Source organism: Rhizobium sp. GW821-FHT14E12 (assembly GCF_058803745.1).
In genome coordinates this window covers 57,672-115,000 of the sequence record NZ_JBXAPH010000010.1, presented here as the reverse complement: position 1 = coordinate 115,000, position 57,329 = coordinate 57,672, and the positions used below count along the sequence as shown (strand labels likewise).

The window sequence follows — 57,329 nt, the reverse complement described above, 5'->3', positions numbered from 1 at the left end:
TCATGGCTTTCCGATCGTGCACCCTGCCGTCGCATGTGCAGCGGCGGATTCGGGTGGGAAGGGTAAGGCGATATGAGGCGCGAGGTCCTGCGATATCTGGTCGAGGCGCCCTTGATGTGGCTGGGCATTACGCTGCTCGCCGCCCTGATCTTCGTTGCCGACACGGTAACCAATCTGGAGATCGCCTTTGCGGTGCTCTATGTCTCGGTGATCCTCATCTCCGTGCGCTCCGGCCGGCCCGGGGCCGTCATGGTCGTGGGGATCGCCTGTGCTGTCCTCACCATAGTCAGCTATTGTCTGACACGGCATGGAAATTCCCAATCCGGCATGGTGAACGGGGCCATAAGCCTGCTTGCGATCGCCGCGACCACCTATCTGGCGATCCGGATCGAGGCGACCGAGGCAAGGGCAAGGCAGGCGCAATCCGAACTCGCGCGGATGTCGCGTATCATGACGATGGGCGAACTCAGCACCTCCATCGCCCATGAGGTGAGCCAGCCGATCACCGCGATCGTGGCCAATGGCAACGCCGCGCTACGCTGGCTGTCGGCGGCACCCTCCAACCAGGAGGAAGCACGGCGCGCGCTCGACAGGATAGTCAAGGATGCGGGCCGCGCCGGCGAGGTGATCGGCCGCGTCCGCAGCCTGGTTGCGCGAACAGCGCCATCGCGCGACAGCATCGACATGGCCGAGACGATCACCGAGGCGTTGGCGCTCGTCCGTGGCGAGATTCGCGAAAACCATATCCTGCTGCGCACCGAACTTGCCAACGATCTACCATCCGTAACGGGCGATCGAGTCCAGCTGCAGCAGGTGATCCTAAACTTCGTCATCAATGCCATCGAAGCGATGGCGGGCGTCGATGCGGAGAAACGCGAACTGCTGGTCAGCGCCGCAGCTGACGACAAGAAGATAACGGTCAGCGTGCGCGACACCGGCATGGGCGTGCCGCCAGCCACTTCCGACAAGATGTTCGAAGCCTTCTTCACGACCAAGACGACAGGAATGGGGATGGGGTTGGCGATCAGCCGGTCGATCGTCGAGGCGCATGGCGGCACGGTCTATACGGCGCCCAACTTCCCGCATGGCGCGGTGTTCGGCTTCATCCTGCCGTGGGATACTGGAGTGAGAGGATGACCATGCCGGAGCAGAAACCGACCATCTACGTCATCGACGACGATCCATCCGTCCGGAACGGACTGGACAGCCTCCTGCGCTCGGTCGGCTATGACGTCAGCAGCTTCCCATCGCCACGGGATTTCCTCGGCCACCAGCGATCCGATGGTCCGTCCTGCCTTGTCCTTGACGTCAGGATGCCGGATGCAAGCGGCCTTGATTTCCAGGACGAGTTGGCAAGGACCGGCAATCCCTTGCCCATCATATTCCTGACCGGCCACGGCGACGTGCCTATGTCCGTGAGGGCGATGAAGGCCGGGGCTACGGAGTTTCTGCTCAAGCCCTTTCGGGAACAGGATCTTCTCGACGCCCTTCGGCAAGCTTTGGAAAAAGATCGCGCCCGGCTTCGCCAGGACGCTGCGACAACCGATCTGCGGGAGCGGTTTGCGACGCTGACGGTGCGGGAGCGTGAGGTGATGGCGCTCGTCGCCCGCGGACGCCTCAACAAGCAGATCGCCGCCGAACTCGGCCTGAGCGAAATCACGGTGAAGGTTCATCGCGGCCAGGCGATGCGCAAGATGCAAGCGGGATCCGTCGCCGACCTCATCAGGATGGCCGACGCGCTCGGATAGCTGGAATGCCTGTCCAAGGCACGATCGAAATCATGCCTTGGCGCCATGCTTCGGCCCGCCGGCTACATTGGTCGCGGCGGATAATGCCTGCGCCTCAATTGAGGGCCGGGCAGCCGCGTCGATTGGCAAAGACCATGCGGTCGGGGCCACCGTCGTTCCAGCCGCGAACGACAATGCGTCGCCCATTGTTTTCGACCGAATCAATGCGTCGGAAACCTTCCTGGCGGGCGGCATCCATAAGGTCGCGCCGGCTGCAACCACCACGGTCACCACGGTCACGATCCCTGCGCGGACCATCCCAGTCCTGATCCTGCCGGCGGTCCCATCTTGGCGGCTGCCTGTATCCGTCATCGTCGCCGTAATACTGCGCCATGGCGACAGACGGCATCAATTGCGTTGCGGCCAAGCCGGCCAACGCGATGAAAGAAACTCGTGCAAAACGTCTAAACATCCTTCGCTCCTCACTTTGATATCGATGGCATGGATGGGTGATATTGCACTCAACATGAACGCTATCCGAACAAACCGTTCATACAGTCCCAACGCGATCGTCCCCGAAAATACCGCCCCATAATGCTGTATTTCCCCAGATATGAAAACTAGGGTTGTGACCAGTGAAGGCAAGCACGGGAATTTGGCTCACCGGAAGAGGCAACGGAACGAAGGAAAGCAACGCCTCCCCAAGGGCGGCGTTGCTCTATCCCCACGAAACGCGACGGCATGTCATCATATCGATTGACGAAATTCCAACCTCGTCTACTATATCTAGTGTTCGAGGTTCTTCCGATTCGCAAGGATTGGAGGCTAAGACGGGAATACGGTGCGCGACTGTCCATTATGGGCGCCGCAATTCCGGAGCTGCCCCCGCAACTGTAAGCGGCGAGCATCTATCCAGCGAAAGCCACTGAAGCATGATGTTTCGGGAAGGCGAGGATCGATGCAACGACCCGCGAGCCAGGAGACCTGCCTCAAACAAAACGTCCACGGGCGGGGTGTCCGGAAGGTCGCGATGTACTGCGGAATGACGCCGCTCGTACACGCCTCCCCGAACTCCTGCGATCAGTCAACTTCGGGGTGAAGTCCATGTCGAATTTATCAAGCCAGTCCCTGCGCGAGTAGCCGCGCGTCCACGTCCGAATCCGGGCGTGTGCTGACCCATCTTCATTTTCTTCGAACGGGCATCGGCGGATGTCCGAACGATATCGTGCGCCTTTCAAAGATACGAGGACAATCATGAGCATCACCGTCTACAGCAAGCCCGCCTGCGTCCAATGCACCGCAACCACAAGGGCACTCGACCGTCACGGCATCAACTATCAGATCATCGATGTTTCCATCGATGATGCCGCCTTCGAACTGGTGCAGGGCCTCGGCTACCGCCAGGTCCCGGTGGTCGTCGCGGGCGAGCAGCACTGGGCGGGCTTCCGGCCCGACATGATCAGCGCGCTTGCCTGATGGAACAGCCGTCGATGGGGCAGATCGTCTATTTCTCCAGCCGGTCCGAGAACACCCATCGCTTCATCGGCAAGCTCGGCCTGGACGCCGTGCGAATACCGGCCCGTCCGGATGAGCTTTTCCGTGTCCACCAGCCCTTCGTCCTCGTGGTGCCGACCTATAGCGGCGACAGCGGCAAGGGCGCGGTTCCAAAACAGGTGATCCGTTTCCTGAACGAAACGGAGAACCGATCGAACATCCGAGGCGTGATCGCCGCGGGCAACAGCAACTTCGGAGCGACCTTCGGGATCGCCGGCGACATCATCTCCGCCAAATGCCAGGTGCCGTATCTTTACAGGTTCGAGCTGATCGGCACGGAAGAGGACGTCGCCAATGTCAGAGATGGATTGGAACGATTTTGGACACGCTCACACACGAACGCCCGGTGAAGGCCACCGAAACGCAGCTCGACTATCATGCGCTGAACGCCATGCTGAACCTTTACGACGAGGGCGGCAAAATCCAGCTCGACAAGGACCGGCTGGCGGCGAAGCAGTATTTTCTCCAGCACGTCAACCAGAACACCGTCTTCTTTCATAACCTCAGAGAGAAGCTCGATTATCTGGTGACCGAGGGCTATTACGAGCGCGAGGTTCTCGACCAGTATTCCTTCAACTTCGTGCGCGATCTCTTCGATCACGCCTATGCGAAGAAGTTCAGGTTCCCGACATTTCTCGGGGCGTTCAAATATTACACCAGCTACACGCTGAAGACCTTTGACGGAAAACGTTACCTCGAGCGCTACGAAGACCGCATCTGCATGGTGGCGCTGACCCTGGCGCAGGGCAATGAATCGGTTGCCAAGGACATGGTCGACGAAATCATTGCTGGCCGCTTCCAGCCGGCGACCCCGACCTTCCTCAATGCCGGCAAGAAGCAGCGCGGCGAACTGGTCTCCTGCTTCCTGATGCGTGTCGAGGACAATATGGAGTCCATCGGACGCTCGATCAACTCGGCGCTTCAGCTCTCCAAGCGCGGCGGCGGCGTCGCGCTCTCGCTCACCAACATCCGCGAGGCCGGCGCGCCGATCAAGCATATCGAAAACCAGTCATCCGGCATCATTCCGGTGATGAAGTTGCTGGAAGACAGCTTCTCCTACGCCAACCAGCTCGGTGCCCGGCAAGGGGCGGGCGCGGTCTATCTGAACGCGCATCACCCCGACATCATGCGGTTCCTGGACACCAAGCGCGAGAATGCCGACGAGAAGATCAGGATCAAGACGCTGTCGCTCGGCGTTGTCGTCCCTGATATCACCTTCGAACTCGCGAAGAACAACGAGGACATGTACCTGTTCTCGCCCTACGACGTCGAGCGCGTCTATGGCGTGCCCTTCACGGAAATTTCCGTGACGGAGAAATACCGCGAGATGGTGGCCGACAACCGTATCCGCAAGAAGAAGATCAAGGCGCGCGATTTCTTCCAGGTGATTGCCGAAATCCAGTTCGAGAGCGGCTATCCCTACATCATGTTCGAGGACACGGTGAACCGCGCCAATCCGATCGCCGGGCGCATCACCATGAGCAACCTGTGCTCCGAAATCCTTCAGGTGAGCGAGGCAAGCACCTACAGGGACGATCTTTCCTATGAGCATATGGGCAAGGATATTTCCTGCAATCTCGGCTCCCTGAATATCGCCGCGGCCATGGATTCGGACGACTTTGGCAAGACAATCGAGACGGCAATACGGTCGCTGACGGCGGTCTCCGACATGAGCCACATCTCGTCGGTGCCCTCGATCGAAAAGGGCAATGATGAGAGCCATGCGATCGGTCTCGGCCAGATGAACCTGCATGGCTATCTCGCTCGCGAGCGGATTTTCTACGGTTCCGAGGAAGGCGTCGATTTCACCAATATCTATTTCTATACCGTGACCTATCACGCCATCCGCGCCTCCAATCGCCTGGCAGTGGAGCGGGAGCGCAGCTTCAAGGGGTTCGAGAATTCGAAATACGCCTCTGGCGACTATTTCGATAAATACATCGAACAGGAATGGAAGCCTGCAACGGAGCGGGTTGGAACACTGTTCGAAACCGCAGGCATCGACATTCCGACGCAGGAAGACTGGCTGGAGCTGAAGCAGGCCGTGATGACATCGGGCCTCTATAACCAGAACTTGCAGGCTGTGCCGCCGACGGGATCCATCTCCTACATCAACCACTCGACCTCCTCTATCCATCCGATCGTCTCAAAGATCGAAATCCGCAAGGAGGGCATGATCGGCCGCGTCTATTATCCGGCGGCCTTCATGACAAACGACAATCTCGACTACTATCAGGACGCCTACGAAATCGGGCCTGAGAAGATCATCGATACCTATGCGGCGGCCACCCAGCACGTCGATCAGGGACTGTCGTTGACTTTGTTCTTCCGCGATACCGCGACGACCCGCGACATCAACAAGGCGCAGATCTACGCCTGGAAGAAGGGCATCAAGACCATCTACTACATCCGCCTTCGCCAGATGGCGCTGTCCGGCACGGAAGTGCAGGGCTGCGTGTCCTGCGCGCTCTGATACCCTGGGGAACAAGATGAATATCCAAGTGAAAACCAACACGCCGAAGCGTTCCAAAGCGGTGCGCGCCATCAACTGGAACCGTATCGAAGACGACAAGGACCTGGAGGTCTGGAACCGGCTGACGGGGAACTTCTGGCTGCCGGAAAAGGTGCCGCTCTCGAACGACATCCCTTCCTGGGCGACACTGAAACCCGAGGAGCAGCAGCTCACCATCCGCGTCTTCACCGGCCTGACGCTGCTCGACACGATCCAGAACGGTGTCGGTTCGGTGACGCTGATGGCGGATGCGGAGACGTCCCATGAAGAAGCGGTGCTGTCGAACATCTCGTTCATGGAGGCGGTGCATGCACGGTCCTACTCATCGATCTTCTCGACGCTGTGCCTGACGCCGGATGTCGACGACGCCTATCGCTGGTCGGAGGAGAATGAGTTCCTGCAGCGCAAATCGGCGCTGATCATGGAGCAATATGCCTCCGGCGACCCGCTGAAGAAGAAAGTCGCCAGCGTCTTTCTCGAAAGCTTTCTTTTCTATTCCGGCTTCTATCTGCCGATGTTCTGGTCAAGCCGGGCGAAGCTGACGAATACCGCCGACATGATCCGCCTCATCATTCGCGACGAGGCCGTGCACGGCTACTACATCGGCTACAAGTTCCAGAAGGGCCTGGACCAGCTTCCGGAAGCACGCCGGCAGGAGATCAAGGACTTTGCTTTCGACCTGTTGCTCGAGCTCTATGACAACGAGGCAAAATACACCGAAGCGCTCTATGACGGTGTCGGCCTGACGGAAGACGTCAAGAAATTCCTGCACTACAATGCCAACAAGGCGCTGATGAATCTCGGTTACGAGGCGTTGTTCCCACCGGACGCTTGCAAGGTCAATCCGGCTATCCTGTCGGCACTTTCGCCGAATGCCGATGAGAACCATGACTTCTTCTCAGGCTCGGGATCGTCCTATGTCATCGGTAAGGCGGTAGCGACCGAGGACGAGGATTGGAATTTCTGAGCCGACACCGCCGGTCATTTCCGAAAACACACCGTTTCGCGAGCAGCGCTTTTCCCGTTGCCGCATGGATTTGGCCGGTGGTACACCTCGACCGGAATCCAAAGGAGACGAAATGACAACGATTCAGATGGGCGGCCGCGCATGAGCGATCAGCAGCCCCGCAAGCCGGGGATACTTGGGTGGCTGAACCGCTTCGAACCCCTGGTGCTCGTCATGTTCGCGGCTTTCTCCGGCGGACTCTTTCTATTTGTGCAATTGACCGGCGAAGTCCTTGAAGGTTCGACGAGGCGATTTGACGAAAGCATATTGCTGGCGCTTCGCCAGCCCGACGATCTCTCTCGTCCGGTGGGGCCTGCGTGGCTCACCCATGCCTTCAGCGATATCACCAGCCTAGGCGGCACGACGGTCCTCACGCTGTTGACGACTATGGTGACCATCTACCTGCTTCTCGATCGCCGCCGCTCGATCGCCATCTTCATCCTCGCCTCGGTGCTGGGCGGATGGCTGCTGAGCACCACCCTGAAGCTGGGCGTCGCAAGGCCAAGGCCGGACATCGTTCCGCATCTGGTCGAGGTTCATGACCTGAGTTTTCCGAGCGGCCATGCGATGGTCTCAGCCGTGACCTATCTGACGCTTGGCGCGCTTCTTTCCCGCACGCAGGCCTACAGGTCGACCCGGATCTTCATGATCGTGGTCGCCATTCTTCTGACGCTTCTGATCGGCACAAGCCGGGTCTTTCTCGGCGTGCATTTCCCGACCGATGTCCTCGGCGGCTGGTGCGCCGGCGCCACCTGGGCGCTCGGATGCTGGATGATCGCCCGCCGCTATATATCGACATCGCCTGGTACGAAAACCCCGGGATAGGTGGATGAACCCACCGGGCATTCAACCAAAACAGGGCGCATCGAATTGCGCCCTGTTTCGTGACCAATAAGATCGGACTTGCCGGTCTCCTCAATGCCATTACAGCCTTGAGGAACGCGCTGGGACCAGCCGCTTGACGGAGGATCCGTTGTCAGGGCCGGCCGAATCATCCTGGATCTCGATGGTGGTGTAGCTCACCCCTTCATAGGTTCCGCTGATGGGGTATTCGAGCTTATCGCCATCGGTAAAGACGATGTGCATTGTCCCGGTAAAGCCGACATCTGCCTTCCCCGTATAGGTCACGGCGAGCAGAGTGACCGTCGTGCCAGGCATCAATGTGCCCGAGTAGCTCCAGCTCAGCTCATGCGTCGAGGATTCGCTGAAGGATTGCTCCGAACTTAAGCCCACCTCCCATGTGAAGGTCGTCTCCACCTCGCCAATGGTCGGCACGCCGGCGGTGAGCCCGATACTTCCTCCGAACGAGAATGTCTGTCCCGTCGTCCAGGTGCTGCTGTCGGTCACCGAGACCGAACCCGAAAACGTATACTGCTTGTCGCCGTTTCCGTTGTTCGAGTAGGTTTCCCTGGCGAGCCGGTCGGGATTGCAGGGCTGGCCGCTCAGATCGGAATACTTGACGTCTTTCAACGCCATCGACGTGAACGGCTTCAGAAAATAGAAGCCCAGATTGTCGAGATCCGAACCGCTGCGACCGAGCGCGCCGACGCAGATGCCGCTACCGACATCGACGCGATATTCCGTCGAGGTCGAACCGCCGGAATCAAATCTTCCGCCGCTGCTCGTGGTGAAGCGAATACGGCCAAGGCGCGTTCCCCGGCCGTTGCCCCACAGGCTTAGCGCGCTGATCGTCTCCCCCTCCGCGAAGCTATAGGACTGATCCGGATCGTCGGATGCCGTCCCCTGAGTAAAGCTCGTGCCGTCGGAAAACAGCAGATAGATCTGGCGTACGACAGAGCCGTCGACCCATGCATCGATTTTCTTCAGCGAACCACCCTTCATGACCAGATTGTGGTCGAAGGGGTCGCCGCCGTCGCCGCCGATGATTCTCAGCGGCGCGCAATATTGCGCCGGATTTTCCCCAGCCTTCACGGGGAGCGCGGGATCGATTTTCGATCTCGATTGTTGCGCGGAAATATTCATGGCTGCCTCCTAATGGGTTGATGGGAAAGGAAGCCGGCCCGTTCAATTTGAAATTGAATATCCTCAATTCAGGCCAGCAACGACAGCCTATATAAGCGCATCGATATATACATACGGCAGCTGTCGTATTTCAGCCGCGTCAGTGAATGTGCGAAAAGCTGCTTGACCAATTCACAAAAATGAAATGATATCAGTTAATTTCATTTTTCAGACGGCGGTATAATGTTGAACGGTACCATGGCCCAACTTGCCGACGGCGAGACCAGACGAAGGAGCGGGTTCGCCTTTCGCGGGGCGATGTTGGTCCCGGGCGCGCTCGTCGCCTTCGTCCTCATCCTCTTCGCGCTTGCCCTCGTCATCTTCCTCTCGTTTCGGACAAACGACGGTTCGCTCCTCGGCGCCGGTATTTCGCTTGGCAATTTCGGCACGCTCTTTTCCGACCCGCTTTATGGGATGGTTATTCTAAGATCATTGGTGATTGCCGGCGTCGTGACGCTGGCGACGGTGGCAACAGCCTATCCCGTCGCCTATTACCTTGCCTTTCACGCCGGCTCGAAACGAGGCCTGCTGCTCTTTCTGGTAACGCTGCCCTTCTGGACCAGCTACCTGCTGCGGGTCTTCGCATGGAAGATCGTGCTCGCCTATAACGGCGTCCTTAACTCGGCGCTGATGATGACCGGCATCACCACGGAGCCGCTGACGATCTTCCTGAACACGCCGGCAGCCGTCGTCCTGACGCTGGCGCATGCCTATGCCCCCTTCGCCGTTCTGCCGATTTTCGTGGCGCTCGAGACCCTGCCGAAATCGCTGCTCGAGGCAGCCGCCGATCTCGGAGCCCGGCCCTTCACTACATTTCGCCGCGTGATCTTGCCGAATTCCATGCCCGGCGTGCTCGCCGGCGCGCTTGTTGTTTTCGTGCCGACGGTTGGCGACTATGTGACGCCGGCTCTGGTCGGCGGTCCTGCCAGCACCATGATCGGCTCGCTCATCCAGGCGCAGTTCGGCAAGGCGAATGATTGGCCGTTCGGCGCGGCGCTGGCCGTGCTCGTCATGCTGGTGATCCTCGCAGTCGTGCTCATCGTGCGCGCCGCCGATCGCGCTTTCGGGAGCCGCACATGACCGGCAGACCCGCCCAGGAACGAAAGCAGGGACGCGGGCTGGCGATCTATGTCGTCGCCTATCTCATCTTCCTCTACCTGCCGGTCGTACTGATCCCGCTGTTTTCCTTCAACGATTCCATCCAGGCCGCCTTTCCCCTGAAGGGCTTCACCTTCGCCTGGTATAAAACGCTGGTCGGCAACCAGGCGCTCACCGGAGCATTGCAGACGAGCCTGCTGATCGGCCTACTCTCAGCTTCGCTCGCAACCCTTTGCGGCATAACGGTCGCCTATATGGACACCTACGGCCGGTCGCGGCTGGCAGGCACGATATCGACGATCGCCCGGCTGCCGATCCTGATCCCCGGCGTCATCGTCGGTATCTCGCTGCTGATCCTCGTCAATCTTGCCGGTCTCGGCCCGTCGCGGATCGCCATCGTGCTTGGCCACGTCCTCGTGGCGCTGCCGACCACCGTCGTCATCATGCGGTCCCGGTTCCTGGCGATACCGAGGAGTATTGCCGAGGCCGCGCAAGATCTCGGTGCCGGCGACGCGATCGTCTTTCGCCGCATCATGCTGCCGCTTGCTCTCCCCGCGATCGGTTCTGCCTTCATGCTGGCCTTTCTCACCTCCTTCGACGAGTTCATCGTCGCCTTTTTCCTGTCGGGAACCGAGCCGACGCTGCCGCTCTATATCTGGAGCCAGCTGCGCTTCCCGAAATCGCTTCCGACCGTGATGGCGCTCGGAACGAGCATCCTTGCAGTGTCGATCGTCATTGCCGGCTGCGCCGAGTTTCTGCGCCAGCGCGGCCTTTCGAGGAGCGCACGCGGGCAAGCCTGAGATCTGCAACGATAACAACGAAAGAAAAGAGGAGAACTGTAATGACCCATAAAAGCAGATTGAATTTCCGGCGGCTGGCGGCCGGGATCGCGGCCTTGGCGATCAGCATCGCATCTGTGGTGCTGCCGGCGCAGGCGGCCGACAAGCTCACCTATTTCACCTGGTCCGGCTATGAGTTGCCCGACTTCGACAAGGCCTATCTCGCGGCCCATCCGAATGCCGTCGAAACCTCCGTCTTCGGCGATGACGACGACGCCTTCACCAAGGTCAAGGCCGGCTTCCATCCCGACCTCGCCCACCCCTGCTACGACAAGGTCGCCCGCTGGAACAAGGAAGGGCTGCTGCAGCCGATCGACACCTCCAGGATCAAGAACTGGGACAAGATCTTCCCGGTCTTCCGCAATCTGCCGGATCTGCAGGCCGGCGACGGCAAGGTGTGGATGGTGCCCTGGGATTGGGGCAATACCTCCGTTCTCTACCGCACCGATCTCGTCAAGAACCCCGAGCAGAGCTGGAATCTGCTCTGGGACAAGCAATATGCCGGGCGGATCGCGACCATCGATGCCGTGCACGACACGCCGGTCGTCGCAGCGCTACTCGCCGGCGTCAGCCCCTTCGACATGACGCCCGCTGAGCTCGACAAAGTCGCCGACAAGCTGCGCGAACAGCGGCCGCTGGTGTCTGCCTATACCACCGACATGACCTCGGTGGAGCAGTCGCTGGCAAGCGGCCAGCTGGTTGCCGCCATGACCTGGAATGCGTCGGCGGTGGCCCTGAAGAAACAAGGCGTGCCGGTCGAATTCATGAAGCCGAAGGAAGGCATGCTGACCTGGGCCTGCGGTTTCGTGATGCTCAAGGATGCCAAGAACACCGATCTCGCCTATGACTTCATCAACAGCCGGCTCGAGGCCGATTCCGGCAAGTTCCTGATCGAAAGCTATGGCTATGGCGCATCGACCAGCTCGGCCTTCGCCGCTGTGCCGAAGGAGACGCTGGACAATCTCCAGCTTCCCGCCGACCCGGATACGATGCTGAAATCCACCGTCTTCACCGGCCCGATGAAACAGAACGACGATCTGGCGAAGATGTTCGAAAAGGTGAAGGCAGGCGGTTGATCTCTGGCAATGCCGGCCCGGACATAGCATGTTCGGGCCGGCCGATGACTGCAAGGACCTGGGAGGTATGATGGACGCTCTGGACGATCAGACAGACAAGCCCGCGCGCGACGCCAACGAGGTGGACGTCCTCGTTGGCCGGCGGGTTCGCGCGCTGCGGCTCGAACGCAATCTTTCGCTGGCAGAGCTTGCGACCCGAACCGGCATATCGATCGGCGCGCTCAGCCAGATCGAACGCGGCATGTCGTCTCTGAGGGTGCGCGTCATCTGGCCGCTTGCCGCGGCACTCGACGTCGAACCCTCGGCGCTGATCGTCGATGGTGGCGAACCGGTCAACGACCTCTATTGCGTACGCGCCAACAGCCGCCGGCCCCTGCCTGTGCGCGCTGAGGGCATATCGAAGGATCTGCTTTCGCCGCCAGGCGCCGCCTTGACGGGCATGCAAGTCATCGTCGAGCCGGGTGGCGGTACCGAAACCTATACCCATACGGGCCATGAGTTCGGCTGCGTGACCGCGGGCGAGGTGGAGCTGGTCGTCGATGCGACCCGCTACCTCTTGAAGACTGGTGACAGCTTCGCGTTCAAGAGCAACCTACCGCATTCCTTCCGCAACGCCGGCACCGAGCGCTGCATCATTCTCTGGGTCAACACCGCAAAGCCCGTGGAGACAACCGATGACGCATGACGACGCGCTGCTGTGCCTGCGCTCCGTTTCCAAGCATTTCCCCGGCGGCATTGTCGGCCTCGACGCAATCGATCTTGATATAGCCGAAGGCGAGTTCCTCAGCCTCCTCGGCCCGTCCGGCTGCGGCAAGACGACGACGTTGCGGGTGATTGCCGGCTTCGAAAGCCCTACCTCAGGCGAGCTGCTGTTGGGCGGCCGGGACATCACCCCATTACGACCCTATGACCGACCGGTGAACACCGTCTTCCAGGACTACGCACTCTTTCCGCACATGAACGTCGCCGAGAATGTCGGCTTCGGCCTGTCGCTCAAGAATGTCGGCGCGGCCGAACGCAACAAGCGCGTTCGCGATGCGCTCGACATGGTCGGGCTTGCCGACAAGATCGGCCAGCGCGTTCAGGCGCTTTCCGGTGGACAGAGACAGCGCGTGGCGCTGGCGCGCGCCATCGTCTGCGAGCCGCGCGTGCTCTTGCTCGACGAGCCTCTTTCCGCGCTCGACGCACATCTGCGCGAGCAGATGCAGGTCGAACTCAAGCGGCTGCAGCGCGAACTCGGCACGACCTTCGTCATGGTCACCCACGATCAGACCGAAGCCCTTTCAATCTCCGACCGCATCGTCGTCATGAACAAGGGCGCGATCGAACAGATCGCCGCCCCGGCAACACTTTACGACCGGCCGGCAACCAAATTTGTCGCCAGCTTCATCGGCGCGATGAACCTCCTGCCGGCGCGGCTGACGGCACGAAACGCAACCGAGCTGCAATTCTCCGCCGGAGAGTTACCGCTCCATGTTGCAAGTGACGCCGAGCCGGAGCTTCGCGCCGGAGATCTGCGCACGGTCGGCATTCGCCCCGAGGATTTGACTATCAGCACCGAGAACGGCGGGAACGCCGCCGGCGCGCGCATCGAAAGTGTCTCTTTTCACGGCCGCAGCCTGCGCATCCATGCCGCCCTGCCAAGTGGCCAGCCGATCATCGCAGATATTCCGCGCGGCGCAGGACTTTCCACCTTCGCACCGGGCGACAACGCCTTCATCGCATTGCGGGCCGGGGCGGCATGCCCCATTCTTCCCGCCTGAACCTCTCGGCCAGTCCGTGACCAAGGAGACCAACATGAGCCACAACCTGCAATTCTTCATCGACGGACAATGGGTGAACCCGGTCACACCGAAGACGCTCGATGTCATCGACCCGTCGACCGAGGAAGCCTATACGCAGATCTCTATCGGCTCCGCAGCCGACGTCGACAAGGCCGTCAAGGCAGCCAAATCCGCCTTCGAAAGCTTTTCCCTGACCACCAAGGCCGAACGCCTAGCGCTCTTGAAGCGGATTCTGGCGGCCTATAACGATCGTTTCGAGGATATCGCACAGGCGGTCAGCCAGGAAATGGGAGCGCCTTTGCCTTTCGCCCGTGACTCCCAGGCTTGGGCTGGCCGCGGTCATATGGAAGCGACGATCGCCGCCTTCGAAAGCTATGAATTCGAGGCGAAGCGCGGCGCAACCACGGTCGTCAAGGAGCCGATCGGCGTCTGCGCATTGATCACCCCCTGGAATTGGCCGCTGAACCAGATCGTCTGCAAGGTCGCGCCGGCCATCGCCGCCGGCTGCACCGTCGTGCTCAAGCCGTCCGAAATCGCGCCGATCAGCGGCATCGTCTTTGCCGAAGTCATGGAAGCGGCGGGTACGCCGAAGGGCGTGTTCAACCTCGTCAACGGCAACGGCCCGGAGGTCGGGCAGGTCATGGCCGGCCATCCCGACGTTGATATGGTTTCCTTCACCGGCTCGACCCGCGCCGGCATCATCGTCGCCAAGACCGCGGCCGATACCGTCAAGCGCGTGGCGCAGGAGCTCGGCGGCAAGTCGGCGAACATCATCCTCCCCGACGCTGATTTCGAGACCGCCGTCACGAAGGGCGTATCCGGCTGCTTCGGCAATTCCGGCCAATCCTGCGATGCCCCGACCCGCATGCTGGTACCGGCCGCCCGCCACGACGAAGCCCTGGCGATCGCCAAGATTGCGGCAGAAAAATTCAAGGTCGGCGATCCGCGCACCGAGGGCACCGATCTCGGCCCGGTCGTCAGCCAGATCCAGTACGACAAGATCCAGCGGTTGATCGAGGCGGGCATCAAGGAAGGCGCAACGCTGGTCACCGGCGGTCTCGGCCGGCCGGAAGGGTTGAACCGCGGCTACTATATCCGCCCGACCATCTTCGGCCATGTCACCAACGACATGACCATCGCCCGCGAAGAGGTTTTCGGGCCGGTACTATCGATCATTTCCTACGAGGATGAGGATGAGGACGACGCGGTTCGCATCGCCAACGACACCGTCTATGGGCTCGCCGCCTACGTCCAGTCGACGGATATCGCCCATGCCCGCAAGGTGGCACTGCGCATGCGCGCCGGCTCCGTTTATCTCAACTATCCGGAGTGGGACACGTTTGCGCCCTTCGGCGGCTACAAGCAGTCCGGCAACGGCCGCGAATATGCCGACTGGGCGATCCATGATTTCCTCGAGATCAAGGGCGTCGTCGGCTGGGGTGAATAAGGCGGCACTGCTCTGATCCAGCATCGCGGCGCCGAGTGGGCGCCGCGTTTCCCTCGGCCCACATTGACGACAGGCAAATTCCTGTCTAGTTTTTGCACCATGAAGATCGCAACGGTTCTTGCAGTGGTGATAGGGCGCATGGGCAGGATGGTATAACCATCCGGCGAAAGCACCCATGCGCGGTAAACAGGCTCCTGACGGGGCCTTTTTTTATGCCCAAAATTCGGGCCACGCCTCGTCAGATTTCCCTCGGCACCCCCACTGACAAGACGGTCAAAACCATGACGGACAGCAATCCCCTTCAGACTTCGCGTATCCAAACGACAGGCAAGACAACCAGCATTCCCGCTGTTCCCCCGCCCCGACTGACAACCCTCATCTTCCTGTCGGCGCTCTCGGTGCTGCCGGTGAACATGATCCTGCCGTCGCTGCCCAGGATTGCCGGTGAGTTCCATGCTGACTACGCGCTCGTCAATCTTTCGGTAGCCGGCTATACGATCGTCACCGCCCTGATTGAGATCGTCGCCGGGGCGATGTCGGATCGGTATGGGCGCAGGCCGGTCGCATTGATCGCTGTCTCCATATTCATCGTCGCGTCGATTGGCTGCGCTCTCGCCACCAATATCGGCACGTTCCTGGTTTTTCGAGCCATGCAAGCCTCAATCGGTGCCTGCTTTTCCGTCGCTCTCATCGTCGTCAAGGAGACGTCTAGAGAACGCGGAGTGGCGAGCAAAATAGGCTACATCTCCATGGGATGGGCGATTGCGCCCATGGTCGGGCCGATGTTTGGCGGTTTTTTGGACGAGCTTTTCGGATGGCGGGCAATCTTCGCTGTCCTGGCGATCCTGGGTGTAGCCGTCCTCGCTCTGTCCATGCGCGAGCTGAGAGAAACCTCTACACGCGCCTCAAGGCCGAAGGCGAACTATCTCGCCTCCTATGCGCAGCTGCTGAGTTCGGCACGGTTCTGGGCCTATACTCTGTGCATGGCTTGCTCCATGGGAACGCTCTATATTTTCCTCGGGGGAGCACCTTTGGTATTCAGCCAATCGCTTGGCGGATCGAGCGCGATGCTGGGTTTCTACATGGGAATGGTTCCGGCGGGCTTCATCCTAGGCAGCTATCTGGCCGGTCGCTACGCCTCGCGAAATGCGCTGAGCACCGTCCTCATCGTCGCGCGTCTCTTCACCTGCATCGGGCTGCTGGCTGGCCTGGTCCTTTCTATGTCGGGCGGCGCCCACGTTCTTGCATTCTTTGGACCCTGCATGTTCATCGGTATCGGCAACGGGTTGACCATGCCCGCCGGCAATACCGGTATACTGTCCGTTCGCCCCGATCTTGCGGGCACCGCCGCGGGGCTGTCCGCCGCAATGAGGCTCGCCGGCGGAGCGCTCATAGGCTCCGTCGCCGGTTTGTTTCTGGCGCAGTCGGGGGCAATCCATGCCCTGTTCGTCATGATGCTGGTGTCGGCATCGCTCGCATTGTTAGCCGCAGCTTACGCTGCCTTCGTCGATCGGCGTATTTCCAAGCCGGTTTCCTAGCACACGGAACATCAGGTCACGGCCGGCATGTTGTAGGAGGTTATAATTTCCACCGCCGACAACATCGCCGGTGCACTGCGTCCATTTACCTGGCCGCTCATGATCGCCCGAAATGCCGATCTGGCATCCATTCGCAGGTCATGATGCAGCACGAAACCAATCTTGCCCGCAGCAAGCAGCGCACGGTTGTCGGCATCGAGATCATGCGCCACGAAAATGCGGATCGGCCTTCCAGCCGCCTCGAAAGCCGCGAGCACGGCCCTGTTTCCGCCGCCGACGGAATAGACGGCGTTGATCATCGCGTCCGAGGCGATGGCGCGTGCCGCAAGTGTTCCCGTTGCGGCGTCGGTTCCGTGACCCTCGCTGATTTCGGTGACGCCGATCTGCGGATAGCGCTCGCGCAACACGCGGCGAAAGCCGATCTCCCGCTCCTCCTCGCCGCGAAAGCGGCCGCTCGACAGGGTGACGAGGACCCTGGCGTCAGCGCCGTCAAAGCTATTCCCGACGAGATAGGCTGCCGTCTCGCCCGCCGCGCGATTGTCGGCGCCTGCATAAGCCGCGCGTGACGAATTCGGCAGGTCCGTCACCAGGGTGACAACCGTGATGCCGGCCTTGGTCGCGCGTTCGACAGCAGCGGCGATCTCCGGAATGTCGGGGGCCTTCAACACGATCCCGTGCGTGCCCCGCAGCCGGATGCGATCGAGTAATTGCACCAGTTCGATCGGCTTCATCACCTCGGCGAAATGAAAACGGCAACGGAAGACCGTCGGCAGGAAGGTCGCGACCTCCGCTTCGAAGGCTGACCGCACCGCATCGGAAAAACGCTCCGGCGTCTCCATGACGATATCGATCGCCAGCGTCCGCCCGTTGATCCCGGCGCCGGCCTGCTGCTTTTCCAGCTCGGCGATCGCCGCTTTGACCCGCATCTCGGTCTGCCGTCGCACACCTGGACGCCCGTTCAGCACCCGGTCGACGGTGGCGGTGCTCAAGCCCGCCTGAAAGGCGATATCCTTGACGAGAAACGGATGCGACATGCTCTTCGTTCTGATGGTTTTTTGATGGATTTATGATCTATAACACGACAATGCCTGCCGTATAGTGCCTTCATCAGAGATGGAGGATCACCTGATGAAAACCGACAATCCGCAGAAACTGCGCGCCGACCGCGTCTGGCTGACAGAGGATGCTTGCGACCTCGACGATTTCCGGGCTCTGGCTGAGAAAACCACCGCTCTTGCCGATTATCCGACCGCCGATCACGTCGAGAAAAACGTCCTGATCTATGACAGCGCCAAGGTTCTGGCGGCCATTGCCAGCCCGGAAGGACGCCGCGCCGTGCTCGCCGAGATCTGCGAAGCCTTCGGCGAAGGCCCGGGTGTCGTGGTCTTCAAGCGCGCTTACCCGGATACATCCGTTATCGACCGCGCCAGCGTGATCTTCGACGACATCATCAACGAGCAGCACCGCACGGCGACCGGCGGCGGCGACCATTTCGCCAAGCCAGGCGCCAACGACCGCATCTGGAATTCGCTGGAGAAACATTGCCTCGCCGATCCCGCCAATTTCGCAGAATATTACGGCAATGCCATTGTCGCGATTGCCAGCGAAGCCTGGCTCGGACCGAGCTATCAGATGACGGCGCAGGTCAATCGCGTCAATCCCGGCGGTGCCGCGCAATCCGCCCATCGCGATTACCATCTCGGCTTTCAGTCTTCGAAAGTGATCGAGCAATTTCCGGCCCATGTGCACAGGCTCTCGCCGGTCCTGACGCTGCAAGGCGCGGTTGCCCATTGCGACATGCCGCTCGAAAGCGGGCCGACGCTGTTCCTGCCGCACAGCCAGACCTACGTGCCCGGCTATCTCGCGCTGAAGCGCCAGGAATTCCGCGATTATTTCGATCGCAACCATATCCAGTTGCCACTCAAAAAAGGCGATGTCGTCTTCTTCAACCCCGCCCTTTTCCATGCGGCCGGCACCAACCGCTCGGCGGATATCAAGCGCGTGGCAAACCTGCTGCAGGTTTCCTCCGCCTTCGGCCGCGCCATGGAAACGGTCAATCGCGAACGCATGAGCGCCCGCCTGTTCCCGGCGCTGAAAGCCCTGAAATCGGCGGGCAAGCTCTCCGAGGCGGAAGTATCGAACGCCATCGCCTCCTGCGCCGAGGGCTATTCCTTCCCCACCAACCTCGACCGCGACCCACCCGTCGGCGGCCTTGCCCCGAAGACCCAGGCGCAATTGCTGCATGAGGCCTTGGCGGAAGGCTGGAGCGACGAGGCTTTCACCAAGGCTCTCGCGGAGCAGGCGGAGAAAAAGCTCACCTGACGACAGCAGTTTCCTGTCATCATTACCAAACCGAAGCCTCTCGCATCGCGAGGGGCTTTGCGCATATCACATCGAACCATTTCCGGGAGGAATAACATGAGCACAGACCACAGCCGCCTCGACGGCAAGATCGCGATCGTCACCGGCGGCACACAAGGGCTTGGCGCCACCATTGCCCGCCTCTTTGCCGATCGCGGCGCCAAGGGCATCGTCATCTGCGGCCGCAACGAGGCGAAGGGGAAGGCCAAGGCGGAGGAGATCTCGGCGGCAACTGGGGCAAAGGTTGTCTACGTCAAGGCCGACCTCGGCAATGTCGAGGACGCGCGCAATGTCGTCCACGTCTGCGATCAAACCTTCGGTCGCGTCGATACACTGGTCAATGCTGCCGCTATCACCGATCGCGGCACGATCATCGACACCAGCCCCGAGCTTTTCGACGCCATGTTCGCCATCAATGTCCGCGCGCCATTCTTCCTGATGCAGGAGGCCGTCAAGGTCATGCGGCGCGAGAAGATCGAAAGCACGATCGTCAATATCGGTTCGATGTCGGCCAAGGCCGGCCAGCCCTTCATCGCCGCCTATTGCGCCTCCAAGGGGGCGCTGGAGACCCTGACGAAGAACACAGCCTATGCGCTCTTGCGCAACCGTATCCGCGTCAATGGCCTCAACATCGGCTGGATGGCCTCCGAAGGCGAGGACCGGATTCAGAGGGAATTTCACGAAGCACCCGCGGACTGGCTGGAAAAAGCCGCCGCAAGCCAGCCCTTCGGCCGGCTGGTCGATCCGCAGGAAGTAGCCCGCGCCTGCGCCTATCTGTCGTCAGCAGAATCCGGCCTGATGACCGGCTCAGTCATCTGCTTCGACCAGTCGATCTGGGGCGCCTACGACGGCTCGCCGCACCCGGTCGCCGCCCTCTGAGAAAACGAGAAAGCATGGTGCTGGCGTTGTGCATTCATCAACGCCAGCACGCAGGACGTCTATTGCAGACTTGCCGCAGACCTAAACGTTCTCAAGCTCAAGCAATTCGTCCAGCGTCTGGCGCCTGCGGATCAGCCTGTGTTTTCCTTCGTCCAGAAGCACTTCGGGAGCATAGAGCCGGCTATTGTAGTTCGAGGACATCGTCGCCCCATAGGCGCCGGTGCCGTGGAACACTAGGAAGTCGCCGACCTGTGTTTCAGGCAGGTCCCTTTTCTCCACCGTTCCGAATTCCGTCTGCGTGAAGACATCACCCGACTCACACAAAGGGCCGGCAACGACGGTCGGCAGGCTAGCGGCAGAGCGATCGCGAGGCGCGGGGCCGGGGATGACGGATATATGATGATAGCTGCCATACATCGCCGGCCTGGCAAGATCGCTGAAACCGGCATCGACCAGCGTGAACCGGTTCTGACCCATGGTCTTGACCGCCCTCACCTCCGCAAGCAACACGCCGGAATCCGCCGTGAGGAAGCGGCCGGGCTCGATCTCCAGGCGGATCGGATGCTTGAAGTGCGCTTCGACCTGCCGCCGTGCCTCATCCCAAAGCGAGAAATAATGCGTAGGGTCGATCTCCTCCTCGCCCTCCTTGTAGGGAACAGAGAGGCCGCCGCCAGCGGAAATCGCCTCGATATCCGTGCCGAGATCGCGGCAAAAGTCGACCATCGCCCCGCAGACACGTTGCAGATGACCGTAGTCGACGCCAGAGCCGATATGCATGTGCAGTCCGACCAGCGTCAGGGAGTGCGCGCGCACGGCAGCAACCGCCTCGTGCAACTGCTCAAACCAGATGCCGTGCTTGCTGTTTTCGCCGCCGGTATTGGTCTTGTTGCTGTGGCCGTGTCCGAAACCGGGGTTGACGCGAAGCCAGACCCTGTGGCCGGGAGAACGCTCGCCGAGCTGATGCAGCATGTCGATCGAGCCGATATTGACCTCGATCTTGTCGGCAACGACCCGGTCAAGGATCGCGCGATCGAAGACATCGGCGGTGAAGACGATTTCTGCCGCATCGGACGTGCTACCCACCGCATAGCCCGCCCGCACCGCACGCTCGATCTCGCCGAGCGAGACGGCGTCGACGAAAACGCCTGCCTTGCGCATTTCCCTGAGTATATGGATGTTCGAACAGGCCTTTTGCGCAAAGCGGATCACGTCGAAGGCCGATAGTTGCTTGATGCGGCGGCGGATGGCTTCAGCGTCGTAGACCCAGAGTGGCGTCCCATATTCGGCGGCAAGCGTGGTCAGGGTGTCGTTGGAAGGGATGGTCATTTTCTCTCGGTCGGTTGGGGCTGGGGTCTGGCAATGGGCTTTGACAATAATGCGGGCGGAACGCCGTTGTCGCTCCGCCCGCCTCGTAATGCAAATCAGAATTTGAGGCGCTGTCGCTTATTTTGCTGCGGCAGCGAAGGCCTGCTCCAGATCAGCGATGATGCTCTTCGCATCATGCAGACCGACATTGAGGCGGATCGTCCGATCACTGACGCCGAAACGCGCGAAGACGTTCGTTTCAGGCGAAATGCTCAAGGCCGCCTTTGCCGGAACGACGAGGCTTTCCGGTCCGCCCCAGCTGACGCCGATCCGCACGAGGCGCAGGGCGTCAACGAAGGAAGCGACATCGATATGGTCCGCAACCTCGAAGGAGAAGAGGCCGCCAAATCCGCTGAAGGTGCTCTTGCCCGGATGCTCGGCGAAGGCCGGGTGCATGACATTTGCCACGGCATCAGTCGATTTCAGCCAGGACGCGACCTCAAGACCCGCTTCGTGGTGATGGCGCATGCGGAACGGCAGGGTTTCGAGATTGCGCAGGACCAGCCATGCCTCGAACGGCGCGAGCTTGGCGCCCGTATAGGGATAGATCTCGCTGTTGATCCGGTTGATATGCGCGCGCGATCCGGCAACGAGGCCCGCAACCGTGTCACTCTGCCCGCCGAGATATTTCGAAGCGGCGTGGATCACCAGATCGATGCCGACGGCGAGCGGGTTCTGGTAGAGCGGCGTTGCCCAGGAATTGTCGACCATGGTCACCACGCCGTGCCGGCGGGCCGCCTCGGCGATTGCTGTGAGGTCCTGCAGTTCGAAGACCATCGAGGTCGGGTTTTCGAGATATACGACCTTTGCGCCGGGGATAGCCGCAATCATCTTCTCCGTATCGGTCCCGTCGATATAGTCGACGATGACGCCGAAGCGCTTCAGCACTTTTTCGAAGAAGCGGAAAGCGTCGCTATAGACATGCCGGACGGTGACGATGCGGTCCCCCGGCCCGACGAAGGCGAGAACCGCCGCGGCAATGGCACCCATGCCGCTTGAGAAGGCTCGCGCTTCCTCGGCACCTTCCATCTCGGCGATCCGGCGTTCCAGCAATTGCACCGTCGGATTGTCGCCGCGCGAATAGATCGGCTTTTTCGAACGACCGGCAAAGACATCCTCAAGCTCGCTGTAGCTGTCGAACAGGAAGAGCGACGTCTGATAGATCGGCGGCACAGCCGCATTGAAGGGATCGTCCTGGACAGGCATCAGCGTGTCGGACGTTACTCTGTGATAGGCATCGAACCTTGGAGTCTCGTTCATGGCGTCCTCATTTTTCAGGGATGGAGTGTCGATGGGCCAACCAAATGACCGGTGTTTGTCGGCAAGAGGGCCAGCCATTCGCGCCGGGCGATGACGAGGCCAAGCATGGCCGCAAGGATCGCAGCGCCCGCCGGCGCAAGGGCGACACCGGAAAAGCCGATCCAGAGCGGCAGCAAAAGCAGAAGAGGAATGAGCAGATAGCCTTGCGGCGCAAGCCCGACCACGGCGGACAGCCCGGCCCGGCCACGCGACTGGAGCATCACCAGCAGAACTGACTGAAACGCCGCCAGCGGAAAGACCGGAAAGAGCGCACGCAGATAAGACGTCGCCTCGGCTGCGACCTCGGGACTATCGGTGAACAGCCGCGCAATCGGTTCGGCCCCCAGAAACAGCAGCACGGAATAGAGGGACGCCACGGGGATGGTCACCGCCAGCATGACACGGATGATCGCCCTCACCCGCAATGGATCACCCGCCCCGACGGCATGGCTGACGACACTCTGGGCACCGAGGCAGAAGCCGAAGACCGGAAGCTGGCCGAGCGTCATCAGGCGAATCGCAATCGCGGTCGCAGCAACCCCGGCATCACCGCCATGAACGGCCGCCTCGCGCAAGAGAACGAGGAAGCCTAGGCCCGTCACGACACTCGTGGCGGCCGCGGGAACGCCGATCCTTGCGATCGGCCGCAGCAATTGCCAGCGCACCAACCGCATCGTCACCCTGACCTTGCCCCATCTGCGCTGGAAATAGACCACGTAGCAGAGAAGGGCTGCCACTGATGACAGGATGGTCGCAAAGGCAGCGCCCGTTTCGCGAAACTGGAACAGGAAGATGAAAACCGGATCGAGAACGGCATTAAGCGCGAAACTGGCAATCAGCACGATCATCGAGAAACGTGAGTTTCCTTCGGCAATCGCGATGAAATCGCAGACGGCCTGTAGCAGCCCGAGCGTCACGCCAAAGGCCAGCAATCGCCCATAATTGAGGCCCGGCGCCAGAAGCTCGTTGCTGGTACCGAGCGCGCCGACGAAACCCGGCAATCCGAGATAGATGAGGACGGAGAGCACGATGCCGATCGGGATGGTCGCGGCCAATGCCGTCACCGCCACCGACGAGGCGGCGGGCACGTCACCCTCGCCGAGATGTCGCGCCAGAAGCGTGGCAAGTCCGATGCCGAGCCCCTGGCCGGTCGCCGCGACCAGCAGGAACAGCGGCATGACGAGACTGATGCCGGCAAGCACCTCCGGCCCCAGCGCACCGAGGAAAATCGCGTTGATCGCATGATGACCGGCGCTTGCCGCCAGTCCTGCCACGGCCGGCAAGGCGATCGTCAGAACGAGCCGCATGACGCGCGGATCGTTCATATCGGCAACTGCCTTCATCACGCGGCATCCCGGGGCAGCGAACCAAGGACCGGCAAGCCATCTTCGCCGGCGAGACCGGAGAGATCGGGCGACAGCAGCCGGTCCATGAAGAACCGCTCGCGCAGGAGCATCACCAGCAGGGCCTTCTTGTGGGCAAACTGGATATGCTTGATCTTGGAAAAGCCCGACCTGTCGAGATTGCGGATCTGCTGGCGGTGATGATGCACAGGCTCGCCGACGATGCGCCGCGTGCGCGGATCAGCCAGGAACATGTAGTGCATCAGCGATGGCAGCCAGGCGCTGACGAAGGCCTTTCCACGGAAGGCGTCTTCACCAATGGCGACATGCCAGCCGCGATCGTGACCATCGGCCTCGTAATGCGGACCGATGCGATCTTCCTTGGCCCAGTAGAGCTCGAAGTAACCGAAAGGCACGCCGCCGAAGGTTCCGATCAGCGGCAGGGTGCGGGGATCGGCGAGCCGGCCGGCGATGAAATCGCGATGATAGGAAAGCTCGCCATTGTCTTCCCAGATGGCGGCGACGCGGGGATCGTTCATCCAGCGATGAAAATGCGGGAGATCCGCCTCGACATCGGCGACATGAAAGCCAAGCGGCATGTTCAGCCAGGGAATGAACCGGTTGTAGACGGAGCCGACAGGCTTCGGCGGTCGCAGGGGATGCAGGACGCCGTTGCTCAGGACCGGCGTTTCCGGATAGGCGAAAGGCGTGCTTCCGAGCCAGGGCTTTGCCTGCTGGAAGAAGGCTTCCGGACGGGCGATGAAACGATCTCCGCGCTGCTCGACAGCACCGGATGACAGCAGGCGCGTCAGAAGAGCGCGATCCTCAAGCACGATATCGACGCCCTGCAGTTCCGGATGGCACGTTAGGACGGCATCCAGCACGGCGTTGACGACATCCTCGGGCGAAAGCTCTTTTGTGCCGGCTGATATCTGATCGAAGGCCAGCAGCGGATTGGCCGAGGCCGAAAAACGTCCCGAGGCCACCTCGACGCCATGATGTTTGGCGCGGAAGCCGCCGGGTGCCGATAGCACGATGACGGGCAGGCCGAGCGCCAATGCGTGGCTTGCAAACCCCTCCTGCGGCAGGCGCAGATCGAATGATCCGGCCGCCGCGATCTCGCGCGTCGTCGCAACAAAAGCATCCATTTTCAGTCTCCAAATCCGGCCGACGCCAACAATCACCCGTAAAACCGGGCACGGCGCTAATTCCGCAGAGACGAATGGGGTCATGCGAAATTCAAAATATTTCTCAAATTTATTTTTTACGATTTTTCTGAATTTCGGATCATCCCGTTCGTCTTACAGCCGCATCGAATTTAGAAACGGAAATATCCGAATTAGAACTGTTATAATGTAGGTATTATCTAAAGATATACTTATAAGTACTCGCCATGCGCGAAATTACGAGCAAGAATAATTTCGCGAATTCGATTGCTACTTCAAGCGCAACTCGGAGAACTGCAAGATATGACACTTCACGACAGGAATGCCACGGCGGCAAATAGTTCGGATCACATCGCGACGTGTCCGCTATCGCCGGCGCAATCGCGGATCTGGCTTCTGTCCGAGACCGGCAACGAAGCCGTGTTCGGACGACAGATCCTCGGGATTGGATTTGCCGCGGTGGAAGCATCAACGGCGCGCAAGGCGCTCGCGGCCCTGTCGGAATATCATCCCCTGATCGCCCGCAAATTCGAGGCGCGGCCCGGCGGGATCGTCTATCAGAGCCTGGGTGACACAGGACGTATCGAGATCGTCGAACGCAACCTTTCCAACGACGAAAGCATCAAGGAAGCGTTGCCGGCCGCGGCCGAAGAAGAAAGACAACGACTGGTGGACCTGCAGGCAGTGCATCCGGCCCGTTTCGTGCTCTTCATCACCGGGCACCAAGCCGTCGGCGTCCTGTTCTCGTTGCATGCGGTCATCGGCGATAGCGTGGCGCTCGACCGGCTTGCGAGTGATTTCCTCCGGAATATCGGCGGTCTCTCCGCTGCGGGGACCGATCTTGCCGAAACAGCACTTCCCAAGGCTGCCGCATGGATGATCGACCATGCGGCTCCTTGCAATCCTTCCGCCGAACGGGTGGATTTCTGGTTCCGGCGGCTGAAGGCGCAGGAAAACATCGCCGCTCTCACGCCCCAGGCAACGATCGCCAAAGAGATCGAAGACGCCGGCTGGTACGAACATGTGCTCGACATACCGGTCCCGAAATACGTCGAACTCTCCAGCGATGTGCCCGCAGCTCTCGCCGTGGCATTGCGCCGCTATTCGGGATACGGCACGCAACGGATCGGTCTGGTGACGAGACCAGAAAGGGCCATGGTAACGGCCCGCACGGAAGATGTGCTGATCGTCACCTCGGAGATCGACGGCGCGATGACGCTCCGAGAGACCCGCAAGGCGCTTACGGCCGACATGGAAACCGCTGCCGCGCAGGCCCTCCCCTTCGAGGGATTGGCCGAAGCCCTGCTGCGGCGCGATGAATTTTTCGACACCACGAGCCTCGTCAAGACGCTGCTCGACATCAGGCCGGCTTTCCATTTCGAGACGGCAGCGGCGGTTCGCACCCTTGCCGAGCCGCCCGCCCGCCGCGACGCCGAACTCGTCATCACCGTTTCCTATCTCTCCGGCAACCGCGCAAAAATCCGGTTCGGTTTCGATCCGCAGAAATACGAGCGCGGGCATATCGCCCGTTTTGCGAATGATCTGGCAACGGCGCTGGAACAGCTTCGCAGCCACCCGGATCAATCAATCAAAAATATCCCGTTCGTCTCGCGCGAGGAACTCGACAGGCTTTCCGCACCCTATCCGGACCAGCCGGAAGCGGACGATGGTGTGCCAATCCATGAGGTGATCGCGGCGCAGGCGAGACGGCGGCCAAATGCCTTCGCCGTCGCGCAGGGTGAAAAATCCATAACGCATGGCGAGCTCGAAGCCGCCGCCAATCGACTGGCCAATCGTCTCGTCGCGATGGGTCTCGGACCCGAAAACCGGGTCGCGATCGCTCTCGAGAAGTCGATCGACGCGATCATCGCCATTCTCGCGGTCCTGAAATCGGGCGGTGCGTTCACGCCCGTCGAGCCGGATCATCCCGAAGCGCGCAACCGGCATATCCTCAGCGCGCCCGGGCTTTCGCTGATCATTTCCCGCACGCGGTCCATCGCCAATCTGCCGACCGACATTGCCACGCCGATGCTCAATCTCGACAAAACCGATCTCACAGCCGAAAGCATCGAGCCACCCGCCGTTACCATCGCGGAACGGCAACTCGCCTATGTGATCTACACATCCGGATCGACGGGCGTGCCGAAGGGCGTCGCCGTCGAGCATGGTCCGCTTGCCCACCATTGCAAGGCGACCTTGCGCATCTACGAAATGAGCGAGACATCCTGCGAATATCCGGTGCTGCCCTTCACCTCCGATGGCGGCCACGAACGCTGGATGGTGCCCCTGATGGCCGGCGGCGGCGTGGTGCTGACGCAGGACAAGCTGGCAACCCCGGAAGACGCCTTCGCGATGATGCGCAAGCACGGCGTCAACAATGCCAGCCTTCCCACCAGCTATGTGCGCGGTCTTGCCGAATATGCCGGCGAGAACAGCGAAATACCGAGGCTGAGACTCTATTCGTTCGGCGGCGAGGCGCTGTCGCAGGCGGTGTTCGACATGATCACCGAAAACCTGCAGGCGCAGATGCTGATCAACGGCTACGGGCCGACTGAAACGATCATGACCCCAATGATCTGGAAGATCCCCGCAGGCACTCGTTTCGAGGGGACCGTCGCGCCGATAGGCCGGGGCGTCGGCGACAGGCGCATCTATGTGCTTGACGCCGACCTTGCTCCCGTACCGGTCGGCGTGATCGGTGAAATCCATATTGGTGGCAGCGGCCTGGCGCGCGGCTATCAGGGGCAGCAGGAACTGACCGAAGAGCGCTTCATTCCCGACCCGTTCTCCGATAATGGCGGCCGGCTTTACAAGTCTGGCGATCTTGGCCGGTGGCGTGAGGACGGCATCGTGGAGTTCGCCGGGCGCGTCGATCATCAGATCAAGTTGCGCGGCTACCGTATCGAGCCCGGCGAGATCGAAGCGGTACTCAGATCCAACCAAAGCGTCGCCGACGTCGTGGTGCTGCTGCATCACGAAGGAGGGCGCAGCTCGCTGGTCGCCTATGTCGTGCCGCGCGAAGGCGAAACGCTGAGCGTGACGGAATTGCGTCGCACCGCGATGACTGCCCTGCCGGACTACATGGTGCCGCAGACAATCATGCTGCTAGACAAGCTTCCGATGGGTCCAAACAGCAAGCTGGATAGAAGCGCGCTGCCCGCTCCCCGGATAGACCGGGACATGGTCGCACCCGCAAGTGACAAGGAAAAAGCGATCCTCAATGTCTGGAAAGACATTCTCGATATTCCGGAAATCGGCGTCACCGAGAACTTCTTCGACATAGGCGGCCAGTCGCTCGCCGCCGTGCGTATCGTCTCCCGCCTGAAGACCCGCCATCCGGAATGGCCTTTGACCATCGCCGACATGTTCAACTATCCGACCATCCGCGACCTGGCGATCGCCATCGAGGGCACGCGCGACGAAGCGGGCGTCGACATGGTCTACCTGCGGCGCGGCGGCGACCGGCCGCTCCTCTATTGCTTCCCCGGCCTGCTGGTCAGCACGCGCGAATACATGCGTCTTGTCGACTATCTCGGCCCGGAACAGCCGGCGACCGGCTTCATTTGCTACTCGCTAACGGAAAGCAAGACGCTGAGCACCCGTGTCGAGGATGTCACGGCGCGCTATGCCGAAGCCGTTCGCAAACAGGCCAAGGGGCGCCCATGCGCCTTCCTCGGCTGGTCCTGGGGCGGCCTGCTTGCCTATGAAGCCGCCCGCCAGCTCGGGAATGACATCGACCTTCGCATGATCGGCATGGTGGATGTCTGCGACATGGACGAGGAATTCACCCTCGGTATCATGCCGCGCTTCAACGACGGCGTCCGGGATCGAATCCATGAACAGGTCCAGCGCTGGCTCGCGACAACGCCGATGCGCGAGGACTGGATGAGGCTGTTCTCGGCGATGGACGAGGAAGTCTACGAACAGTTCCTCAACCATATCGTCAAGCATAACGTCGTGCTGCCGTCGGACGGTCCGGACATCGGTTCCGAGGAACACACATTCTGGATCCTGATCGATAATGCGATGATTTTCCGGAACTATCAGCTGCAGCCGGCTGATTTCCGCATTCACGCCTTTGCCGCCGAGGACTCGCTGACACGATCACTGAACGTCATCGACTGGCGCCGCTATTCGCCCAACGCCACGGCCTCCGAGATCGTCACCGGCACCAACCATCTGACGATCATCGGCAAGACACCCTTCCATCAGCGCTTTGCGAGACGGCTCGACCAAGCCTTCGAGACGACATCCGCGTCCACGCGCAAAGCCAAATAATCTTTCTTTCCGATATCATTCTGGAGCTGCTTCATGACATCTCAAGTGCTCGACCTCGCCGGGGCCGGAATTGGTCCGTTCAACCTCAGCCTTGCTGCCCAGCTGGACTCCATTCCGGCGCTGTCGGTCCGCTTCTTCGAAAAGCGGCCATCTTTTGCCTGGCATCCGGGCATGATGCTCCCCGGCGCGGAAATGCAGACATCCATCCTCAAGGATCTGGTGACCGCGACCAACCCGACAAGCCCATGGAGCTTCCTTTCCTACCTGGTGACGCACAAGCGTTTCTATCAGTTTCTCAACGCCGAATATGAGGCGGTTCCGCGCAGGGAATTTGCCGATTATCTCGGATGGGTGGCGCGCGGGCTGACGTCGCTTCGCTTCGGCACCAGCATGCGTGACGTTCAGATGGCCGATGGCCTGTTCTCGGTCGCCACCGACAATGCGCAGATCCATGCCCGCAACCTCTCGGTCGGCGTCGGCAAGATTCCGGCGCGGCCGGCATGGGCCGAAAGACTGCCGAAGTCGCTCGCCTTCCACAGCAGCGAGGCCGCTCTGCGCCTTGGCGATCTGAAGGCGCCGCGCGTTGCCGTGATCGGCGGCGGCCAGAGCGGAGCGGAGATCGTCGATGCCCTCATGGATCTGAAAGCGGTTTCCTCGATCCACTGGCTCAGCCGCCGGCCCAATTTCGAGCCGCTCGATGCTACGCCCTTCACCAACGAGCTGTTCACGCCCGGCTATATGGAGCGCTTCCATGGCCTGCCCGAGGATCTGCGGCTGACCCATACCCGCCGGCAGGTACTTGCCAGCGACGGCGTCTCCCCATCGACGCTGAAGAAGCTCTATCGCCGCCTCTATGAAAGGAAGCTCGACGGGGCTGACCACGGAATAGCCCTGCGCCCGTATCGCGACGTCATCTCAGCCCTAAGCAATGGTCCCGAGATCGAACTGACCATGCGCAACGGCTTCGACGATAGCATCGAGACGATCGAAGTCGACATGGTCGTGCTTGCCACCGGGTATCGCTTCGTACTCCCCGACTTCCTGGCATCGCTTCAGGATCGGATTGCGGTAAACTCCATCGGCGAGCCTGTTCTCGAAAGTGATTTCTCCGTGGCATGGGACGGTCCGCGCGAGAACCGGATTTTCGTGCTGAATGCCGGGCGCCACAGCCACGGGATCGCCGAACCCCAGCTCAGCCTCGCCGCCTGGCGAAGCGCGGTCATCGCCAACGCCCTGCTCGGCAAGGCACATTTCGACCTCGATCAGCTCGATCCGATCGTTCAGTGGGAATCTCAGGGGCAAGCCTCGCTCCTCTCCGCACATATGGGACAGGCGGCGGAATAGACGCCCTGTAGTGCTCACAAAAACATCGCGCGGACCGAGCACCAGGGCTTGGGTCTGCGCGGTGGACGCTTAATTGCAGATGCCATCGCCCGAGAGCGAAATTCGGCCGGATAAACACAATCGAAAGTAGTTCAACCTTAAGGCCCCATGAGTGTGTTTTGATCCATTCCGGAGCCCGTCATTTCCTGGCAGCTGACCCTCGCCCAAGGGTCACTATAAGCACCCAAAAGAGCTTTGAACCGATCCGAACACCTGGAAAGGGTATTGTACCAATCGAAGATTCCCCCAATAAAATCCAATAAAATTAATAGGATATAGCGAAACAAGGCAGGAAGCGCGTACTTCCTCGTTTTTATGTTGACTACTATTATCATGTTTTTTAGGGTGCGCCAAAACAGAGGGGTACATCGAAATGCAACTTTGGATTTCAGAGAGAACCCGACATGGTGGTCAATCCTTCGCAGTCGATATCAAATGAACAGCTCAAAGCAGCACTCCTCGCCTACCCTAAGCTATTGGCCAGCGCCCGCCGGATCACCGGTTGCATGACGCTTGCCGAAGACGTCGTTCAGGAAGTCCTCCTTCAATTGGTCTCCAAGCCGCTCAAGTCCGACATTGCTGCGCCGGCACCCTATGTGATGCGTATGGTCCGCAATCTCGCCAGGGATCACATGCGCCGGCTGCGCTATGAAAGGGGCCTGTTCGTCGAAGAGCAGGTCGGTGGCAGCACCTCGGCCTATGGTAGCCCCGAAGAGCGGCTGCTCGAAACCGAGGCGTATGAGGCCTTTCGATGCACGGTCGAGGCGATGCCCGCCAGAACGCGGAAATTCTATGAGGAACACTATTTTGACGACGTCCCACAAAACATCATCGCGAAAGAGGCCGGCGTTTCCTGCGCGCTCGTTTGCGGATTGCTTCGGGATGCCCACTCGCGCTGCCTTGCGGCCATATCGCTGAATGCCGATCAGACGACGGAATCCTATGGTAACCATGGGCGCCATCGCTCGCCGAGACCTAGAGAAATGAGGGCCTGACGATGTGTGATGCCGCTATGTCCGGAAACAGCTTCGCCCTCTCAGATGAGCGTGGGCAAATCCAGGATGCGATAGAGATCACCAGCGACAAGGGCAATATCTGCCGCGAGATCATGTCGGAACTGACCGATTGGTTCAGTGAACCCGCCGTCATAGAGGCATGCGCAGAGGCGATCGAGTCGCTGCCGATGTTCGGCTGCGTCGACAAGAACAGGGTCGCCGGTTTCGTGGCGATGCAATCCCATCCGCCCGACGCCATGGAAATACTGGTCATCGCCACAAGGCGCGCCTACCACCGCAGCGGCATCGGCAAGCGGCTGCTTGCGGCCGCCGAGGATTGCGCCCGCACAGCCGGCTGCAAGATACTGACGGTCAAGACGCTAGCGCCCCGTGGGAAGGGCGAACCTCAGTACGACGCAACGCGCGCCTTCTATGACAAAAACGGCTTCATCCGCGCCGAGATCTTTCCGACGCTCTGGGGTGAAGGTCATCCATGCCTGTTCTTCGTCAAACCGCTAGAGGCCATCAGTTGATCACGTCACTTAAAAGCGAAACGGCCATCGAACCTTCCAACGAACAGCCCGCCGTCTTCACCACAGAGAAACTGCGTTTCGACGTGGACGGCCGAACCATCCTTCATCCGCTCGATCTCAGCTTCAGAGCCGGCGAGATCTCGGGCCTGATCGGCCATAACGGCTCGGGGAAATCAACCCTGATCAAGCTGCTCGCCCGGCAGATCCAGCCGAGCGGCGGCCAGGTGCTGTTCGACGGCGCCCCCGCCGATTCCTACGATGCGCGCGCCTTCGCCCGGGCCGTCGCCTATCTGCCGCAGGACACAACCTCGGTCGCCGGCATGACGGTCAGGGAACTGGTGGCCTCCGGTCGCTACCCCTGGCACGGGGCGCTTGGCCGCTTTACCGACCTCGACCGGGAAAAGGTCGAGACCGCCCTGCGGCTCACCCATGTCGATACCTTGGCGAGCCGCATGGTCGACACGCTGTCCGGCGGCGAGCGCCAGCGGGTGTGGATCGCCATGCTGATCGCGCAGGACAGTCGCTGTCTTCTGCTCGACGAGCCGACCTCCGCGCTTGATATCGCGCACCAGATGGAGGTGCTGGGCCTCGTGCACGAGCTGTGCCGCACAAAAAACCTGAGCGCCATTCTCGTCCTTCACGACATCAATATCGCATCGCGTTTCTGCGATCATCTCTATGCGCTGAAGGCAGGACGGCTGATTGCCGCCGGCCCGTCCGTAAGCCTGATGAAAGCGGAAACCCTTCATGCCATTTATGGCGCGGACATGGGCGTCACCGCCCATCCCGTGCACGGAACCCCGCTCGCCTATGTCATCTGACGGACCTCTCGACATCTTCAGGCTGTCGCGCCGCAACGCCCTGATCGCCGCCGCCGCGATGCTCGCCGCTCCCCGGATCGGGCGCGCGGCATCGCCAATGTCCGGCCCGATCGTCTCGCTGGATTACGGCCTGGCCTCGACCCTTCTGGCGCTCGGGGTGACACCGGCTGCCATCGTCTCGCTTGCCGATTGGGACAAATGGGTGGTGGAACCGAAAATGCCATCCGGCGTCGTTGATCTGGGGACCGCCTGGGAAATCAATCTTGAGATCCTGGCGAGCCTCAAGCCGGCCCTGATCCTGACGACACCCTATCTGGCGGCCCTCAAACCACGCCTCGAGCCGATCGCGCCCGTTCTGGAGTTGACGATCTACGCCGAAGGCGGAGAAGCATTGCCGCGCTCCATCGAGGCGACCAAGGCGCTGGCCACGGCGATCGGCCGCGAGCCGCAGGGGGCTGATTTCCTCGCAAGATCGGACCGCTTCTTCGATGATTGCGCCCGGCGAGTCCAACAGCTGTCGCCGCCGCCGCTGGCGCTCGTCAGTTTCGTCGATCAGCATCATGCCCGCATCTATGGCGGCGCCGGCCTCTACCAGAACGTCATGACCCGGATCGGCCTGAAGAACGCCTGGACGGGTAGCGGCAATTTCTGGGGTTTCGAGACGATCGGCATCGAGCAACTGGCGTCACTCGATCAGAACCTGCGGTTGATCGTCTTCGAACCGCTCATTCCCCCCAATATCCTGTCAGGCCTGGAGGAGAGCCCCTTGTGGACCAGCCTGCCCTTCGTGAAAGCCGGGCGGATCTCGGTTCTCCCCGGCACGCTCATGTTCGGCATGGTGCAGGAGGCGGAGCGCTTCGCCGGCATTCTGCTTGAGCATCTCGAGAAGGCGGCCTGATGCGTATCCATTCAGACAATAGCCTCGGCGCACCGGCCGTGGCGATCGGACTTCTGCTGCTCGCCAGCCTGCTTGCCTGGCATCAGATCTCGCCCGACCTCTCGCGCCTGACGGCGCAGGACACCGGATATGATCCGCGCCGGATGCTGCTTCTTTATTCGACCCTGCCGAGGATCGTCACCGCGCTTATTTCCGGCGCGGCGCTGGCGCTGGCGGGAAGCCTGCTCCAGCAGGTGTTGCGCAATCCGCTTGCCTCGCCGACGACGCTCGGCATCTCCGCCGGCGCCAACCTCGCACTCGTTGCCGCCATGCTTGCCTTTCCGGCACTTGGGGGATTGAGCCGCGACGCCGTCGCTCTCTTCGGCAGCGCGGCGGCCGCCGCCGTTGTCTTTCTGATCGGCGCACGGCGCGGCTTCTCGCCCTTCGCGCTGGTTCTTGCCGGACTAATCGTCAGCGTCTGGAGCGGCGCGCTTGCCGCCATTCTCGTTCTGATGAACGACCGCTATCTTTCCGGCCTGTTCATCTGGGGCGCCGGATCCCTGGCACAGCAGAGCTGGACGATACCGTTATCACTGCTTCCCAAGATCGCGGCTCTTGCAATCCTCGCCATCCTGATGGCGCGACCGCTATCGCTCATGGAACTTGGAGACAGCGGCGCCAGCGGGCTCGGGCTCTCGGTCAAGCGAACCCGCATCACCGCCGTCTGCATCGCCATCGCGCTCGCAGCAATCGTCACCAGCGCGGTCGGCGTTATCGGCTTCATCGGCCTCATCGCCCCCGGGATCGCCCGTCTTGCCGGGGCGCGGCAGATGAAGAGCCAGCTTATCTGGTCGCCCCTGATCGGCGCCGGATTGCTGCTTCTGACCGACGAGGCCCTGGTATTTTTGAACACAGACTCCTCGACCTTTCTGCCGACAGGCGCCGTCACCGCTTTTCTCGGCGCGCCGTTGTTGCTGCTGATGCTGCCGCGTCTTCGGGTAACGCAGCGGGGTGTACCAGCCTCTCCGGAGACAAGGGGCCGGTTCGAACACGTCTCGCCCGCCCTTATTGCCGCAGCAAGTGTTCTTCTCCTCATCCTCGTCGCCGGTGCGATCTTCTTCGGACGCGCGCCGGACGGAGCATGGAACATTCTCGCCTACCTGAATTGGCCGGATGTGCTGCCCTACCGCCTGCCGCGCGTGATCGCCGCCTTTGCCGCCGGCATGATGCTCGCGGCGGTTGGTTCGATCTTGCAGCGCCTCACCGGCAATGAAATGGCAAGCCCCGAAGTGCTCGGCATATCGGCCGGCGCGACCATCGGCGTGACCGCCGCGCTCTTTCTCCTGCCGGCCCCGGGCATGGCGGCTCAGCTCGGCTTCGGGGGACTGGGCGCACTCGCCGTGCTCATCGCCATTTTCATCTTCGGCATGCGGTCGGGTTTTGCGCCGGAACGCGTCCTGCTGACAGGGATCGCGCTCGGCGCGATGCTGGACGCCTCGATCAGCGTTCTCGCCGCAAGCGGCGATCCCCGCGCCATGACCGTCATGCAGTGGATGAGCGGATCGACCTATCTGGTCGACACGCCGAAGGCAGCCGCAGCCGTGATCGCCGCCATCATTGGCCTGACGCTCTCATTCCTCGCCCGGCGCTGGCTCGACCTGTTGCCGCTCGGCCCGCAGGCCGCGCAGGCAATCGGCATTCGCGTCAATCTCGCGCGTGGCTGCCTCTTTTCGCTGGCGGCCGCCATGACCGCCGCCGCCACGCTCGTGGTCGGCCCCTTGAGCTTCATCGGCCTGATGGGTCCGCATCTGGCGCGTGAACTCGGAATGCGGCGCGCCATGCCACAGCTTGCCGGCGCAGCCTTGGCCGGCGGCGGACTGATGGTGCTCGCCGACTGGTTCGGCAGAATGATCGCCTTTCCCTATCAGATCCCGGCGGGCCTGGTGTCGGCGCTGGTCGGAGCACCGCTGCTCTTGATCCTGCTGCTTCGCAGAAGGAGAGCGCGATGACCAAGGCGCCCCTCTGTCCCGGTTGATATCCAAACCGGATTCACACAAAAATGGCAGGGAGAAAAACATGACCAGGGTCGCTTTGGTAACGGGAGGAACGCGCGGGATCGGCGCGGCAATTTCCATTGCTCTGCAAGAGGCGGGTTACAAGGTTGCGGCCAGCTATGTCGGCAATGATGACGTCGCCCGTGCGTTTCGGGAAAAGACCGGCATTCCGGTCTACCGATGGGACATTCGCGATTATCAGGCCTGCAAGGACGGGATTGCCCGGGTCGAGGACGATCTCGGGCCGATCGACGTGCTCGTCAACAATGCCGGCATCACCCGTGACGGCATGTTCCACAAGATCGCGCCCGAGGACTGGAATGCGGTCATCAGCACAAATCTGAGCGGGCTGTTCAACATGACCCATCCGGTATGGCCGGGCATGCGCGAACGGAACTTCGGCCGGGTGATCAATATTTCCTCGATCAACGGGCAGAAGGGCCAGCTCGGCCAGGCCAATTACTCGGCCGCGAAAGCCGGCGATCTTGGCTTCACGAAAGCGCTGGCACAGGAAGGTGCGGCAAAGGGCATCACCGTCAATGCCGTTTGCCCCGGCTATATCGGCACGGAGATGGTTCGGGCCATGCCGGAAAAGGTGCTGAAGGAACACGTTCTCCCGCAGATACCGGTCGGCCGCCTCGGCGAACCCGAGGAAATCGCGCGATGCGTGGTGTTCCTCGCCTCCGATGAGGCCGGCTTCATCACCGGATCGACGCTGACCGCCAATGGCGGCCAGTATCTTGCCTGAGTAGAAAAAGCAGAAAGGCGGGCTGTTGTTGCAGCCCGCCAGGATATATTGCCGACCTCCCAATCAGTCGGTACGTCATGAAGCAGACAAAAATCCTGGAGGCGTCCCAGGCATGTGACGTGCGACCTATTCCTCAAAGCGACTCGTGTCGTCACGATCACGGTCGTATCCTTTCGTGAGCGGAAACGGCGGCAGCCAGGCTTCGCGGCGGATGGTCCAGAGTTCGTAGGTTGGCATCAGCTGGTCGGGAGCATCAAGGGACCCCAGGTTCACCTCGATTTCATCCGCGGTGCGTGCGAAAACGGGCGAGCCGCAGCGGGGGCAGAAAAACCGCCCGGCGTAGTCACGCGTTTCGCCTTCAACCGTCACCGCATCCTGAGGGAATATCGCTGAAGCGTGAAAAAGCGCGCCGTGATGCTTGCGGCAGTCGAGACAGTGACAAAGGCCGACCCGATATGGGAGCCCCGACGCCACGATGCGGACGTCGCCGCACAGGCAACCGCCCGTGAATCGGTCCATGCTGCATCTCCTCCAAGATCAAGCGGTCGGACTATTTACAACGAACATCACAGCCATTGCAATTTTCCGCCGCAAGCGGGATGCACCATTATTCGGTAGTGGGCGCCAGGGATTATCGCTTTCAGGCGAATGGAGCCTGGCGGCACAAGACGCGTCGCCCTCTACATAAAGGGCGACGCGCAAGTCATGTTACCAACGATACTTGAGCGAAGCGGTGATGTTGCGGCCCTGACCCAGGTAGCAATAGCCCTCGTTGCAGACCGTCAGGCGACGGTTGGCGATGTTGCGGACGTCGACGGATGCCGTCAGGCCTTTGTATTTCTGGTCGATTGCACCGAAATCATAGGAGAGCGCCGCATCCAGATAGAAGCTTGCATCGTTCTTGGCGGTGTTGGCCGTGCTGGTATAGGTCTTGCCCGTGTAGCGAATGCCCGTGCCGACCGTGAGGCCGTTTGCAGCCGTATCCTCCTGGAAGGTATAGTTCGACCACAAGCTGACGATATTCTTCGGCGTAACCGCGGGTGCGTTACCTGTGTCGTCACCGGCGGTGATCTCGGAATGATTGTAGGAATAGCCCGCAATCACATCCCAACCATCTGTGACGTTCGCCTTGGCCTCCAGCTCAATACCCCTGTTGGTGACCTCACCGAGCGAGGCATAGACCAGTGTCAGCGGATCGACCAGGACGGGCTTGTTCTTCTCGACGAGATTATAGGCAACGGCGGACAACAGAATGTCGGTGCCCGGCGGCTGATATTTCACACCCAGCTCATATTGTTCGCCCTTTGTCGGATCCAGGATGCTGCCGGAGGCGGATCGCTGTGTGACCGGATCGAAGGAGGTCGAATAGCTGGCGAAGGGCGCAATGCCGTTGTCGAAGAGATAGAGCGCGCCGGTCTGGACTGAAAACGCGTTCTTGCTGAGGCTGTCGTCCGTGCTCGTTCCGGAGGATACGTAGGTCGTATCCGACGATTGCTTGACCCAGGTCTGACGTCCGCCGAGCGTGAAGCGCCATTTGTCGAGTTCGATCTGGTCAACCGCATAGGCGCCGATTTGCCGCATGCTGGCGCCGACCCGGCTGTAATTATAGTCCGGTGTCGGGCCGGATACCCCATAAGTCGGGTTATCAATGTCGAAGTCGTAGGCCGCGCTGGCCGTCGAATCAAACCCATATGCGAAAGAATCGTTCATATGGGTGTAGTCCAAGCCGAACAGCACGGTATGGGCGGCCGGACCGGTATCGAACTTCGATTCAAGCTGGTTGTCGACCTGGAAGACGTTCATGGTATCGCTGATCGCACTCGCGCCGCGATGAGCGACATTACCGGTCCAGCTGTAGACGGCGAGATAGCGCGCTTTCAGATCCAGATGAGAATAGCGCAGATTCTGGCGGAAAGTGAAGCCGCCGTCGAACTCGTGCTCGAACTGGTAGCCGACCTGCTGTTGGCGCGTCTTCTGATAGTCATAGTCCGGATCGCTCGCGCGCAATTTGAGGACGTTGCCGTCGGGGCCGGTCAGCGCACCAACATTGGCATCGCCTTCCGTGGACTGTGCCGAGCCGTAAACCGTGAATTTCGTGGCATCGTCCGGTTTCCAGGTGAAGGACGGCTGTATGAAATAGCGATCGTCGGCAATATCGAAATTGGTGTCGCCCTTTCGCGCCAGACCGACGATCCGGTACAGCATGCTGTCATCGTCCTGATTGACCCGGCCGCCGAAGTCGAACATCGTCTGGGCACGGTCCGATGTTCCATAGACGGCACCGACCTCCCGGATCGTCTCATCCGTCGGCAGCTTCGAGATCTTGTTGACGATGCCGCCCGGCGAGCCTGGGCCATAAAACACGGATGTCGGCCCCTTGATCACTTCCACCCGGTCGAGCGAATAGGGATCCGTGCGGAACATCCCGTAGTTCATATAGGGTTGGCGCAGACCATCGCGAAAATCACCCGTGGTCGTAACGTCATTGCCGCGGATATAGACCTGATCGAAGCGTGGATCGAAACCATAGGATCCGGTCTGGACGCCGGCGGAATAGCGCACTGCCTCAATGATGTCCTGGGCGCCGCGCTCTTCCAACTCTTTTTTAGTGATCACGGAAACGGATCGCGGCGTCTCGACCAGCGGCGTATCGATCTTCGTGGCGCCCTTGCTCTTCTTGGCCGCGACGGTTGAATTATCGCTCGCATCACTTGTATTGCTGTTAACGACAATCGGAGCGAGTTGCGTTGCATTGCCTGCACTCCCATTGGCTGACGAGTCCTGGGCAAAGGCATTCCCACTCAATGCAAGCACCGTGACAAGCGCTGTCGTCGTGCGCGCCAGATAGAATCTATCTCTCTTTAAGTAAATGATATTATTGAATGATTTAAATGCCATAACGAGCCCTGTCCACCCATTCCTGAAAAGATGGCGCAAACTAGATCGTCATACCGGACTTCGTCAAGAATACATGATTGAAATAGTCATCTTTTTACCATTTTTGATCTCGGATGTCTCGAATCCGTTGAAAGACGCACGGATCAGCATTGAATCTCACTGGGTTTATCGACTTTTAGTTGTGATCACGGATAACGATCATCTGCTTGTCAGAGCATTGTCGAAATAATATGAGGAATTCAATCATATTTCGAGTCGCCCGCGTGATTCCCGGAGGAACCGCTCGGCTCTATCGGTCGATCGACCCCGCGGAGAGAACATGCCCAACCCGTCATCCAGCGCGACAGAGGCGTCGCTTGCGCCCGTGACGATCGCCGACGCCAGTTTTGCCGATCTCAGCTCCGGCAATGCCAACGAGCCCTATCGTATCTTTCTTTACCGTCCCGCCAAGACACCCCCGCCCGAGGGATGGCCCGTTCTGTATCTGACGGACGGCAACGCCTGCTTCGCGACGGCGGTCGATACCTTGAAGGTGCAAGCTTCCTATCCGAACGGGACCAATGTCTGCGACGGCGTCGTCGTCGCCATCGGCTATCCCATGGATCAACCCTATGATCCGCTGCGGCGCTCCTGGGATTTGAGCCCGCCTCCCGGCCGGGTCTATCCACCCTTCTTTCCCGACACACCGGATGTCAGGACAGGCGGCGGCGCCGAGTTCCTGACCTTTATCGAGGAGCGGCTGAAGCCCTGGGTCGAGGCGCAGGTGCCGATCGACCGCTCCCGCCAGACGCTGTTCGGCCATTCCTTCGGCGGGCTGTTTGCCCTCTACGCCCTGTTTTCAAAACCGGCCGCCTTTAACCGATGGGTCGCGGCAAGCCCGGCGATATTCTGGGAAGACGCGGCAATCCTTGCGGCGGAAAAAATGTTCCTCGAAGAGCATAAGACTTCCCTCGACGTCGAGCTGCATCTGTCCGCCGGCCAGTATGAGGGCGAGGTGCTGGCGCCCTTTCACAAGGGAACGCCCGAGGAACAGAAACGGCAGGAGCGCGCCAGGGAAACCCGCACGGTGGGATATGCCCAAGACATGGCCCTGCGGCTGGCGGCTTCGGCAACGCTGCCGGGAAAAGTGGTGTTCGAAGAATATGCGGGCGAAAATCACATGTCGGTGCTTCCGGTCGCCTTGAACAGGGCGGCGCAAATTGCATTCCGACGGGCGGGTTGACAGCAAACATCAATGCCTCGACTGCGCGAGAGTGCGTCTGCGGCTTTGCAATCCTCAATGACTTTTCGGCCCGGGACCAAGGGGCTAAGGAAGTACCCGGTTGGGGCCAGAGTATGGTCGGTATTGATTAGAACCGACAGGCGGAATTGAGGAAGACGCAAATCATGACGCAATCCATTGTCGATCTGTCGGTGCCCATAGCCAATGACATCCCGGCGGATCCTCCGGTCCAGATCCCGCATATCGAATATATCGACCACAAGCAGAGCCTTTCACAGATCCTGCCGTTCTTCCCGGGCCTTGCCGCCGAAGACCTGCCGGACGGCGAAGGCTGGGCGGTCGAGCGCGTTACCCTTACGACCCATAACGGCACCCATCTCGATGCTCCCTGGCACTATCATTCCACCATGGATCACGGCCTGCCGGCGCTGACGATCGATGAGATCCCGCTGGAATGGTGCTTTCAACCGGGCGTCAAGCTGGACTTCCGTCACTTCGAAGACGGCTATGTCGTCACGGCAAAGGATGTCGAGGCCGAGCTTGAACGGATCGGTCACACGCTGAAGCCGCTGGAAATCGTCGTCGTCAACACGTCCGCCGGCAAACGCTTCGGTCAGGATAACTATGTCGCCAGCGGTTGCGGCATGGGATATGAGGCAACCATGTATCTTCTGGAGCGCGGCGTGAAGGTGACCGGCACCGATGGCTGGAGTTGGGATGCGCCCTTCATCCATACCGCCCAAAAATATGCCTCGACCGGCGACGCCTCCCTGATCTGGGAAGGCCACAAGGCGGGACGGCACCGGGGCTATTGCCATATCGAGAAACTGCACAATCTCGAAGCGCTTCCCTCGACGGGCTTCAAGATCAGCTGCTTCCCCGTCAAGATCGAGCGCGCCTCCGCCGGTTGGACACGGGCCGTCGCCATCATCGACGGCTGAGAGTATGGGCAGGGCGGTTGACATAGCAATGTCGGCCGCCTGAAAGACCGGGAAAATCCGGGGGCATACATCAGCATCCGTTTTCGATAAGCAATTGGCAAGAGACGAGGCGCCAGCAGGAGTTCGATGCATGATGGCAAGCGACGAAGTCGTCGTCTGGTGGCTCGGCACGGACATCGCCGAAGGGCATTTACCGCAACTGGAAGCGCTGCTCGATGACACCGAGCGCGCCCGCGCCGCTCGTTTTCATTTCCAGCGCGACCGTTCATCCTATATCGCGGCGCATGCTCTTGGGCGCAGCCTGCTCTCAACCTATGCCGGCGGCGACCCGACCGGCTGGCGCTTCACGACCGAAGATCACGGCAAGCCGGAAGTCATCTCACCGCATTCCGGTCCCCGGTTGCGTCTCAATCTATCACATACGCACGGACTGGCGGCGGCGGCGCTGACACTGGACCATGATGTGGGGATCGACGTGGAATGGCTCGACCGAAAACCCGCCATCGATCTCGCCGAGCACTTCTTCGCGCCCGCCGAATGCGCGCATCTGGCGGCCGTTGCACCGGAACTTGCCCATGAGGTCTTCCTGACATTCTGGACCCTCAAGGAAGCCTATGTGAAAGCGATCGGCAAGGGACTGGCACAGCCGCTGGACTCCTTCGCATTTACACTTGATCCGTTGTCGATCCGGTTCGACGACGAACTGGCCGGCGATCCCGCACACTGGCTGCTCCGCCGCTTCCAGCCTACATGCGACCATCTGATGGCGCTCGCACTGCATCACCCAAGACTACATGACGTGACCGTCACGACACTAGCCACCGATCCAAACTTGCTGCTCTCTTCAGGATGACGACGGAGCACTCTGTCTGCTTCAATCTCGAAATGAAATCGCTTTCATACGGACCGATGGAGGCGGCGCGATACCGGCGTACCGTTATGATCTCACGCGGTCGGGATGGGCCGCCTGAAAGGCCGGCAGTTCGGCGCACTTGCCATCGATATCGACGATGCGCTTGAGCCCGGTCAGGTCCACGCCCCAGCGGCGAGCATTATAGACCTGCGGAACGAGACAAAGGTCCGCCATTGTCGGCTGATCTCCAAAGCTGAAGGCACCATCGAATTCGCCGAGCATCGCTTCCAGCTTACGCAATCCATCCGAGATGAAGTGCTTCATCCATTCCTCGCGGGCCTCGGTCTTGCCGGTCAGGGTCATGACCTCCGCCACGACATGCATGTTGCATATGGGATGGATATCCATGGCGATCGCATAGGCAAGCGCCCGGACCTGTTGCCGAGCCGCGATATTCGATGGCAGCAATCCGCTCTCCGGTCGCAGCTCGGCCAGATATTCGATGATCGAAAGCGACTGCGTCAGCGTCCTTCCGTCGATCACCAATGTCGGCACCAAACCCTGCGGATTGAGCGCAAGATAGTCCGGCTTCTTGTGTTCGCCCTCCAACAGGTTGATCGGCACCGTCCTGTAGCCAATCCCCAACATGTTGAGCGCGATACGGACGCGGTAGCTCGCGGACGATCTCCAATAGTCGTAAAGGACGACCTCGTTCATTGCGGGCCGCGCCCACTATATCGCTCGACAGTCTGTTCGATCGCCCCGAAGATCGAATGCCCAGAACGATCCTTCATCTCGATGCGGACCTGATCGCCGAATTTCAGGAATGAAGTTTTTGGCGATCCACTTTCGATGGTCTCGATCATCCTAATCTCAGCGATGCAAGAATAGCCGTCGCCTCCATTCTCGATCGGCTTGCCCGGCCCGCCGTCCAGCTTGTTGGACACCGTTCCCGAGCCGATGATCGTGCCGGTCACCAGATCGCGAGTCTTGGCGGCATGGGCGATCAACTGGCCGAAATCGAATGTCATGTCGACGCCGGCATTCGCCTTGCCGAATGCCCTGCCGTTCAGGCTCACGAGCAGCGGCAGGTGCAGCTTGCCGCCGTCCCACGCCTCACCAAGCTCGTCCGGCGTCACCGCCACCGGAGAGAACGCCGATGCGGGCTTGGACTGGAAGAAGCCGAATCCCTTTGCCAGCTCCTCGGCTATCAGACCACGCAGCGAGACGTCGTTGACGAGCATCACCAGCCGGATGGCGCTCCGGGCGACCTCAGGATCGGAACCCATGGCCACATCGCCGACAATGACGGCGACCTCGCCTTCCATGTCGATCCCATAGGCCTCGTCGGCCGCCACGATCGGATCGCGCGGCGCGAGAAAGCTGTCCGAGCCGCCTTGATACATCAATGGGTCGACCCAGAAGCTCGCCGGCATCTCGGCATTGCGCGCCTTGCGCACCAGCTCGACATGATTGACATAAGCCGAACCGTCGGCCCACTGATAGGCTCGCGGCAAAGGCGACGTAGCGTCATGCTCGTGAAACCGGATCGTCGGCTGGGCTCCGGTCTCGATCCCCTCGGCAATCAGCGCCAGTCTCGGCGCCACATGCTCCCAGTCGTCAAGAGCGGCTTGCAAGGTGCGGGCGATATGACCGACCTCGGAGCAACGGGTAAGGTCGCGGGAGACGACGACGAGCCGGCCGTCCCGTGTGGAATCTTTCAAAGTCGCGAGCTTCATGTTCTGGCCCCAGTGTCGGAGGATGAATGGCCGGTCTTCACTTGATACCGGGAGTTCCGTCGAACCTGCGTTCCAACCCGTCCCAGCACTCCAGATAATTATCCTGCAGGGTTTCGAGCTCCGCGGCGTATTTCGTCACCTGCTGCGGGTGGCGGGTCTCGAACATGAAGGCCATGGTGTGATCCAGCTTGACAGGTTTCAGCTCGGAATTGGATGCCTTTTCGAAACCTGAAGCATCCGGCCCATGGGGAAGCATCATGTTGTGCAGGCTGATGCCGCCCGGCACGAAGCCCTCTTCCTTGGCATCATACTGACCATGGATCAGGCCCATGAATTCGCTCATGATGTTGCGATGATACCAAGGCGGGCGGAAGGTGTGCTCAGCGACCAGCCAGCGCGGCGGAAAGATCACGAAATCGACGTTCGCCGTGCCCGCACTTTCGGTGGGCGCGGTCAGCACCGTGAAAATCGACGGGTCGGGGTGATCGAACAGGATCGCTCCAACCGGGGAAAATGTCCGCAGGTCATATTTGAAAGGCGCGTAATTGCCATGCCAGGCGACCACATCGAGAGGCGAGTGACCGATTTCGGTGACGTAAAACTTTCCGCACCATTTCACATGCACACGGCAAGGCGTTTCCTTGTCCTCGTATGCGGCGACGGGCGTCTTGAAATCGCGGGGATTTGCCAGGCAGTTCGCGCCGATCGGCCCGCGATCCGGGAGCGTGAACTTCGCGCCGTAATTCTCGCAGATATAGCCGCGCCAGACCTTCTCGTCGCCTTTGCGCAGCACCTTGAACATCATGCCCCGGGGGATGAGAACTATCTCCAGGGGCTCGACGTCCATGATGCCCATTTCGGTGAACACGCGGATAGCGCCGATCTGCGGGACGATCAGCAGTTCACCATCAGCGTTGAAAAAATAATCATCCACCATGTCCTCGTTGAAGACATAGACATGCGCGGCCATCCCGGTCTGGGTCAGGGCGTCGCCCGCGGTCGTCATTGTCCGCACGCCATCGAGAAAGGTCAGCTTCTGGTCCGGCGCAGGCACGGGACCCCAGCGAAGCTGGCCGAGGGGAAGCGAATGATCGTCCAGGCAGGGCGCAGATTTCCAGAGCGGATAAGAGGCGTTTGAAAAACGACGGGTATGGCGCACGCTCGGGCGAATACGATAGAGCCAGGATCGTTCATTCGTCCCTCGCGGCGCGGTGAAGGGCGAGCCGGAAAGCTGTTCGGCATAAAGACCGTAGTTGCATTTCTGCGGACTGTTCTGACCCTGCGGCAAGGCGCCGGGAAGCGTTTCCGTTTCGAAGTCGTTGCCGAATCCGGGCATATATTGCAGCTTATCCGCCACCGAGGCTTCCTTGTCCGAAGCCTGGGTCATTGTCTGGTCCATCGCTCAATTCCTCCCGAAAACTGAGGGCGATCCCACGCAGGCGCAGGATCGCCTAGAGATCATTCCGCCGCAGTACCGATCACGCCACGTTTGATCTGATCCGCCTCAATCGACTCGAAAAGGGCGCGGAAATTGCCTTCGCCAAAGCCTTCGTCACCCTTGCGCTGGATGAATTCGAAGAAGATCGGGCCAATGACCGTTTTTGAGAAGATCTGCAGCAGGATCTTCGTCATGCCGCCATTCACCACACCTTCGCCATCGATGAGGATACCATGTTTCTTCATGCGCGCGATGGGTTCGTCATGGCCGTTCACGCGTGCGTAGGACATGTCGTAATAGGTCTCCGGAGGACCGGGCATGAAGCGCAGCCCATTGTCGGCGAGCCTATCGGTGCCTTCATAGATGTTTTCCGTTCCGACCGCGATGTGCTGGATGCCCTCGCCCTTGTACTTCTTCAGGAACTCCTCGATCTGGCTCGTGTCGTCCTTCGATTCATTCAGCGGAATGCGTATCTTGCCGCAGGGCGAGGTGATGGCGCGGCTCACCAGACCGGTAATGCGCCCGTCGATGTCGAAGAAGTGGATCTGCTTGAAGTTGAACAGCTCGCGGTAAAAAGCCCACCACTTGTCCATGTTGCCGCGGAAGACATTGTGGGTCAAATGATCGAGATAATAGAAGCCGACCCCTTCGGGACGCGGGTCGCGCTCGCCGAGCCAATCGAACTCGGCAGCATAAGCCGACCCCTTTTCACCATAGGTCTCGATGAAATAGAGCAGCGAGCCGCCAATGCCGACGATCGCCGGGACATCGAGCGCCTTGTCGTTCCCCTCATAGGGAACGGCACCTTTTGACACCGCATGATCAAAGGCGTGCTTGGCATCGACAACGCGCCAGGCCATCGACGGGGCGGCGGGACCGTGTTCTCCAACGAAACGGGCGGCGTGGCTTCCCGGTTCGGCATTCAGGAGATAATTAATATCGCCCTGCCGCCAGACGGTAATGTCCTTCGTTTTGTGCTTGGCGACCGGGATATAGCCCATGCGGGTGAAGAGCTCCCGTAGCTTCTCGGGCTCCGGATGGGCAAATTCAACGAATTCGAAGCCGTCGGTACCGGCTGGATTGTCAGCGCTGATTTCCGGCGGCGGCGCATCGTGCGGAAAAGGACCCATTTTCTCCTCCAGAGAAATTTGCGTTTCGACTGCGCAAAGTGTGATCCAAAATGCGTGCAATGTACTTGCATTCTTCATGCATCTAGCGGATTTTATGCACGGATCGTGAGCATTTTATGGATTTTATGCAATGGATGAACAGCTCGATAAGTTCGATTTGCGTCTGCTTCAGGAGCTGCAAAAGGACGGCAGGTTGACGAACAATGAGTTGGGCGAGCGGATCGCGCTTTCACCCTCGCAGTGCTCGCGCCGGCGGACGAGACTGGAGACTGAGGGATATATTCGCGGCTACCAGGCCAATCTGGACAGGCAGAAGCTGGGCCTGGATATGCTGGTGGTCATTTCCGTGACGCTCGCAACCCACAACAGGGACAATGCTCAGAGATTTTCCCAGCTGATCAGCGGACTGCCGGAAGTTCTCGAAGCCTACGCGCTGACCGGTGAAATGGATTATCACCTGAAGGTAGCAACCCGTGGGCTCGCGGACCTCTCAAGATTCGTCAACGATGTCCTGTTGCCTCATGAGTCCGTGCAGCATGTGAAGACGTCGATCGTTCTCGACACGCTCAAGACCTTTGAAGGATTTCCGGTGCTCATGCCCCATGGCTGAGATGGCGAGAGTCCGCGCTAAAGCGGCAGCTCGGTCGAGAATTTCAGTTCGCGCAGCACGAAGCTCGACACCACCGTGCGCACATGCGGGTTGCGCATAAGGTAGCGGGTCATGAAGGCCTCGTAGCTTTCCACGTCCCTCGCCCGGATCTTCAGCATATAGTCGAAGGCGCCGGACAGCGCGTAGCATTCCATGATCTCCGGGCGCTCCAGCACCACCGAGGCGAAAGACGCAACCGCCTCCTCATGATGATCTTCCAGCGTCACATGCGCGATCACGCAGAGCTTGAGATCGAGCTTTCCCGGATCGAGCAGCGTCACCCGCTTGCGCACGACGCCGTCTGCTTCCAGCTCCTGGATCTTCCGCCACGCCGAGCTTTGCGACATTCCGGCTTTTTCCGCCAACTCCGCCAGCGAAAGACTGCCATCGGCCTGAATCAGTTGCAGAAGCTTGCGATGAAAATTCCCAGGTTCCTTCATTTTCGGCACCAGATCCGAGAATATTTGCCATCATCATGGCAATATTCAACAGGAAAGAAAAGAAAATCCTCCGAACCCGGAGCATAATTGCAAGAATATCGCAGCATCTGGGAGGATCAAGCTATGGTCAAGGAAAGCAGCTACACCGCCAAATTGCCCGGCCCGGATGGCCTATACGCCTACACCGCCGAAGAGGATGCGATCTGGGCTGAACTCTACGAACGCCAGTTGAAACTGCTGACCAACATGGCCTGCCGCGAATATCTGGACGGTATCAAAACCCTGGGGCTGAAGCGGGACAAGGTCCCCCAGCTTCTCGACGTCAACCGACGCCTCGGCGAGACAACCGGCTTCGGCGTCGAAGGCGTGCCGGCGCTCATTCCGCCCTCGCGCTTCTATGAACTCCTGTCGCAGGGCAAATTCCCGCTCGCCACCTTCCTTCGCCGCCGCGAGCATATCGACTATATCGAGGAGCCGGATCTGTTCCACGAAGTCTTCGGCCACTGCCCGCTGCTGACCAATCAGAGCTATGCCAATTTCGTGCGGCATTTCGGCGAAACCGCAGTCCGCCTCGGCAAGGGCTATTCCTGGCACCTGTTCCGCATCTTCTGGTTCACCGTCGAATTCGGCCTGATCAATACGCCGGAGGGCCGCCGCTGTTTCGGCGCGGGCATCGTCTCGTCGCCAAGCGAAGCGAGGGCCGCCATGGAAGGCAAGGCGTGCGAGTTCCGACCGTTCGATCTGCTGGATGTCCTGAGGACGCCCTACCGGATCGATATCGTCCAGCCGATCTACTATGTCATCGACAGTTTCGCCGACCTTGAAGCGATCGTCGAGCAGGATATCGAGGGCCTGATCCTCAAGGCGAAATCGCTGGGTGACTTTCCACCCGCTTTCGAAGCAAAGGCCTCCTGAACCACGGATCTGCCAACCCTTGGCCGTCCCTCGAAGGTGGGGTATCGAGGATGCAAGGTGAAAAACTGTTCCTGGGTCGATGGTTGTCGATGACTCTGAGCGGTTTTCTGGTTAAAGAAACCAGCCTAGCGTCAATCAGGTATGTTCAATGAACGAAGAAGATTTCATCGCTCTTTGCAAAAATGGGAAGTTTAAGGAAGCGCTTGCGCTCGCTTTGCAGGGACGTGAGAAGGCGAAATTTTCGCCCAGCCGGTTTTCCATGGACAAGAACACAGGAAAACCGATCTTCTACCGCGGCAACAAACGCGTCGAAATGGATGCCGAGGGCGAATGGCAGCAGGCGAAGAACACCAAGTAGCCGCTTGCGACTGGTGCACTCCCACGATCCGCGATCGTGTCCAATAGGGACAAAACGAACGGGCCGGGTTGCGCAATCGGCAACCCGGCCCGTTCTTCAGCATGCTTCCGGCGCCGGCACTAGGATGCCATGGCGTACTGACGTTGTCCTGGTGTCGCCGCGCTGCGTGTCCTGAACCGGTGCACCAGATCGGCGAGGTTTTCGGTCTCCTGGGTCAGGCTCTGGGCCGCCGCCGTGGTCTCTTCCACCATCGCTGCATTCTGTTGCGTGACCTTGTCCATCTGATCGCCGGCCGCCGAAACCTCCCGCAGGCTGGCAGCCTGTTCACGCGCAGCCACCGCGATCTCCGCGACCGTGGCACTCATCGCGCCAACCTGTTCGACGATCTGCGCGAGCGACGTGCCGGATTCGCCGACGAGCTCCACACCCGCCTTAACCTGGGCGGAAGATGTTGAAATCAATGCCTTGATCTCTCTGGCGGCGCTGGCCGATCGCTGAGCGAGTTCGCGCACCTCCTGGGCAACGACGGCAAAGCCTTTCCCCGCCTCGCCCGCGCGCGCCGCTTCCACGCCCGCGTTCAGGGCAAGAAGGTTGGTCTGGAAGGCGATTTCGTCGATGACGCCGATAATATTGCCGATCTTCGACGATGAGCTTTGGATCTCGGTCATGGCCGCGATGGCACGAGCGACGATCGCCCCGCCGTTTTCGGCATTGGCGCGTGCGGTGGCGACAGCGCCCTGAGCATGACTTGCGCCTTCCGCCGTGCCATTGACGCCCCGCGTTACATCGCCAAGGGCTGCCACAGTCTCTTCAAGCGAAGCGGCCTGCTGTTCCGTGCGGCGAGCGAGATCGTTGGAAGCTGTCGAGATTTCCGTAAGGCCGGACCTGATCGTGCCAACCGCGCGGATGACGGAATCGAGAGCCTCTTCCAAGCTGGAGACCGAGTTGTTGAAATGATCCCGGATGCGGACATAACGACCGTCAACCTCGCCGACACGAACCGTGAGGTCGCCCTTCGAGAGCGCATCGAGACCCAAGGAAATCTGCTGGAAGGCATGTTCCATCACCTGGGCGTCGGCAAGCCGCTCGGCTTCCTGGCGCAGACGCTCCTCTTCGGCCGCAAGGCGGGCACGTTCGGCATTGGCTTCCGCCATGACCTTGCCGCGTCCCGTCTCCTGGAAGACCTTCAGCGAGCGTGCCATGGCGCCGAGTTCGTGACGATGTTCGGTACCGTCCACCACCATCGTGTCGTCGCCGCGCGCAAGCCGCTCCATCGTCGACGCCATCTTGCGCACAGCCGATGAAATCAGCTGGCCAACGAAATAGGCGAGCACGAGACCAATTACGATCAGAAGACCGCTGATCACGAGCGTTGAGCGGGCCGCGGAGGCAACCGTCGTATCGACTGAGCCATCGAGCGCCTTCTGCGCGTCCATGACCGTGGCCTGCAGATCCTTGAAGCCCGTGGCGATTTTCGGCGCCAGGACGTTCAATTCACTTTCACGGATCTTGTTCGTCGCCAGCAATACGTCCCTCACATCGCCGAGACGGCTTGTATAGTTCTGCATCAGCTGCCCAGCGCCCAGAATGCGCTTGCGCTGCAGATCATTCTTTGCGGCCTTGGCTGCCGCATCGTTCAAAGCCATGGCGTCGTTGAGCGCCGCCTGAGCGGTGTCGTAGGATGCCAGATCGCCCGCGTGGATGAAGCGCTCAGAGAAATAGAGGCTGCGGTTCAATGCCTCGAGCGTGGCGCCGGTCATGTGCAGCAGCGTGACATCGTTCTGTCGCCAGGCGCTGCGCATGACGTCGTTGAGCGCAATGCTGGTCCAGGGGCCGAACTCGGTGACCTTGGAGATCAAGGCATCGCGCCTTTCGTGCAGGGATACGATCTGCTCGAAAGCCTTGCCGTAGGTGGCAATATCCTGACGGATGGTTGCCATTCCAGTCTGTAGAGTACTGTTGCCCGCAAAGCGCTGGTCGTCGGCGTCAAACGCCTTCACGCCGGCGCGAAAACGGTTCACGACATCCGGGGTCGGGTTGGAGCGGAAAGCTTCCACCGACATCTGGATCTCGTTCAGCTGGTCGCTGTAGCCGGAAATGGCGAGGCTCTGGCCGGCGGTGCTACGGTAGGAGGAGAAGATGGATGAAAGTCCTTCCATACCGGAAATCGCATTGACCGAGAGCAGGCTCATGAGCAGGATCAACGGCAGGAAGCCCGCCGTAATCTGCGCGCGGATGCCTAATTTATTCCAAAAGCGCAACATGATGATCCCCTTATGCTCACTGGGTCTTCGGCAGATATTGGGCGATATTTTGTGGCGTCACGAGCTCGAAGGGCACGTTGTTTTCGCGCGGCACCTTCTGCCCGTTGATGAGCTTGATTGCGGCATCGACTGATGTCGCCCCCTGCCCGACGGCGCTCTGGAGAATGGTGACGTCCAGATCGCCGGCCTGCATCGCCGCCAGGGCGTCGTCGGTGGCATCGACGCCTGCGACAACGACGTCCTTCATCGACATGCCGTTCCTCTTCATGGCGCGGATCGCACCGACCGCCATCTCGTCGTTGTTGGCGATGACCGCGTCGAACTTCACCCCTGCCGACAGCCATTCCTGCATCTGCTGATCGGCATAATCGCTCGACCAATAGGCAGCCTGGCGCTCCACGATCTGGAGACCCTTGCATTCAGGCGTGGCGATGACATTGTCGATGTCCTGCGTGCGGGCGCGGGCCGCCGCATGGAAGGGTTCGCCCATCAGCACCACGACGCGCCCCTTGCCCTTCAGAAGCGAGCAGACTTCCTTTGTCTGCAAGGTTCCCGATTCCGCTTCGTCGGACGCGACCACGACCTGATTTTCCGGCAGATCCGACAGGTTCGAGGGTAGGTTATTGATATAGACCAGCGGAATATGGGCATCGGCGGCAAGCTTTGTCATCTGCGGACCGAGGTCGCCATCGGAGACGCCAAGGATAATGGCATCGACCTTATCCGCGATAAACTGCTGAACCTGCTTCTTCTGAAGCTCATTGTCGCTTTTGGCGTTCTGCACGACAAGCTTCAGCCCGGAAATCGTCTTTCCGTGCGAAAGAATTCCGTTAAGCAATGCAGTTCTGAATTTATCGAGATCGGACATCGACACGCCGATCGTCTGCGCACTTGCAGTCGAGGCGGATATCGCCATCACAAAAGCCGCCAGTATGGTCTTTCTCACTATTACCCCTCCGCAAGACGGTTATCGAGCTGAAGATTTATAAGGAGATTTTGGTTAATATTTACTTTGCGATATTTGATATAAATTAGAGATTCGTTAGATATCAAAACAAAATCCCATGTATCAAGCGTAACTCATGCAGAATTTCTTATTTATTGCTTCACAACAGGTCAACTTTCACCCATTTGACGAAACAATACTTATTAGCCCAACCTATTTAAGCTTGCATAACTTGTCCGCCTTGGATTGAGCGCTGGAGATCCCAACCCACCGCTTCGAAAGAAAATGAGCCACGGGTCCACAAATCCGGTCTTCAGTTTAGACCTCACGCGACCTTCAACTATACGCAGAACATTCGACGGAGTTCGCGCAGCTTCAATGTGCCGGCGGGCGCATTGAGCCATCAATGACGGCGGCCGTCCGGGGCGCCACACTTTGCGATTCCGCCCGTAAACCGTCTGTTAGGGATCTGTTGACCATAATTGGAGGTGAAGCGACGTCGCAGATGCGGCGCCACTCGTGTTCCCTGTCTTTTACCAAAGACGAAAGTCGTGTCCGTGCACCAAGCGTTTCTCTCCATTCCAGCGACAATGTCAGCCATGATTTTGTCATTCGTTGCTCATCGTGTAGCGCTGGTCGCGATGCTGGTTCTTGCTGCCTTTGCGGGATCCACGGCAGCAGCGGCCGAGGACCGGGCACTCAAGCTCTTCTTCACGCATACGGGCGAAAAGGCGACCATCGTCTTCAAGCGCGACGGTAAATTCGATCCGAAGGGCCTGGCGCAAATCAATCGCTTCCTGCGCGACTGGCGAAAGAACGAGCCGACCAGGATCGATCCGGAATTGCTCGACCTGGTCTGGGAGGTCTATCGTCGCAGCGGCGCGAAGGACGCCATTCATGTGGTCTCGGCTTACCGCTCGCCATCCACCAACAATATGCTGCGGGGCCGGTCCCGCAGTTCCGGCGTCGCAAAGCACAGCCAGCATACGCTCGGCAAGGCGATGGACTTCTACATACCGGGCGTGAAGCTTGCGACCCTGCGCGCGGTCGCCATGCAGATGCAGATCGGCGGCGTCGGCTTCTATCCAAACTCGGGATCACCGTTTGTACATCTGGATGTCGGCAATGTCCGTGCATGGCCGAGAATGTCGCGCCAGGAACTGGCACGGCTTTTCCCAGATGGACGAACCCAGCATTTGCCCGCCGACGGCTCACCACTGCCGCGTTACGAACTGGCAGTCGCGGACGCCAAAAAACGCGTCCGCCCGGCCCGCAGCGAAATTGCCAGCATAGCAGCTGATGAAAACACCGCCGGATCCTCGACGAGCGCAAGCTTGGTGACCAGCATGCTGCCGATACCTCAAAAACGGGTGAACAGTGGGCTGGAGCTTCAACTCAACAAACAGGTAAACGCGAGCAAAGAAGCTCCACGCTTCACCGACCTTGCATCCTATGTCGTACCGCTGCCGACACTGCGGCCAGTCGTCAGCGACGGGATCGGCGCGACCCCGACCACCAAACCCAGCCCCATGGCTTTCGCAAGCCTGGTGGTGGGCCGGAATCCCGCTGGAAAATTGCAGCTTTCGGACCAGCTAAGGGCTTCCATGAACAGCGACACAGTCACGCTGCAGCCCATGGCAATCCTGCAAGCTCCCGCTTCCCGCGAAGTATCCGCCGGCGTCGGCACCATGTCCACCAGCGCCCTCGTCGCATGGGCCTTGCAGCCTCCGGGCACCACGATCGAAATGACGCTGCCGAGCATGGTCGGCACCGCGCTCCCTCTGGAGCACAATGCAGACGGTGCCTGGAGCGATGCTTCGGAGATCGCCGAGGATGACTTCGATACTGAGAGGTTCGGTTTCGAAGGTTGAAGCCGTTACCGCGTCGAGTAGATGCCGTCAGTTAACATCGGACAGATGGAAAAGCTTTCGGCCCTCATGCACCCAGGCTCGACATGCGCTTGATCGCAAGATCATAGCCTTCGGTGCCAAATCCGGCGATCACACCATCCGCGCGCAAGGAGACATAGGAGTGATGGCGGAACTCCTCGCGCTTGTGGATGTTCGAGATGTGAACCTCGATCACCTTGCCGTCGAAAGCATTCAACGCATCCAGAATGGCGACGGATGTGTGGGTAAAGGCGCCGGGGTTGATGATGATGCCGAAAGCGGTCTCGCGCGCCTCATGGATCCAGTCGATGATCTCGTATTCACGATTGCTTTGGTGAAAGCGCAGCTGCAGACCGAGATCATCGCAGATCTTGCGGCAGCGCACGCCGATATCCTCAAGCGTTTCTGACCCGTAAATCTCAGGCTGGCGTTTGCCGAGGAGATTGAGGTTCGGTCCATTGAGAAGGAATATCGTGTTCAAATCTTTATCCTTTCGTCTTCTGTGTTCCGATCATGGCACCTTGCCGGGTCCGCGTCTGCGCATTCACGAGCCGCGCGGATATCAGTCCACAAAAGACTGCGCGGCCTGCTCCAATGCATCAGCCCATTGTTGAAGCGCGCCCTCGTCATGCCTTGAAGACAGATAGTGGCGGCCATAGGTGCTGTACATCGACATGACGCCGTTGCGCCTCAATTCCACATGAAGCTTGGCGGTGAAGTCAGCGTCGGCTCTCTGAACTGCCTCGCGATAGTTCGAAGGAGCGTCCTTGCCGCGCCAGATGGTGAACACGGTGCCGTAACCGCTCGTGCAGACGTTCATGCCCACCCGCGCGAAGGCTTCGACGGTTTGGCGCCTCAGTTGGTCGCCGGCTTTATCGAGTGCGGTGTAATCGACGTCGTCAAGGACGCTCATTGCCGCCTTGACCGCGGCGCAGGCAACTGGGTTGCCGTTATACGTGCCCGCCCGGTTGACCCGTTGATCCTCGAATGCGGACATAAGTTCCGGCGTGCCCAATAGCGCGGCGACGGCAACCCCGTTGCCGATCGCCTTGCCGACGGTTGCGAGGTCCGGATTGACGCCCATGAGATGGCTGGCCAGGCCCGCATGGCGACGGAAACCCATCAAGACCTCGTCCATGATCACCAGCGCGCCGTGACGTCGAGCAAGCGACGAAACGAACTGCAGATAACCGGGGTCCGCCAGAATGCATCCCGCATTCGCCATCATCGGCTCCAGCACGACCGCGGCAATGTCGTCGCACTCCTGGAACAGCAGCTCCGCATCCTGGCGGTCATTGAAGCGCAGGAGCAGGGTGTCGCCTTTCGACGGCCGATTGTTCATCGACATCTTCGCTTCGGACGAGCCTGCATTGCCGAACGCCACATCATCGAACCAGCCGTCATAGCCGGCCGCCATCTTGACGATCTTCTGGCGACCGGTCAGTGCACGCGCCGCGCGGCAGGCCAGATGCACGGCCTCGCTGCCCGAATTCAGGAACACCACCTTGGTAAGATCCTGTGTGTGCGAGGCGAGGCTGGCGGCAGCCTCTTCCTCAAGCGCGTGGGCATAGGCCGGCATCGAGCCTTTTTCCAATGCTTTGCGAATGGCGTCGGTTACGACCGGATCGGTGTGCCCGAGGAATGTCGCCCCGAAACCGAGCGCCGTATCGACATATCTTCTGCCAAGATCATCCCAGACATAGGGACCTTGGGCATTGGCAACGAGAAACCGCCTGCCGTCGAGATCGGGCACGGCTCTGCCGCCGCTGGATATCCCGCAAACCAGGTGTTGCATTTTTCAAACTCCAAACAGATGGGGAAGCCACTCGGTCAGTGACGGGAAGGCGACGAGGGCTGCGACGCAGACGACGCTGGCGATCCAATAGGGAACGAGCCACACCGAGACGGACCACATGTCGATCTTTGCGACATTGCAGACCACGAAGATGTTGGTGCCGATCGGCGGCGTGAACAGCCCGATCCCCAAGGTCATCGTGAACACGATCCCGGTCTGGTAGGGCGTAAGCCCGGCGGCGAGCGCGATCGGAACCAGGATCGGGGCGAGGATGATGAGGGCGGGGCCGAGATCCAGCCAGAAACCGACCACCTTCAACAGAACGAGAACCAGAATGATGGTGACGAGCGGTGTCGTGTGCAGGCCCGTGATCCAGGCGGCGGCATTTGCCGGAACCTGTTCGACGGTCAGGATCCATCCGAACGGCGTTGCGAGCGCCATGATCATCATGATCACGCCGGTTGTCGCCACCGCTGCGGACGCTGCGGAATAAAGCGAACGCAACGGCAGTTCGCGATAGACCAGAATGCCGACGAGGAAGGAATAGACGACGGCCAGCGCTGATGCTTCCGTTGCCGTGGCGATGCCGCCGATGATCGATCCGAGAACGAGTGCCGGCATCAGGAGCGCGGGCAGAGCTCCGAGAGCATCTTTTCCGATTTCGCTCCAGCTGGCGGGCGTCTCATTGCGCGGGAAATTATGACGACGAGCAACGACGTAGGAGGTGATCATGAAGGTGGCCGCAATGAAGAGGCCGGGGATCAAGGCGGCGACGAGCAGACCGCCGATCGATGTACCTGTCAGCACACCGTAGAGGATCAGGATGACGCTCTGCGGCCCGATGATGCCGAGGGTCCCCGACGCGGCGGTGACCGCTGCCGCAAATGCCTTGGGATAGCCGCGTTCCGCCATTGCCGGGATCATGATCGATCCGACCGCGCCGGTATCGGCGGTGGCCGATCCGCTGATCCCACCGTAGACCAGAGCCGTGGCGACGTTGACCAATCCGAGACCGCCGGTGATGCGGCCGAAGACGTGTTCGGCGACCCGCATGATGCGGGCGGTCAGGCCGCCGCGGTTCATCAGTTCGCCGGCAAACAGGAATAGCGGAATGGCCGCAAGCGTGATGGCATCCGCGCCACGGACG

General features: G+C 60.3%; 50 protein-coding genes and 1 riboswitch (1 of these 51 only partly in view). Of the genes, 31 read left to right on the top strand and 19 right to left on the bottom strand.

What is annotated here, in order from left to right:
* The first annotated feature begins 72 nt into the window (after positions 1 to 72).
* On the top strand, positions 73 to 1,137 hold the full coding sequence (locus AC1RO0_RS27265) for a sensor histidine kinase (RefSeq protein ID WP_498595683.1): 1,065 nt from the start codon (positions 73 to 75) through the stop codon (positions 1,135 to 1,137).
* A 2-nt stretch (positions 1,138 to 1,139) separates the two neighbouring features.
* Positions 1,140 to 1,748, top strand: coding sequence for a response regulator transcription factor (locus AC1RO0_RS27260; RefSeq protein WP_498595743.1), 609 nt, complete (start codon positions 1,140 to 1,142; stop codon positions 1,746 to 1,748).
* 94 nt (positions 1,749 to 1,842) lie between these two features.
* Here the strand turns inward: AC1RO0_RS27260 and AC1RO0_RS27255 are convergent, their stop codons facing one another.
* Positions 1,843 to 2,199 (bottom strand): hypothetical protein, encoded by a 357-nt coding sequence (locus tag AC1RO0_RS27255; RefSeq protein ID WP_007700578.1) that lies wholly within the window; start codon positions 2,197 to 2,199, stop codon positions 1,843 to 1,845.
* A gap of 307 nt (positions 2,200 to 2,506) precedes the next feature.
* Positions 2,507 to 2,733: riboswitch (cobalamin riboswitch) on the top strand.
* Between the two features lie 248 nt (positions 2,734 to 2,981).
* Between AC1RO0_RS27255 and nrdH the strand changes: the two genes are divergently transcribed.
* The 5 genes from nrdH (at position 2,982) to AC1RO0_RS27230 (ending at position 7,624) form a co-directional block, all read left to right on the top strand.
* Positions 2,982 to 3,203 carry a glutaredoxin-like protein NrdH gene (nrdH, locus tag AC1RO0_RS27250; protein ID WP_498595682.1) on the top strand — a complete coding sequence of 74 codons (222 nt, stop codon included), beginning with the start codon at positions 2,982 to 2,984 and terminating at the stop codon, positions 3,201 to 3,203.
* A 14-nt stretch (positions 3,204 to 3,217) separates the two neighbouring features.
* A complete protein-coding gene (gene nrdI / locus AC1RO0_RS27245) occupies positions 3,218 to 3,631 on the top strand; it encodes a class Ib ribonucleoside-diphosphate reductase assembly flavoprotein NrdI (RefSeq protein ID WP_498595681.1) in 414 nt (137 codons plus the stop codon).
* Positions 3,601 to 5,754, top strand: a complete 2,154-nt coding sequence (nrdE, locus tag AC1RO0_RS27240) for a class 1b ribonucleoside-diphosphate reductase subunit alpha (RefSeq protein WP_498595680.1) — start codon at positions 3,601 to 3,603, stop codon at positions 5,752 to 5,754. Before nrdI ends, nrdE begins: the two co-directional genes overlap by 31 nt.
* 16 nt (positions 5,755 to 5,770) lie before the next feature.
* Positions 5,771 to 6,760, top strand: a complete 990-nt coding sequence (gene nrdF, locus AC1RO0_RS27235) for a class 1b ribonucleoside-diphosphate reductase subunit beta (RefSeq protein ID WP_498595679.1) — start codon at positions 5,771 to 5,773, stop codon at positions 6,758 to 6,760.
* A 141-nt stretch (positions 6,761 to 6,901) separates the two neighbouring features.
* Positions 6,902 to 7,624 carry a phosphatase PAP2 family protein gene (locus tag AC1RO0_RS27230; RefSeq protein ID WP_498595678.1) on the top strand — a complete coding sequence of 241 codons (723 nt, stop codon included), beginning with the start codon at positions 6,902 to 6,904 and terminating at the stop codon, positions 7,622 to 7,624.
* 99 nt (positions 7,625 to 7,723) lie between these two features.
* Here AC1RO0_RS27230 and AC1RO0_RS27225 read toward each other — a convergent pair whose 3' ends face one another.
* On the bottom strand, positions 7,724 to 8,782 hold the full coding sequence (locus AC1RO0_RS27225; protein WP_498595677.1) for a jacalin-like lectin: 1,059 nt from the start codon (positions 8,780 to 8,782) through the stop codon (positions 7,724 to 7,726).
* Positions 8,783 to 9,004: 222 nt separating this feature from the next.
* On the opposite strand from AC1RO0_RS27225, the gene AC1RO0_RS27220 reads away from it, so the two are divergent.
* From AC1RO0_RS27220 to AC1RO0_RS27190, 7 genes are all read left to right on the top strand, one after another.
* Positions 9,005 to 9,901 (top strand): ABC transporter permease, encoded by an 897-nt coding sequence (locus AC1RO0_RS27220; RefSeq protein WP_498595676.1) that lies wholly within the window; start codon positions 9,005 to 9,007, stop codon positions 9,899 to 9,901.
* Positions 9,898 to 10,719 (top strand): ABC transporter permease, encoded by an 822-nt coding sequence (locus AC1RO0_RS27215; protein WP_498595675.1) that lies wholly within the window; start codon positions 9,898 to 9,900, stop codon positions 10,717 to 10,719. The genes AC1RO0_RS27220 and AC1RO0_RS27215 overlap by 4 nt, the downstream gene beginning before the upstream one ends.
* Before the next feature lie 41 nt (positions 10,720 to 10,760).
* Positions 10,761 to 11,834 carry an ABC transporter substrate-binding protein gene (locus AC1RO0_RS27210; protein ID WP_498595674.1) on the top strand — a complete coding sequence of 358 codons (1,074 nt, stop codon included), beginning with the start codon at positions 10,761 to 10,763 and terminating at the stop codon, positions 11,832 to 11,834.
* 70 nt (positions 11,835 to 11,904) lie between these two features.
* Positions 11,905 to 12,519, top strand: coding sequence for a helix-turn-helix domain-containing protein (locus AC1RO0_RS27205; protein WP_498595742.1), 615 nt, complete (start codon positions 11,905 to 11,907; stop codon positions 12,517 to 12,519).
* Positions 12,509 to 13,597 carry an ABC transporter ATP-binding protein gene (locus tag AC1RO0_RS27200; protein WP_498595673.1) on the top strand — a complete coding sequence of 363 codons (1,089 nt, stop codon included), beginning with the start codon at positions 12,509 to 12,511 and terminating at the stop codon, positions 13,595 to 13,597. Before AC1RO0_RS27205 ends, AC1RO0_RS27200 begins: the two co-directional genes overlap by 11 nt.
* A 34-nt stretch (positions 13,598 to 13,631) precedes the next feature.
* Positions 13,632 to 15,065 (top strand): aldehyde dehydrogenase family protein, encoded by a 1,434-nt coding sequence (locus AC1RO0_RS27195; protein ID WP_498595672.1) that lies wholly within the window; start codon positions 13,632 to 13,634, stop codon positions 15,063 to 15,065.
* Between the two features lie 281 nt (positions 15,066 to 15,346).
* A complete protein-coding gene (locus tag AC1RO0_RS27190; protein WP_498595671.1) occupies positions 15,347 to 16,603 on the top strand; it encodes a multidrug effflux MFS transporter in 1,257 nt (418 codons plus the stop codon).
* A gap of 11 nt (positions 16,604 to 16,614) precedes the next feature.
* On the opposite strand, the gene AC1RO0_RS27185 is transcribed toward AC1RO0_RS27190, so the two are convergent.
* Positions 16,615 to 17,637: a LacI family DNA-binding transcriptional regulator gene (locus AC1RO0_RS27185; RefSeq protein WP_498595670.1), complete on the bottom strand. Its 1,023-nt coding sequence runs from the start codon at positions 17,635 to 17,637 to the stop codon at positions 16,615 to 16,617.
* Positions 17,638 to 17,731: 94 nt separating this feature from the next.
* Between AC1RO0_RS27185 and AC1RO0_RS27180 the strand changes: the two genes are divergently transcribed.
* Entirely contained in the window at positions 17,732 to 18,925 is a 1,194-nt protein-coding gene (locus AC1RO0_RS27180) for a phytanoyl-CoA dioxygenase family protein (protein WP_498595669.1), read from the top strand.
* 96 nt (positions 18,926 to 19,021) lie between these two features.
* On the top strand, positions 19,022 to 19,843 hold the full coding sequence (locus tag AC1RO0_RS27175) for an SDR family oxidoreductase (protein WP_498595668.1): 822 nt from the start codon (positions 19,022 to 19,024) through the stop codon (positions 19,841 to 19,843).
* Between the two features lie 81 nt (positions 19,844 to 19,924).
* Here the strand turns inward: AC1RO0_RS27175 and lysA are convergent, their stop codons facing one another.
* The 4 genes from lysA to AC1RO0_RS27155 form a co-directional block, all read right to left on the bottom strand.
* Positions 19,925 to 21,169 carry a diaminopimelate decarboxylase gene (gene lysA / locus AC1RO0_RS27170; RefSeq protein ID WP_498595667.1) on the bottom strand — a complete coding sequence of 415 codons (1,245 nt, stop codon included), beginning with the start codon at positions 21,167 to 21,169 and terminating at the stop codon, positions 19,925 to 19,927.
* A 117-nt stretch (positions 21,170 to 21,286) separates the two neighbouring features.
* Positions 21,287 to 22,468: a PLP-dependent transferase gene (locus AC1RO0_RS27165; RefSeq protein ID WP_498595666.1), complete on the bottom strand. Its 1,182-nt coding sequence runs from the start codon at positions 22,466 to 22,468 to the stop codon at positions 21,287 to 21,289.
* A 14-nt stretch (positions 22,469 to 22,482) separates the two neighbouring features.
* Positions 22,483 to 23,850, bottom strand: a complete 1,368-nt coding sequence (locus AC1RO0_RS27160; RefSeq protein WP_498595741.1) for an MATE family efflux transporter — start codon at positions 23,848 to 23,850, stop codon at positions 22,483 to 22,485.
* Positions 23,850 to 24,998, bottom strand: coding sequence for a GNAT family N-acetyltransferase (locus AC1RO0_RS27155; protein WP_498595665.1), 1,149 nt, complete (start codon positions 24,996 to 24,998; stop codon positions 23,850 to 23,852). Before AC1RO0_RS27155 ends, AC1RO0_RS27160 begins: the two co-directional genes overlap by 1 nt.
* A gap of 321 nt (positions 24,999 to 25,319) precedes the next feature.
* Between AC1RO0_RS27155 and AC1RO0_RS27150 the strand changes: the two genes are divergently transcribed.
* The 8 genes from AC1RO0_RS27150 to AC1RO0_RS27115 all read left to right on the top strand — a co-directional run bounded on the left by AC1RO0_RS27150 (position 25,320) and on the right by AC1RO0_RS27115 (position 36,705).
* Entirely contained in the window at positions 25,320 to 29,294 is a 3,975-nt protein-coding gene (locus AC1RO0_RS27150) for an amino acid adenylation domain-containing protein (RefSeq protein ID WP_498595664.1), read from the top strand.
* Between the two features lie 33 nt (positions 29,295 to 29,327).
* Positions 29,328 to 30,638 carry a lysine N(6)-hydroxylase/L-ornithine N(5)-oxygenase family protein gene (locus AC1RO0_RS27145; RefSeq protein WP_498595663.1) on the top strand — a complete coding sequence of 437 codons (1,311 nt, stop codon included), beginning with the start codon at positions 29,328 to 29,330 and terminating at the stop codon, positions 30,636 to 30,638.
* Positions 30,639 to 31,081: 443 nt separating this feature from the next.
* Positions 31,082 to 31,672, top strand: coding sequence for a sigma-70 family RNA polymerase sigma factor (locus AC1RO0_RS27140; RefSeq protein ID WP_498595662.1), 591 nt, complete (start codon positions 31,082 to 31,084; stop codon positions 31,670 to 31,672).
* Between the two features lie 2 nt (positions 31,673 to 31,674).
* Positions 31,675 to 32,205 carry a GNAT family N-acetyltransferase gene (locus AC1RO0_RS27135; RefSeq protein ID WP_498595661.1) on the top strand — a complete coding sequence of 177 codons (531 nt, stop codon included), beginning with the start codon at positions 31,675 to 31,677 and terminating at the stop codon, positions 32,203 to 32,205.
* On the top strand, positions 32,202 to 33,026 hold the full coding sequence (locus tag AC1RO0_RS27130) for an ATP-binding cassette domain-containing protein (protein ID WP_498595660.1): 825 nt from the start codon (positions 32,202 to 32,204) through the stop codon (positions 33,024 to 33,026). Before AC1RO0_RS27135 ends, AC1RO0_RS27130 begins: the two co-directional genes overlap by 4 nt.
* On the top strand, positions 33,016 to 33,924 hold the full coding sequence (locus AC1RO0_RS27125; RefSeq protein WP_498595659.1) for an iron-siderophore ABC transporter substrate-binding protein: 909 nt from the start codon (positions 33,016 to 33,018) through the stop codon (positions 33,922 to 33,924). Before AC1RO0_RS27130 ends, AC1RO0_RS27125 begins: the two co-directional genes overlap by 11 nt.
* Positions 33,924 to 35,912: a Fe(3+)-hydroxamate ABC transporter permease FhuB gene (fhuB, locus tag AC1RO0_RS27120; RefSeq protein ID WP_498595658.1), complete on the top strand. Its 1,989-nt coding sequence runs from the start codon at positions 33,924 to 33,926 to the stop codon at positions 35,910 to 35,912. Before AC1RO0_RS27125 ends, fhuB begins: the two co-directional genes overlap by 1 nt.
* A gap of 67 nt (positions 35,913 to 35,979) precedes the next feature.
* Positions 35,980 to 36,705, top strand: coding sequence for a beta-ketoacyl-ACP reductase (locus tag AC1RO0_RS27115; RefSeq protein ID WP_498595657.1), 726 nt, complete (start codon positions 35,980 to 35,982; stop codon positions 36,703 to 36,705).
* Positions 36,706 to 36,831: 126 nt separating this feature from the next.
* On the opposite strand, the gene AC1RO0_RS27110 is transcribed toward AC1RO0_RS27115, so the two are convergent.
* Entirely contained in the window at positions 36,832 to 37,224 is a 393-nt protein-coding gene (locus AC1RO0_RS27110; RefSeq protein ID WP_498595656.1) for a GFA family protein, read from the bottom strand.
* Between the two features lie 189 nt (positions 37,225 to 37,413).
* Positions 37,414 to 39,603, bottom strand: a complete 2,190-nt coding sequence (locus AC1RO0_RS27105) for a TonB-dependent siderophore receptor (RefSeq protein ID WP_498595655.1) — start codon at positions 39,601 to 39,603, stop codon at positions 37,414 to 37,416.
* 319 nt (positions 39,604 to 39,922) lie between these two features.
* Here AC1RO0_RS27105 and AC1RO0_RS27100 point away from each other — a divergent pair, with 319 nt between their 5' ends.
* From AC1RO0_RS27100 to AC1RO0_RS27090, 3 genes are all read left to right on the top strand, one after another.
* Complete coding sequence (locus AC1RO0_RS27100) at positions 39,923 to 40,825, top strand: alpha/beta hydrolase (RefSeq protein ID WP_498595654.1); 903 nt, start codon at positions 39,923 to 39,925, stop codon at positions 40,823 to 40,825.
* A 164-nt stretch (positions 40,826 to 40,989) separates the two neighbouring features.
* Positions 40,990 to 41,766, top strand: a complete 777-nt coding sequence (locus AC1RO0_RS27095) for a cyclase family protein (protein ID WP_498595653.1) — start codon at positions 40,990 to 40,992, stop codon at positions 41,764 to 41,766.
* 130 nt (positions 41,767 to 41,896) lie between these two features.
* On the top strand, positions 41,897 to 42,619 hold the full coding sequence (locus tag AC1RO0_RS27090) for a 4'-phosphopantetheinyl transferase family protein (RefSeq protein ID WP_498595652.1): 723 nt from the start codon (positions 41,897 to 41,899) through the stop codon (positions 42,617 to 42,619).
* An 84-nt stretch (positions 42,620 to 42,703) separates the two neighbouring features.
* On the opposite strand, the gene maiA is transcribed toward AC1RO0_RS27090, so the two are convergent.
* Genes maiA through hppD form a run of 4 tightly spaced genes read right to left on the bottom strand, consistent with a single transcriptional unit; the run spans position 42,704 to position 46,926 of the window.
* On the bottom strand, positions 42,704 to 43,336 hold the full coding sequence (gene maiA / locus AC1RO0_RS27085; protein ID WP_498595651.1) for a maleylacetoacetate isomerase: 633 nt from the start codon (positions 43,334 to 43,336) through the stop codon (positions 42,704 to 42,706).
* Positions 43,333 to 44,358 (bottom strand): fumarylacetoacetate hydrolase family protein, encoded by a 1,026-nt coding sequence (locus AC1RO0_RS27080; protein WP_498595650.1) that lies wholly within the window; start codon positions 44,356 to 44,358, stop codon positions 43,333 to 43,335. The genes maiA and AC1RO0_RS27080 overlap by 4 nt, the downstream gene beginning before the upstream one ends.
* A gap of 37 nt (positions 44,359 to 44,395) precedes the next feature.
* The gene (hmgA, locus tag AC1RO0_RS27075; RefSeq protein WP_498595649.1) at positions 44,396 to 45,757 is read right to left on the bottom strand and encodes a homogentisate 1,2-dioxygenase; all 1,362 of its coding nucleotides are present in this window, start codon (positions 45,755 to 45,757) and stop codon (positions 44,396 to 44,398) included.
* Positions 45,758 to 45,816: 59 nt separating this feature from the next.
* Positions 45,817 to 46,926 (bottom strand): 4-hydroxyphenylpyruvate dioxygenase, encoded by a 1,110-nt coding sequence (gene hppD / locus AC1RO0_RS27070; RefSeq protein ID WP_498595648.1) that lies wholly within the window; start codon positions 46,924 to 46,926, stop codon positions 45,817 to 45,819.
* Between the two features lie 130 nt (positions 46,927 to 47,056).
* Here hppD and AC1RO0_RS27065 point away from each other — a divergent pair, with 130 nt between their 5' ends.
* Complete coding sequence (locus tag AC1RO0_RS27065; RefSeq protein WP_498595647.1) at positions 47,057 to 47,536, top strand: Lrp/AsnC family transcriptional regulator; 480 nt, start codon at positions 47,057 to 47,059, stop codon at positions 47,534 to 47,536.
* Positions 47,537 to 47,553: 17 nt separating this feature from the next.
* On the opposite strand, the gene AC1RO0_RS27060 is transcribed toward AC1RO0_RS27065, so the two are convergent.
* Entirely contained in the window at positions 47,554 to 48,015 is a 462-nt protein-coding gene (locus AC1RO0_RS27060; protein WP_153362906.1) for an Lrp/AsnC family transcriptional regulator, read from the bottom strand.
* 123 nt (positions 48,016 to 48,138) lie between these two features.
* On the opposite strand from AC1RO0_RS27060, the gene AC1RO0_RS27055 reads away from it, so the two are divergent.
* The gene (locus tag AC1RO0_RS27055; protein WP_498595646.1) at positions 48,139 to 48,930 is read left to right on the top strand and encodes a phenylalanine 4-monooxygenase; all 792 of its coding nucleotides are present in this window, start codon (positions 48,139 to 48,141) and stop codon (positions 48,928 to 48,930) included.
* Positions 48,931 to 49,078: 148 nt separating this feature from the next.
* Positions 49,079 to 49,288 carry a hypothetical protein gene (locus tag AC1RO0_RS27050; protein WP_007700490.1) on the top strand — a complete coding sequence of 70 codons (210 nt, stop codon included), beginning with the start codon at positions 49,079 to 49,081 and terminating at the stop codon, positions 49,286 to 49,288.
* A 119-nt stretch (positions 49,289 to 49,407) separates the two neighbouring features.
* Here the strand turns inward: AC1RO0_RS27050 and AC1RO0_RS27045 are convergent, their stop codons facing one another.
* Together AC1RO0_RS27045 and AC1RO0_RS27040 are read right to left on the bottom strand one after the other, a co-directional pair.
* Positions 49,408 to 51,552 carry a methyl-accepting chemotaxis protein gene (locus tag AC1RO0_RS27045; protein WP_498595645.1) on the bottom strand — a complete coding sequence of 715 codons (2,145 nt, stop codon included), beginning with the start codon at positions 51,550 to 51,552 and terminating at the stop codon, positions 49,408 to 49,410.
* A 16-nt stretch (positions 51,553 to 51,568) separates the two neighbouring features.
* Entirely contained in the window at positions 51,569 to 52,468 is a 900-nt protein-coding gene (locus AC1RO0_RS27040; RefSeq protein WP_498595740.1) for a substrate-binding domain-containing protein, read from the bottom strand.
* Between the two features lie 629 nt (positions 52,469 to 53,097).
* Here AC1RO0_RS27040 and AC1RO0_RS27035 point away from each other — a divergent pair.
* Positions 53,098 to 54,369: a peptidoglycan L,D-endopeptidase MepK gene (locus tag AC1RO0_RS27035; RefSeq protein WP_498595644.1), complete on the top strand. Its 1,272-nt coding sequence runs from the start codon at positions 53,098 to 53,100 to the stop codon at positions 54,367 to 54,369.
* Between the two features lie 64 nt (positions 54,370 to 54,433).
* Here AC1RO0_RS27035 and aroQ read toward each other — a convergent pair whose 3' ends face one another.
* The 3 genes from aroQ to AC1RO0_RS27020 all read right to left on the bottom strand — a co-directional run.
* Positions 54,434 to 54,868 carry a type II 3-dehydroquinate dehydratase gene (gene aroQ, locus AC1RO0_RS27030; RefSeq protein ID WP_012649831.1) on the bottom strand — a complete coding sequence of 145 codons (435 nt, stop codon included), beginning with the start codon at positions 54,866 to 54,868 and terminating at the stop codon, positions 54,434 to 54,436.
* An 81-nt stretch (positions 54,869 to 54,949) separates the two neighbouring features.
* Positions 54,950 to 56,182, bottom strand: coding sequence for an aspartate aminotransferase family protein (locus tag AC1RO0_RS27025; protein ID WP_498595643.1), 1,233 nt, complete (start codon positions 56,180 to 56,182; stop codon positions 54,950 to 54,952).
* A 3-nt stretch (positions 56,183 to 56,185) separates the two neighbouring features.
* Positions 56,186 to 57,329: the 3' portion of a TRAP transporter large permease gene (locus AC1RO0_RS27020; protein ID WP_007700472.1), read on the bottom strand. Its footprint extends 143 nt past the window's final position; 1,144 of the gene's 1,287 nt are visible here — the last part of the coding sequence; the start codon falls outside the window, past its right edge; it ends in the stop codon at positions 56,186 to 56,188.

Coding starts and splice junctions, on each gene's coding strand:
- AC1RO0_RS27255 (WP_007700578.1), bottom strand. CDS start 2,199: ATGTTTAGACGTTTTGCACGAGTTTCTTTCATCGCGTTGGCCGGCTTG.
- AC1RO0_RS27110 (WP_498595656.1), bottom strand. CDS start 37,224: ATGGACCGATTCACGGGCGGTTGCCTGTGCGGCGACGTCCGCATCGTG.
- AC1RO0_RS27185 (WP_498595670.1), bottom strand. CDS start 17,637: ATGTCGCATCCGTTTCTCGTCAAGGATATCGCCTTTCAGGCGGGCTTG.
- maiA (WP_498595651.1), bottom strand. CDS start 43,336: ATGAACGAGGTCGTCCTTTACGACTATTGGAGATCGTCCGCGAGCTAC.
- AC1RO0_RS27090 (WP_498595652.1), top strand. CDS start 41,897: ATGATGGCAAGCGACGAAGTCGTCGTCTGGTGGCTCGGCACGGACATC.
- AC1RO0_RS27065 (WP_498595647.1), top strand. CDS start 47,057: ATGGATGAACAGCTCGATAAGTTCGATTTGCGTCTGCTTCAGGAGCTG.
- AC1RO0_RS27135 (WP_498595661.1), top strand. CDS start 31,675: ATGTGTGATGCCGCTATGTCCGGAAACAGCTTCGCCCTCTCAGATGAG.
- nrdI (WP_498595681.1), top strand. CDS start 3,218: ATGGGGCAGATCGTCTATTTCTCCAGCCGGTCCGAGAACACCCATCGC.
- nrdH (WP_498595682.1), top strand. CDS start 2,982: ATGAGCATCACCGTCTACAGCAAGCCCGCCTGCGTCCAATGCACCGCA.
- AC1RO0_RS27055 (WP_498595646.1), top strand. CDS start 48,139: ATGGTCAAGGAAAGCAGCTACACCGCCAAATTGCCCGGCCCGGATGGC.
- nrdF (WP_498595679.1), top strand. CDS start 5,771: ATGAATATCCAAGTGAAAACCAACACGCCGAAGCGTTCCAAAGCGGTG.
- AC1RO0_RS27160 (WP_498595741.1), bottom strand. CDS start 23,850: ATGAAGGCAGTTGCCGATATGAACGATCCGCGCGTCATGCGGCTCGTT.
- AC1RO0_RS27175 (WP_498595668.1), top strand. CDS start 19,022: ATGAGCACAGACCACAGCCGCCTCGACGGCAAGATCGCGATCGTCACC.
- AC1RO0_RS27125 (WP_498595659.1), top strand. CDS start 33,016: ATGTCATCTGACGGACCTCTCGACATCTTCAGGCTGTCGCGCCGCAAC.
- AC1RO0_RS27260 (WP_498595743.1), top strand. CDS start 1,140: ATGCCGGAGCAGAAACCGACCATCTACGTCATCGACGACGATCCATCC.
- AC1RO0_RS27140 (WP_498595662.1), top strand. CDS start 31,082: ATGGTGGTCAATCCTTCGCAGTCGATATCAAATGAACAGCTCAAAGCA.
- AC1RO0_RS27045 (WP_498595645.1), bottom strand. CDS start 51,552: ATGTTGCGCTTTTGGAATAAATTAGGCATCCGCGCGCAGATTACGGCG.
- AC1RO0_RS27035 (WP_498595644.1), top strand. CDS start 53,098: ATGATTTTGTCATTCGTTGCTCATCGTGTAGCGCTGGTCGCGATGCTG.
- fhuB (WP_498595658.1), top strand. CDS start 33,924: ATGCGTATCCATTCAGACAATAGCCTCGGCGCACCGGCCGTGGCGATC.
- AC1RO0_RS27190 (WP_498595671.1), top strand. CDS start 15,347: ATGACGGACAGCAATCCCCTTCAGACTTCGCGTATCCAAACGACAGGC.
- hppD (WP_498595648.1), bottom strand. CDS start 46,926: ATGGGTCCTTTTCCGCACGATGCGCCGCCGCCGGAAATCAGCGCTGAC.
- AC1RO0_RS27230 (WP_498595678.1), top strand. CDS start 6,902: ATGAGCGATCAGCAGCCCCGCAAGCCGGGGATACTTGGGTGGCTGAAC.
- hmgA (WP_498595649.1), bottom strand. CDS start 45,757: ATGGACCAGACAATGACCCAGGCTTCGGACAAGGAAGCCTCGGTGGCG.
- AC1RO0_RS27150 (WP_498595664.1), top strand. CDS start 25,320: ATGACACTTCACGACAGGAATGCCACGGCGGCAAATAGTTCGGATCAC.
- AC1RO0_RS27195 (WP_498595672.1), top strand. CDS start 13,632: ATGAGCCACAACCTGCAATTCTTCATCGACGGACAATGGGTGAACCCG.
- AC1RO0_RS27145 (WP_498595663.1), top strand. CDS start 29,328: ATGACATCTCAAGTGCTCGACCTCGCCGGGGCCGGAATTGGTCCGTTC.
- AC1RO0_RS27040 (WP_498595740.1), bottom strand. CDS start 52,468: ATGGCGATATCCGCCTCGACTGCAAGTGCGCAGACGATCGGCGTGTCG.
- AC1RO0_RS27210 (WP_498595674.1), top strand. CDS start 10,761: ATGACCCATAAAAGCAGATTGAATTTCCGGCGGCTGGCGGCCGGGATC.
- AC1RO0_RS27080 (WP_498595650.1), bottom strand. CDS start 44,358: ATGAAGCTCGCGACTTTGAAAGATTCCACACGGGACGGCCGGCTCGTC.
- AC1RO0_RS27200 (WP_498595673.1), top strand. CDS start 12,509: ATGACGCATGACGACGCGCTGCTGTGCCTGCGCTCCGTTTCCAAGCAT.
- AC1RO0_RS27215 (WP_498595675.1), top strand. CDS start 9,898: ATGACCGGCAGACCCGCCCAGGAACGAAAGCAGGGACGCGGGCTGGCG.
- AC1RO0_RS27265 (WP_498595683.1), top strand. CDS start 73: ATGAGGCGCGAGGTCCTGCGATATCTGGTCGAGGCGCCCTTGATGTGG.
- AC1RO0_RS27165 (WP_498595666.1), bottom strand. CDS start 22,468: ATGAACGAGACTCCAAGGTTCGATGCCTATCACAGAGTAACGTCCGAC.
- AC1RO0_RS27180 (WP_498595669.1), top strand. CDS start 17,732: ATGAAAACCGACAATCCGCAGAAACTGCGCGCCGACCGCGTCTGGCTG.
- AC1RO0_RS27155 (WP_498595665.1), bottom strand. CDS start 24,998: ATGGATGCTTTTGTTGCGACGACGCGCGAGATCGCGGCGGCCGGATCA.
- AC1RO0_RS27205 (WP_498595742.1), top strand. CDS start 11,905: ATGGACGCTCTGGACGATCAGACAGACAAGCCCGCGCGCGACGCCAAC.
- lysA (WP_498595667.1), bottom strand. CDS start 21,169: ATGACCATCCCTTCCAACGACACCCTGACCACGCTTGCCGCCGAATAT.
- AC1RO0_RS27115 (WP_498595657.1), top strand. CDS start 35,980: ATGACCAGGGTCGCTTTGGTAACGGGAGGAACGCGCGGGATCGGCGCG.
- AC1RO0_RS27050 (WP_007700490.1), top strand. CDS start 49,079: ATGAACGAAGAAGATTTCATCGCTCTTTGCAAAAATGGGAAGTTTAAG.
- AC1RO0_RS27025 (WP_498595643.1), bottom strand. CDS start 56,182: ATGCAACACCTGGTTTGCGGGATATCCAGCGGCGGCAGAGCCGTGCCC.
- AC1RO0_RS27100 (WP_498595654.1), top strand. CDS start 39,923: ATGCCCAACCCGTCATCCAGCGCGACAGAGGCGTCGCTTGCGCCCGTG.
- AC1RO0_RS27220 (WP_498595676.1), top strand. CDS start 9,005: ATGTTGAACGGTACCATGGCCCAACTTGCCGACGGCGAGACCAGACGA.
- AC1RO0_RS27060 (WP_153362906.1), bottom strand. CDS start 48,015: ATGAAGGAACCTGGGAATTTTCATCGCAAGCTTCTGCAACTGATTCAG.
- AC1RO0_RS27225 (WP_498595677.1), bottom strand. CDS start 8,782: ATGAATATTTCCGCGCAACAATCGAGATCGAAAATCGATCCCGCGCTC.
- AC1RO0_RS27095 (WP_498595653.1), top strand. CDS start 40,990: ATGACGCAATCCATTGTCGATCTGTCGGTGCCCATAGCCAATGACATC.
- AC1RO0_RS27105 (WP_498595655.1), bottom strand. CDS start 39,603: ATGGCATTTAAATCATTCAATAATATCATTTACTTAAAGAGAGATAGA.